The 57,671-nt window shown below is 42.6% G+C and carries 47 protein-coding genes, 5 pseudogenes and 1 other annotated feature (1 of these 53 running past the window's edge); of the genes and pseudogenes, 25 read left to right on the top strand and 27 right to left on the bottom strand.

Annotated elements, in window-relative coordinates:
* Positions 1–900: the 3' portion of a molecular chaperone DnaJ gene (gene dnaJ / locus FTU50_RS06010; protein ID WP_104472330.1), read on the top strand. 210 nt of this gene lie to the left of the window's left edge; only the last 900 of its 1,110 coding nucleotides appear in the window; its start codon lies off the left edge, out of view; the stop codon is at positions 898–900.
* 72 nt (positions 901–972) lie between these two features.
* Here the strand turns inward: dnaJ and FTU50_RS06005 are convergent, their stop codons facing one another.
* Complete coding sequence (locus FTU50_RS06005) at positions 973–1,245, bottom strand: hypothetical protein (protein ID WP_180062678.1); 273 nt, start codon at positions 1,243–1,245, stop codon at positions 973–975.
* A gap of 248 nt (positions 1,246–1,493) precedes the next feature.
* Here FTU50_RS06005 and dapB point away from each other — a divergent pair, with 248 nt between their 5' ends.
* Together dapB and FTU50_RS05995 are read left to right on the top strand one after the other, a co-directional pair.
* Entirely contained in the window at positions 1,494–2,315 is an 822-nt protein-coding gene (gene dapB / locus FTU50_RS06000) for a 4-hydroxy-tetrahydrodipicolinate reductase (RefSeq protein WP_016658892.1), read from the top strand.
* Positions 2,316–2,371: 56 nt separating this feature from the next.
* A complete protein-coding gene (locus FTU50_RS05995) occupies positions 2,372–3,016 on the top strand; it encodes an START domain-containing protein (protein ID WP_016658891.1) in 645 nt (214 codons plus the stop codon).
* A gap of 98 nt (positions 3,017–3,114) precedes the next feature.
* Here FTU50_RS05995 and FTU50_RS05990 read toward each other — a convergent pair whose 3' ends face one another.
* The 4 genes from FTU50_RS05990 to FTU50_RS05975 form a co-directional block, all read right to left on the bottom strand.
* Complete coding sequence (locus FTU50_RS05990; RefSeq protein WP_180062677.1) at positions 3,115–4,557, bottom strand: capsule assembly Wzi family protein; 1,443 nt, start codon at positions 4,555–4,557, stop codon at positions 3,115–3,117.
* Positions 4,558–4,702: 145 nt separating this feature from the next.
* Positions 4,703–6,889, bottom strand: coding sequence for a polysaccharide biosynthesis tyrosine autokinase (locus FTU50_RS05985; protein ID WP_180069647.1), 2,187 nt, complete (start codon positions 6,887–6,889; stop codon positions 4,703–4,705).
* Positions 6,890–6,906: 17 nt separating this feature from the next.
* Positions 6,907–7,335 carry a low molecular weight protein-tyrosine-phosphatase gene (locus FTU50_RS05980; RefSeq protein ID WP_180046465.1) on the bottom strand — a complete coding sequence of 143 codons (429 nt, stop codon included), beginning with the start codon at positions 7,333–7,335 and terminating at the stop codon, positions 6,907–6,909.
* Positions 7,335–8,438, bottom strand: a complete 1,104-nt coding sequence (locus tag FTU50_RS05975; protein WP_180069645.1) for a polysaccharide biosynthesis/export family protein — start codon at positions 8,436–8,438, stop codon at positions 7,335–7,337. Before FTU50_RS05975 ends, FTU50_RS05980 begins: the two co-directional genes overlap by 1 nt.
* 315 nt (positions 8,439–8,753) lie before the next feature.
* Between FTU50_RS05975 and tviB the strand changes: the two genes are divergently transcribed.
* The 16 genes from tviB to galE all read left to right on the top strand — a co-directional run bounded on the left by tviB (position 8,754) and on the right by galE (position 27,440).
* Positions 8,754–10,031, top strand: a complete 1,278-nt coding sequence (gene tviB / locus FTU50_RS05970; protein WP_180069642.1) for a Vi polysaccharide biosynthesis UDP-N-acetylglucosamine C-6 dehydrogenase TviB — start codon at positions 8,754–8,756, stop codon at positions 10,029–10,031.
* A gap of 18 nt (positions 10,032–10,049) precedes the next feature.
* Positions 10,050–11,072, top strand: a complete 1,023-nt coding sequence (locus FTU50_RS05965) for an NAD-dependent epimerase/dehydratase family protein (protein WP_180069639.1) — start codon at positions 10,050–10,052, stop codon at positions 11,070–11,072.
* A 9-nt stretch (positions 11,073–11,081) separates the two neighbouring features.
* Entirely contained in the window at positions 11,082–12,260 is a 1,179-nt protein-coding gene (locus FTU50_RS05960) for a hypothetical protein (RefSeq protein ID WP_180069635.1), read from the top strand.
* Positions 12,238–13,272 (top strand): polysaccharide pyruvyl transferase family protein, encoded by a 1,035-nt coding sequence (locus FTU50_RS05955; protein ID WP_180069632.1) that lies wholly within the window; start codon positions 12,238–12,240, stop codon positions 13,270–13,272. Before FTU50_RS05960 ends, FTU50_RS05955 begins: the two co-directional genes overlap by 23 nt.
* A 66-nt stretch (positions 13,273–13,338) precedes the next feature.
* Positions 13,339–14,430 carry a glycosyltransferase family 4 protein gene (locus FTU50_RS05950; RefSeq protein WP_180069629.1) on the top strand — a complete coding sequence of 364 codons (1,092 nt, stop codon included), beginning with the start codon at positions 13,339–13,341 and terminating at the stop codon, positions 14,428–14,430.
* A 48-nt stretch (positions 14,431–14,478) separates the two neighbouring features.
* Positions 14,479–15,828, top strand: a complete 1,350-nt coding sequence (locus tag FTU50_RS05945) for a phenylacetate--CoA ligase family protein (RefSeq protein WP_180069626.1) — start codon at positions 14,479–14,481, stop codon at positions 15,826–15,828.
* Between the two features lies 1 nt (position 15,829).
* Positions 15,830–16,969, top strand: a complete 1,140-nt coding sequence (locus FTU50_RS05940; protein WP_180069623.1) for a hypothetical protein — start codon at positions 15,830–15,832, stop codon at positions 16,967–16,969.
* Complete coding sequence (locus tag FTU50_RS05935; protein ID WP_180069620.1) at positions 16,966–18,108, top strand: glycosyltransferase family 4 protein; 1,143 nt, start codon at positions 16,966–16,968, stop codon at positions 18,106–18,108. Before FTU50_RS05940 ends, FTU50_RS05935 begins: the two co-directional genes overlap by 4 nt.
* A complete protein-coding gene (locus FTU50_RS05930) occupies positions 18,109–18,717 on the top strand; it encodes a sugar transferase (protein WP_180069617.1) in 609 nt (202 codons plus the stop codon). It begins immediately after the preceding gene.
* Positions 18,710–19,366, top strand: coding sequence for an acetyltransferase (locus tag FTU50_RS05925; protein ID WP_180069614.1), 657 nt, complete (start codon positions 18,710–18,712; stop codon positions 19,364–19,366). Before FTU50_RS05930 ends, FTU50_RS05925 begins: the two co-directional genes overlap by 8 nt.
* 41 nt (positions 19,367–19,407) lie before the next feature.
* Complete coding sequence (locus FTU50_RS05920; RefSeq protein WP_180069611.1) at positions 19,408–20,577, top strand: DegT/DnrJ/EryC1/StrS aminotransferase family protein; 1,170 nt, start codon at positions 19,408–19,410, stop codon at positions 20,575–20,577.
* 140 nt (positions 20,578–20,717) lie between these two features.
* Positions 20,718–22,592, top strand: coding sequence for a nucleoside-diphosphate sugar epimerase/dehydratase (locus FTU50_RS05915; RefSeq protein WP_180069608.1), 1,875 nt, complete (start codon positions 20,718–20,720; stop codon positions 22,590–22,592).
* A gap of 24 nt (positions 22,593–22,616) precedes the next feature.
* Entirely contained in the window at positions 22,617–23,492 is an 876-nt protein-coding gene (gene galU, locus FTU50_RS05910) for a UTP--glucose-1-phosphate uridylyltransferase GalU (RefSeq protein ID WP_104490002.1), read from the top strand.
* Positions 23,493–23,510: 18 nt separating this feature from the next.
* A complete protein-coding gene (locus FTU50_RS05905; RefSeq protein ID WP_180062661.1) occupies positions 23,511–24,767 on the top strand; it encodes a nucleotide sugar dehydrogenase in 1,257 nt (418 codons plus the stop codon).
* On the top strand, positions 24,767–26,431 hold the full coding sequence (pgi, locus tag FTU50_RS05900) for a glucose-6-phosphate isomerase (RefSeq protein WP_180062660.1): 1,665 nt from the start codon (positions 24,767–24,769) through the stop codon (positions 26,429–26,431). The genes FTU50_RS05905 and pgi overlap by 1 nt, the downstream gene beginning before the upstream one ends.
* Positions 26,424–27,440, top strand: a complete 1,017-nt coding sequence (gene galE / locus FTU50_RS05895; protein WP_180062659.1) for a UDP-glucose 4-epimerase GalE — start codon at positions 26,424–26,426, stop codon at positions 27,438–27,440. Before pgi ends, galE begins: the two co-directional genes overlap by 8 nt.
* 57 nt (positions 27,441–27,497) lie before the next feature.
* Here the strand turns inward: galE and FTU50_RS05890 are convergent, their stop codons facing one another.
* The 13 genes and pseudogenes from FTU50_RS05890 to FTU50_RS05830 all read right to left on the bottom strand — a co-directional run bounded on the left by FTU50_RS05890 (position 27,498) and on the right by FTU50_RS05830 (position 41,720).
* On the bottom strand, positions 27,498–28,868 hold the full coding sequence (locus FTU50_RS05890; protein ID WP_180062658.1) for a phosphomannomutase CpsG: 1,371 nt from the start codon (positions 28,866–28,868) through the stop codon (positions 27,498–27,500).
* Between the two features lie 57 nt (positions 28,869–28,925).
* Positions 28,926–30,764: a glutamine--fructose-6-phosphate transaminase (isomerizing) gene (gene glmS, locus FTU50_RS05885; protein ID WP_075167635.1), complete on the bottom strand. Its 1,839-nt coding sequence runs from the start codon at positions 30,762–30,764 to the stop codon at positions 28,926–28,928.
* Positions 30,765–30,776: 12 nt separating this feature from the next.
* Positions 30,777–32,141, bottom strand: a complete 1,365-nt coding sequence (gene glmU / locus FTU50_RS05880; RefSeq protein WP_180062657.1) for a bifunctional UDP-N-acetylglucosamine diphosphorylase/glucosamine-1-phosphate N-acetyltransferase GlmU — start codon at positions 32,139–32,141, stop codon at positions 30,777–30,779.
* 18 nt (positions 32,142–32,159) lie between these two features.
* Positions 32,160–32,636: a phosphatidylglycerophosphatase A gene (locus FTU50_RS05875; protein WP_104472366.1), complete on the bottom strand. Its 477-nt coding sequence runs from the start codon at positions 32,634–32,636 to the stop codon at positions 32,160–32,162.
* A gap of 22 nt (positions 32,637–32,658) precedes the next feature.
* The gene (gene thiL, locus FTU50_RS05870; RefSeq protein WP_104472365.1) at positions 32,659–33,576 is read right to left on the bottom strand and encodes a thiamine-phosphate kinase; all 918 of its coding nucleotides are present in this window, start codon (positions 33,574–33,576) and stop codon (positions 32,659–32,661) included.
* A gap of 16 nt (positions 33,577–33,592) precedes the next feature.
* On the bottom strand, positions 33,593–34,042 hold the full coding sequence (gene nusB / locus FTU50_RS05865; protein WP_005181335.1) for a transcription antitermination factor NusB: 450 nt from the start codon (positions 34,040–34,042) through the stop codon (positions 33,593–33,595).
* A 4-nt stretch (positions 34,043–34,046) separates the two neighbouring features.
* Positions 34,047–34,517, bottom strand: a complete 471-nt coding sequence (ribE, locus tag FTU50_RS05860) for a 6,7-dimethyl-8-ribityllumazine synthase (protein ID WP_005181338.1) — start codon at positions 34,515–34,517, stop codon at positions 34,047–34,049.
* Between the two features lie 19 nt (positions 34,518–34,536).
* The gene (gene ribBA / locus FTU50_RS05855; RefSeq protein ID WP_104473595.1) at positions 34,537–35,652 is read right to left on the bottom strand and encodes a bifunctional 3,4-dihydroxy-2-butanone-4-phosphate synthase/GTP cyclohydrolase II; all 1,116 of its coding nucleotides are present in this window, start codon (positions 35,650–35,652) and stop codon (positions 34,537–34,539) included.
* Positions 35,653–36,318: 666 nt separating this feature from the next.
* Positions 36,319–36,441 (bottom strand): annotated as a pseudogene (locus FTU50_RS05850) (VF530 family DNA-binding protein); the annotation flags it as partial.
* 41 nt (positions 36,442–36,482) lie between these two features.
* Positions 36,483–36,938, bottom strand: a pseudogene (locus FTU50_RS05845) (IS3 family transposase); the annotation flags it as partial.
* 131 nt (positions 36,939–37,069) lie between these two features.
* Positions 37,070–38,566: a succinate CoA transferase gene (locus FTU50_RS05840; protein WP_180046498.1), complete on the bottom strand. Its 1,497-nt coding sequence runs from the start codon at positions 38,564–38,566 to the stop codon at positions 37,070–37,072.
* A gap of 117 nt (positions 38,567–38,683) precedes the next feature.
* On the bottom strand, positions 38,684–39,859 hold the full coding sequence (locus tag FTU50_RS05835; protein WP_171062587.1) for a thiolase family protein: 1,176 nt from the start codon (positions 39,857–39,859) through the stop codon (positions 38,684–38,686).
* A 79-nt stretch (positions 39,860–39,938) separates the two neighbouring features.
* Positions 39,939–41,720, bottom strand: a complete 1,782-nt coding sequence (locus tag FTU50_RS05830) for an acyl-CoA dehydrogenase C-terminal domain-containing protein (RefSeq protein ID WP_180046500.1) — start codon at positions 41,718–41,720, stop codon at positions 39,939–39,941.
* Between the two features lie 530 nt (positions 41,721–42,250).
* On the opposite strand from FTU50_RS05830, the gene FTU50_RS05825 reads away from it, so the two are divergent.
* A complete protein-coding gene (locus tag FTU50_RS05825; RefSeq protein ID WP_180054700.1) occupies positions 42,251–42,856 on the top strand; it encodes a TetR/AcrR family transcriptional regulator in 606 nt (201 codons plus the stop codon).
* 215 nt (positions 42,857–43,071) lie between these two features.
* Here FTU50_RS05825 and FTU50_RS05820 read toward each other — a convergent pair whose 3' ends face one another.
* From FTU50_RS05820 to FTU50_RS05800, 5 genes and pseudogenes are all read right to left on the bottom strand, one after another.
* Positions 43,072–43,266: a heavy-metal-associated domain-containing protein gene (locus FTU50_RS05820; RefSeq protein WP_180046503.1), complete on the bottom strand. Its 195-nt coding sequence runs from the start codon at positions 43,264–43,266 to the stop codon at positions 43,072–43,074.
* A 121-nt stretch (positions 43,267–43,387) separates the two neighbouring features.
* Positions 43,388–44,146 (bottom strand): annotated as a pseudogene (locus tag FTU50_RS05815) (IS5 family transposase); the annotation flags it as partial.
* Positions 44,135–44,856, bottom strand: a pseudogene (locus FTU50_RS05810) (IS3 family transposase); the annotation flags it as partial. The pseudogenes FTU50_RS05815 and FTU50_RS05810, both read right to left, overlap by 12 nt.
* Positions 44,465–44,581 (bottom strand) — a sequence feature (AL1L pseudoknot). (Overlaps the previous pseudogene by 117 nt.)
* A 92-nt stretch (positions 44,857–44,948) precedes the next feature.
* Positions 44,949–45,212: a Txe/YoeB family addiction module toxin gene (locus FTU50_RS05805; RefSeq protein ID WP_000203952.1), complete on the bottom strand. Its 264-nt coding sequence runs from the start codon at positions 45,210–45,212 to the stop codon at positions 44,949–44,951.
* Positions 45,199–45,462, bottom strand: coding sequence for a type II toxin-antitoxin system Phd/YefM family antitoxin (locus FTU50_RS05800; RefSeq protein ID WP_000557943.1), 264 nt, complete (start codon positions 45,460–45,462; stop codon positions 45,199–45,201). Before FTU50_RS05800 ends, FTU50_RS05805 begins: the two co-directional genes overlap by 14 nt.
* Before the next feature lie 417 nt (positions 45,463–45,879).
* Here FTU50_RS05800 and FTU50_RS05795 point away from each other — a divergent pair, with 417 nt between their 5' ends.
* The gene (locus FTU50_RS05795; protein WP_180046507.1) at positions 45,880–49,227 is read left to right on the top strand and encodes a DEAD/DEAH box helicase; all 3,348 of its coding nucleotides are present in this window, start codon (positions 45,880–45,882) and stop codon (positions 49,225–49,227) included.
* Between the two features lie 17 nt (positions 49,228–49,244).
* Here FTU50_RS05795 and FTU50_RS05790 read toward each other — a convergent pair whose 3' ends face one another.
* The 4 genes and pseudogenes from FTU50_RS05790 to FTU50_RS05775 form a co-directional block, all read right to left on the bottom strand.
* Positions 49,245–50,534 carry a type II toxin-antitoxin system HipA family toxin gene (locus FTU50_RS05790; RefSeq protein ID WP_180062730.1) on the bottom strand — a complete coding sequence of 430 codons (1,290 nt, stop codon included), beginning with the start codon at positions 50,532–50,534 and terminating at the stop codon, positions 49,245–49,247.
* Positions 50,531–50,839 carry a helix-turn-helix transcriptional regulator gene (locus FTU50_RS05785; protein WP_075167680.1) on the bottom strand — a complete coding sequence of 103 codons (309 nt, stop codon included), beginning with the start codon at positions 50,837–50,839 and terminating at the stop codon, positions 50,531–50,533. The genes FTU50_RS05790 and FTU50_RS05785 overlap by 4 nt, the downstream gene beginning before the upstream one ends.
* Positions 50,840–52,137: 1,298 nt before the next feature.
* Positions 52,138–52,251: pseudogene (locus tag FTU50_RS05780) on the bottom strand (IS6 family transposase); the annotation flags it as partial.
* A 1-nt stretch (position 52,252) separates the two neighbouring features.
* The gene (locus FTU50_RS05775; RefSeq protein ID WP_104470991.1) at positions 52,253–53,140 is read right to left on the bottom strand and encodes a LysR substrate-binding domain-containing protein; all 888 of its coding nucleotides are present in this window, start codon (positions 53,138–53,140) and stop codon (positions 52,253–52,255) included.
* Between the two features lie 180 nt (positions 53,141–53,320).
* On the opposite strand from FTU50_RS05775, the gene FTU50_RS05770 reads away from it, so the two are divergent.
* The 4 genes from FTU50_RS05770 to FTU50_RS05755 all read left to right on the top strand — a co-directional run bounded on the left by FTU50_RS05770 (position 53,321) and on the right by FTU50_RS05755 (position 57,331).
* Positions 53,321–54,070 (top strand): SDR family NAD(P)-dependent oxidoreductase, encoded by a 750-nt coding sequence (locus tag FTU50_RS05770; RefSeq protein ID WP_104484449.1) that lies wholly within the window; start codon positions 53,321–53,323, stop codon positions 54,068–54,070.
* Between the two features lie 83 nt (positions 54,071–54,153).
* Complete coding sequence (locus tag FTU50_RS05765) at positions 54,154–55,452, top strand: MFS transporter (RefSeq protein WP_180046511.1); 1,299 nt, start codon at positions 54,154–54,156, stop codon at positions 55,450–55,452.
* A gap of 15 nt (positions 55,453–55,467) precedes the next feature.
* On the top strand, positions 55,468–56,313 hold the full coding sequence (locus tag FTU50_RS05760) for a transketolase (protein WP_104484451.1): 846 nt from the start codon (positions 55,468–55,470) through the stop codon (positions 56,311–56,313).
* 13 nt (positions 56,314–56,326) lie between these two features.
* Positions 56,327–57,331 carry a transketolase family protein gene (locus FTU50_RS05755; protein ID WP_100535580.1) on the top strand — a complete coding sequence of 335 codons (1,005 nt, stop codon included), beginning with the start codon at positions 56,327–56,329 and terminating at the stop codon, positions 57,329–57,331.
* Positions 57,332–57,671 lie beyond the last annotated feature (340 nt).

Genomic DNA, 57,671 nt, shown 5'->3' with positions numbered 1-57,671 from the left:
CATCAGGCCTTTGAAGGCGGCATGGGCGGTGGTGGCTTCGGCGGTGGCTTTAGTGCCGAAGATATCTTTAGCCAGTTCGGCGATATTTTTGGGGGTGCCTTTGGGGGCGGTGGCCGTCAGCAACGTGCGCGCCGTGGTTCGGACCTGCGCTATGTGATGGAACTGACCCTGGAAGAAGCGGTTAAAGGGGTGAAAAAAACCATCAGCTTTACCGCACCTGCACCGTGTGATGCCTGTGATGGTAAAGGCTCGCAAAATCCGAATGATGTTGAAACCTGTAAAACCTGTCATGGTGCCGGTCAGGTACGTATGCAGCAAGGTTTCTTCTCGGTGCAGCAGACCTGTAGCACCTGTCGTGGCCAGGGCAAAATCATCAAGAACCCATGTAATAAATGTCATGGTTCAGGGGTATCTGACCGTCAGCAAACTCTGGAAGTTACCATTCCAGCCGGTGTCGACAATGGCGACCGGGTACGTTTAACCGGTAAAGGTGAAGCGATCCGTGATGGCCAGGCCGGCGACCTGTACGTAGAAGTGGTGGTGCGCGAGCATGAAATCTTCCAGCGTGATGGTGCCGATCTGTATATGGATGTGCCGGTTTCGATTGCCGATGCCGCATTAGGTAAAGAAATTGAAATTCCGACCCTGGATGGCCGGGTGAGCCTGAAAATTCCGGAAGGTACCCAAACCGGTAAACTGTTCCGCCTGCGCGGTAAAGGCGTGAAACCGGTACGTACCAGTATGGTCGGTGATCTGCTGTGCCGTATTGTGGTGGAAACCCCGGTGAACCTGACGTCGCGTCAGCGTGAATTACTGAAAGAACTGCAAGCGACGCTGGATGGCGATAACAACAATTCGTCACCAAAGAAAAAGTCATTCTTTGACCGCCTGTTTGACTAAGCCAGTTGAAACAGCGCGCTCAAACACAAAGGGAGATGAACATCATCTCCCTTTTTTATGGCGAATAAAAAATTAAACCTCTTCTACCGGGTCAATTTCTGCCACCAGCGCATCGTCCTGAGATACAGCCATCTCGGTGCTCTGTTCGCTTTGCTCTTGTTCAATTGCATCAATTAATGCCACTTGTGCTGCTTCTTCTGCCGATACTGCTGGCTGTAAAGTGGTGGTAATGCGGACTTGAGACAGGCTTTCCAAGGTATCACCCGGTTGTAATGGTGGTTCTGCCCAAGCCGAGCTCATCAGTAGCCCCATACACACTGCCATCCCCAGTTGTTTCGAATGCATGCTTGATCTCCTTATAATCTCTATTCTATTCATTCGTGACGGCTAGTCTGCTGCAGCAATTTTGCACTTTTGTGAAAAAACGCGAGAAATCAGAACTTTCTTTTCAATTTCTATTTTTAAATTACCGGGTGCGCGGGTTACGGTTGAGCCATCTTAGTTTTTTTCGGCTTTTTTAGACTGCCGGCTTAGTCTGGGCAGGGAGTTTTGATATAGTAAGGACAATTTCGAATCAACATCAGGAATATGTTATGTCAGCAACTCCACGCATTGGTGTATTAGGTGCCGGTGGCCGTATGGGACGCATCCTTATTCAAGCCGTTGAGCAGGCCGGTTATCAACTTGCAGCTGCGGTGGAACGTCCGGAAAGTAGCTTAATCGGTGCAGATGCAGGCGAGCTTGCGGGCATTGGCAGCCTGGGTGTGAAGGTGGTCGGCAGCCTGGAAGAGGTGGTGAAGCAGTGTGACGTGGTCATCGACTTTACGGCACCGGCAGCTACTGTAAACCATCTGAAAATCTGTCGTGAAGCAGGCGTGGCGATTGTGATTGGCACCACCGGCATGAATGATGAACAAAAAGCCTATCTGGATGAATCGGCAACACAAACTCCGGTGGTGTATGCGGCCAACTATTCAGTGGGTGTGAATGTTTCAATTAAGCTTTTAGAACTTGCGTCTAAAGTGTTTGGCGATACGGTAGATATTGAAGTGATTGAAGCGCACCATCGTCATAAAGTTGATGCACCATCTGGTACTGCTTTAATGATGGGTGAAGCAATTGCAGAAACCTTGGGCCGTGACCTGAAAAAAGATGCAGTCTATCATCGTGAAGGGCATACCGGTCCGCGTGAGCGTCAAAGCATTGGTTTCCAGACCATTCGTGGCGGCGATATTGTCGGTGAACACACCGCCATGTTTATTGGTGAAGGCGAGCGCGTAGAAATTACCCACAAAGCCACCAACCGGATGAACTTTGCTGCCGGTGCCGTGCGTGCTGCTGCCTGGGTGGTCGGTCGTGATGCGCGTAAATATGACATGAAAGATGTCTTGGGTTTTAACGATATTCAAGTTTAAAACCGCTGTAAAATCCGTTATAACAACACTAAAACTAAAATAAGATGAACAATGGAATGAAAAAATGGATTGTATTAGCCGGTGCGCTCGCCATGGCGGCGAGTGTACCTGCCCAGAATTTGCAGAATGCCAAACTCAATATTCATAAAAATAATATTAAGGTCTGGACCTATCAACATCCGCAAAACCCGGTATTTTTGTACAAGGCCGAAACCACTTTTCCGGTCTCGATTGAAAAAGCCGCCGGCCTGATTCTGGATGTCGAGCATGCCATCAGCTGGGTGCCGTATATGGGCAGCGTTAAGGTATTATCGCGTGATGATCAGAAAGGCGAGTTCCTGCTGTATATGGTGCTGGATTTTCCTTTTCCGTTAAAAGACCGCGATCTGGTGGTCAAAGGCAGAATGTTTAAAGATGCCCAAGGTGTGATTCATATTCAGAACAAAGCCGTCAGTCAGGGTTATCCCTTAAACCCGAGCTATGTACGTTTAACCCATTATGAAGGCGACTGGACCTTTCAAAAACTGGGCGCTAACCGGGTTAAGGTCTCTACCTATGGCTATGCCGATCCGGCCGGTTCGATTCCAACCAGTTTTGTGAATATGTTTGTGCAGCAGCAGCCTTATCAGATGCTGCAAAAAATGAAACTTGAGCTGAGTTTGCCGGGGCGCGAGCGGCCCTTGCCGGCGATTTTAAGATAAACAAACCCGTCTTGTTCTAGACAGGTCAGGGATCAGCAGACTCAGACAGCGTATTCAGATAGTGCTGATCTGAGTCTTTAAAACGACCTTTAACTGCTTTAGTAGCTAAACAGTCCTTTTTCCAGTGGGAATTCAATGCCGATTGAGGCACCACCATCTTTACCGTGCAGGTCTGAATCCCCCAGCCAGCCATTCAGTTTAAGTGGAATATCTGGACGTAGGTAATGCGTCCAGGTGATATCTAAAGCTGTTAGCTCATCTTGCTCAGGGAAAGCCGCGTTGGTGATCCGACCCGACCCATTCAGTTTAGCAAACAGTACCCGGCCATGCAGACGGTTTAAAGGATCAAAACGGATATCGCCGCCTACTGAGATCATTTGACCATCGCCACCCATTGCATGGGCCAATGGATAACCATGCTGATAGAAGCCATCGGTATAAACACTATGATTATAGGAAATCCCTTGTGCCTTGCCATTGGTACGGGTATCAGCCCATTCGGTATACAGCTGGTAGGGCATATTCTGGTAACTGGATGAATAATCCACCCCGGCCAGATACATTTTTTTCGCGGGCAGGCCGCCGGCTTCATCTTCACCGACATACTGGGCATAGACACCCAGCGGCATTTGCACTAAAGGTTGTAGGTTTAAACGCGCATCAAAACCGGCAATCTGGTTCGATGGATCGGGTTCACCTGTGCCACCATTGTCTTTGTTGCCAACAAACGCATCCCAGAGTGAGCTCAAGCTTTCCGGACGTCCTTCACCCCCCCACTGAATGGCGCGTGAAGCCCCCAGTTCCAGATAGGGAAGCGGTTGAGCAGTAACACGCAGGCCAATCAGTTTGGCATCCGGGACCGCATCATAATTGTCCAGTTGACCGGCAAAGGCCTGATATTGCCATGGCCCAATCCAGGACAGCCATTTACTGCTAAAAGCAGTCTGTTCTGCCCGCTGTGCAGTAATACCATAGACTGGGCGGCTGGCATCGCCACGAATCAGACTCCCCTCATGACCGGGTCCCCAATAGGTCGGAATCTGGCCGGCAATCAGCCATTGATTCCAGAGTTTCCCGGCAATATAAGAGCCTTCAACATTCACATCCTGATCATGATCAATCTGAGGGTCTTTTTCGGCATTCACCCGTAACCGGGCATCCCATTGGCTGCCGCCAGCATTCAGTTCCAGACCAGCCTGATATTGTGATTTTTCCTGATCACCAAAGGCTTGAGGCAGATACTTATGATCAGTTTCTGCAAATAGCGCAGCTTTCAAGAGCTGATTATCGGCATTTAAATGGGTGAGGACAGCATCCAGCACTTTTTGCTGGACAGAATTACTGATTTTCGCCTGAGACAGGGCGCGCTGAATTTCATCACCACTCATGGGCCAGGTGGAGGTGCTAATCTGAATCACCCCTTGCTGACTCAGCCAATTCAGGTCGGTACGCAGGTTCTGGTCATTCAGCACAATCCCTTGGGCAAAGGTCAGGGATGAGCTGAGGGCAAGGGTCGCAAGCAATATTTTTGATAGACGCATTTTTGATTCTCAGGAGTTTTTTGCTCTCCACACCATAGGCGGACGAGTTTATTTTTTCAATGCAAACTGTTGAGTAGAGTTGTAATCCGGGAAGATTAAAAATCCCGCCGTAGCGAGATTTTTAAAGCAATCGGTCACTGCAAAATTAGTCATTATCCTTATTGGCTTTATAGGCATAGGAATAGTTATAGCCATAACCATAGCCTGCACTAGAGCGCTGAATATCATTCAGGATAATACCATTGACTTTCACGCCCGCCTGTTCAAAACGGTTGATGGTCAATTCAAGCTCTTTCATTTGTGTCTTGGCATAGCGTGCAATCACCAGATTTACCCCGGCATGCTGGGAAATAATAATCCCGTCTGTGACCGCCAGAATTGGTGGAGTATCAATCAGAATATGATCATACTGTTCTGACAGTTGATTCAACATGGTACTAAATTGTGTGGTGCTGAGCAGTTCAGACGGGTTGGCCGGACTCTTGCCACGGGTAATTACATCCAGACCGGATACTTCCGTAGTTTTAATGACCTGGCTTAACTCGGTCTGACCATTTAAGTAGTCTGCCAGACCCGGTTGAGCTTGCTGATTAAAATATTTATGCAAATAACCGCGGCGCAAGTCCCCATCAATAATCAGTACCCGTTTCTGGCTTTGCGCCAGAATGGTGGCCAGGTTGGTTGAAATAAAGGATTTACCGACTTCCGGTGCAGGACCAGAAACCATAATAATATTGTTCTTGGCACTGCTTAAGGCAAAATGAATGGCAGTACGCATGCTGCGTAGGCTTTCAATGGCAATATCATCACTATTTTTAACCGCAAGAATAGGAATATTCTTTTTCTTCTTCAGCAGTTTAATCCGGCTTTCCTGTACAGGCGAACGCGGTACAGTGGCATACACCGGCAAGTCCAGTTCATTTTCAATTTGGGTAGAATCCTTAACGCCACTACGTAGCATATTACGTAATAAGGCCAGCAGTGTACCGAGGAAACCGCCCAGGAAAATCGACAGAATCAGGATCTGTAATTTCTTTGGCTTAATTGGTTCAATCGGTTCTACTGCGGTATCGACAATACGCACATTGCCAATTTCACCGGCTTTGGCAATACGCAACTGCTGATAAGAATTAAGCAGGCCGGTATACAGCTGTTGCTTCACTTCCACTTCGCGGAACAGTTGCAGGTACTGGCGTTGTAATTCTGGTAAGCGTCTTAAGGTGCCATCTAGCTCATTAATCTTTTTATTAATTGCTGATAATTGCGCATTCATTTGCTGCATGATTGGGTGTTCAGCCGTATATTTGGCCGAGGCTTCAGCCACTTTCTGTTCCAGCTCGGCTTTTTGGGTTTCCAGGGTCACGCTTTGGGTCAGATACAGCTCTGATTCCTTGGTGACATCGACCGTATTGTACTGCTGGCGGAAACGGTTAAATTCACGTTCAGCGACATCCAGTTGTTGTTTTAGTTCAGGCAGCTGATCTTCCAGGAATTTTAAGGTTTGTGCGGTTTCAGCCGAGCGACGTTCAATATTCTGTTGACTATAGGCCGCTAAAATGGCATTGAGCACCTGGGTAATATGCTGCTTGTCGGTACCCTGGTAGTTGAGGCCCAGCACACCGGTCATTTTGCCTTTTTCGGCCACCGAATAGTCAGCGAGTAAGCTACGAACGGCTGCAGGCAGGCTTTGCTTTTGGATCAGGTAAGTGCTATCAAAGCTGTCCTGACTATAAATACCGACTTTCCATAGGCCATATTCAGACTGTAATTGACTGACTTGGTTTAAAGGCGCTGAAAAAACTACTTGTTCGGTTTCTTCATCCGTCAGGCTGTATTTGCCTTGTGAAAATTTGAGGATTAAGTTTTTATCTTGAAAGTATCGCGGAATATCGAACTGGCGAATATCAAAGCTTTTCTGGTTGTCTTTAAACAGTACGGATTTGCCTGAATATTCACTGTCATATTCATGCTTATTCAGTAAGCGGCTCCAGAAACTGTCTTCTGTACCATGAATGTGAATATTTAAATTCAGGCGATCAATAACGGTACCGAGTACCAGACGCGATTTCAGAATCTCAATTTCGGCCTGAGCCGGTGATTTCTGCTCAATCATATCGGACAAATCGCCCAATAAGGCGGCAGATGCCCCTTTATTTTCTTCGACCTGAACCAGTGCATCGACCTGATAGGTGTCTGGTGTGGTTCTTAAATAAAGTAAGGCACAGACCAAACTTAAAATGACACAGAGAGCAATCAGTTTCCACTGGGCAATTAAGGAGAAAAACAATTCCTTCAGGTCAATGGTATCTTCTGTATTGGTATTTTGGCTCATAGTCTTTTGTTCGAAAGTTAAATATATTTTTTCCAGTCTGCAATGCAGGCCTGAATGAGCTGGCAGGTGTTATCAAATACTGCCTGATCATGCTGGTAAGGATCGGCCACATTTTTACTTTGCCAGTGGCCGAGTCTAAAGGTTTTACCTTTGGCAAAGGGCCAGGTCTGTTCCACATGTTTTTGCTGATTCTGACTCATGACTAAAATCAGGTCGGCTTTCTTGACCAGCTCGGCATTCAGCTTGCGGGCCACATGCGGGCTCATATCAATCCCTAAACGCTGCATGCACAGGCTGGCTTTGTCATCGGCTGCATGACCGACCAGCCCGGAAATACCGGCAGATTCAATTTGTAAATGCGGAAATTCCTGTTTTAAAAAGTATTCCGCCATCGGGCTACGGCAAATATTGCCAATACAGACCACCAGAATATTGTTAATTTTCATTATTTACCCAAATTATCTAGTTGATAAACGACACTAGAGAAAGGAATAAGCTGATTCACGACACGTTGCCAGCGCGCAAGGCCCGATGCATCGACATAGACAATATCATTACTGCGCATTTTAAACTGATTAGCCAGACCAAAGTCGGCAATGCTGGTTAAGTCCAGATGATAGACTTCGGTTTGCGCACCACTTGGCTGACTGCGTAACACATAAATTTTACTACGGCTGGCCGACAATGGATTTAAGCCCAGACTTTCACCGAGGACATCACTCAGGCTCATGCCCTGATCTCGAAGCGGTAAAGACTGATTTTTACCCGACTCACCCATGACATAGATTTTCTGGTTTTCGCGGCTGTTTACATAGAGGGTGTCATTGGGTTGAATGAGCAGATTATGTAAAGAAAAACCGGCTTGTTCCAGCTCAATACTGTTTAAATGATAGGTTTGCCCCTGACGTACCAAGGTAATAGAGGCATTATTGCCTTGCTGGGCATTGACACCACCCGCCAGACCTAAAGCGGTATAGACACTGGTCGGCTGATCACTTAAATAGAACTGGCCGCCTTTCATTACATTGCCCTGTACCGAGTAACGTTGTCCCTGATAAGACAGAACCCGTGCTACTACATCAGGCGTTTTTAAATAACGCGATAACTGACTGCGCAGCTCACGGTTTACCTGACTTAAAGATTTACCGGCAGCTTTATAGCGACCAATAATCGGGAATTGAATATAGCCACTTTGGTCAATTTGATAGCCATTGGCCTGAATGGCCTGTTCATTACTAATAGTATTGGTAGGTGGGGTAATTTCTGGGTAGGCCCATAAATAGATCGACAGAATGTCACCTGGACTAAGGTTATAGTTGCGATGTGACTTGGTAAACAGGTGAGCATAATCTTGCTGAATATTTTGTACGGCCGGTTGCAAACCGAGTACAGTATCTTGAGTAAGTCGGACCACATTCACCGAAGTCCCCAAGTCTGTTTGATAGACACCTTCTGCCGGTAAGTCATAGGTCTGTAAGCCGGAGGTGACCGCACACCCGCTTGCTGTCACCAGAAAAGACAGTAGAATTATAGATTTAAATTGTCTCACACGTATTCCCGTTCTCGATTTTTCTAAAATCATAAAAAATAAAAAATAGTTTACCGAAGTTATTTTAAGGGTATATAACAAATTGTAAGTAGATTGCGAAAGTATACGCAAGCACAGCCAGAAAAATGAGCAAAAAGTATCTAAATTGTGAGACACCGCAAAATTAAACAAAGATCATTTGCAAAAAACTGACACAAAAGGAAGCATTTTAGATTTTTTGGCTAAAAATCATAACAGAATATTCATGATTTTCTGCTAACATTCCTGCCGAAAGATTTACTCTTCATAAATATAGTATATAAATAAGGCGTTAAAATGCTGCAGCTCACTGAATTGAAAATTGCCGTTATTGGTTTAGGCTATGTTGGTTTACCACTTGCCGTGGAATTTGGAAAAAAGGTTCCAGTAATTGGTTTTGATATTCATCAAAAACGCATTGAAGAATTACAAAATGGCCAAGACCACACTCTAGAAGTGTCACCAGAAGAGTTACAACAGGCGACCCAGCTTTCTTATTCAGCCAATTTAGATGATTTAAAAAGCTGCAACTTTTTTATTGTGACAGTCCCTACACCAATTGATGACTATAAACAACCCGATTTAACCCCGCTTATTAAGGCTTCGACCAGTATTGGTCAGGTGTTAAAAAAAGGCGATGTAGTGGTGTATGAATCTACTGTATACCCAGGCGCAACTGAAGAAGACTGTATTCCGGTATTAGAAAAGGTTTCAGGTTTGAAATTTAATCAGGATTTTTTTGCAGGCTATAGCCCAGAACGGATTAATCCGGGGGACAAGTTGCATCGTGTCACCAATATTTTAAAAATTACCTCAGGATCTACCCCAGAAGTCGCAGACTTTGTCGATCAGGTCTATAACCTGATTATTGAAGCTGGTACCCATAAAGCAACCAGTATTAAAGTCGCTGAAGCAGCAAAAGTTATTGAAAATACCCAGCGTGACGTCAACATTGCACTCATTAATGAGCTAGCTGTGATCTTTAATAAAATGGGAATTGATACCGAAGCGGTGCTGAAAGCTGCGGGCACAAAGTGGAATTTTTTGCCATTTCGCCCAGGTTTGGTCGGTGGCCACTGTATTGGTGTAGACCCATATTATTTAACCCATAAAGCGCAGTCTATTGGTTATCATCCTGAAATTATTTTAGCGGGTCGCCGTTTAAATGATGGTATGGGGGCGTATGTAGTAACCCAGCTGGTCAAGGCCATGATTAAGAAAAAAATTCAGGTCGAAGGTGCCAAGGTTCTGGTTTTGGGCTTAAGTTTTAAAGAAAACTGCCCGGATATTCGGAATACCAAAATTATTGATATTGTCAATGAACTGACAGAATACAATATTGCTGCCGATGTGTATGATCCATGGGTAGATGCAAGCGAAGCTCAACATGAATACGGAATTACTCCAGTCGCAAACCTGGAACAGGATCAGTATGATGCTGTGATTCTGGCCGTTGCCCATGATCAGTTTAAAGCTATGGGCGCTGAAGCATTACGTGCCTTGGGCAAGTCCGCACATATTTTATATGACCTGAAATATGTACTGGATCAATCTGAATCTGACCTTCGTCTGTAATTTATAGGGACCATAAAAATGAGCCAATATCAGACCGTATGTGAGCAATTAAAACAAAATCCTAAAACCTGGTTAGTAACAGGTGTGGCTGGTTTTATTGGCTCTAACCTTTTAGAAACCTTGTTAAAGTTAGATCAGACTGTGGTGGGGTTAGATAACTTTGCTACAGGTCACCAGCATAATTTAGATGAAGTCCAAAGCTTAGTGGCAGCTGAGCAGTGGGCAAAATTTAGCTTTATTGAAGGCGATATTCGTAACTTGGAAGACTGTCAAAAAGCCTGTGCGGGTGTGGACTATGTATTGCATCAAGCGGCTTTAGGCTCTGTACCACGTTCTATTGCAGATCCAATTACTACAAATGCTGCCAATATTACAGGCTTTTTAAATATGTTGGTGGCAGCACGTGATGCTAAAGTATCTAGTTTTACTTATGCCGCCAGTAGTTCTACTTATGGTGATCACCCCGCCTTACCAAAAGTCGAAGAAAATATTGGTAACCCGCTTTCGCCTTATGCGGTGACTAAATATGTAAATGAACTGTATGCCGATGTGTTTGCACGTACTTATGGTTTTAAAGCCATTGGTTTGCGTTATTTTAATGTGTTTGGGAAACGTCAAGACCCGAATGGTGCTTATGCTGCGGTGATTCCAAAATGGACTGCAGCCATGATTGTGGGTGATGATGTTTTTATTAATGGTGATGGTGAAACCAGCCGAGATTTTTGTTTTATTGAAAACACGGTGCAGGCCAATATTTTAGCTGCTACAACACAAAGTGAAGAAGCGAAAAACCAAGTTTATAATGTAGCAGTGGGTGACAGAACAACATTAAATGATTTATTTAATGCGATTAAAATTGCACTGAATGAAAATGGGGTGACCTATACTAAAGCACCTATTTATAGAGAGTTTCGTGAGGGTGATGTAAGACACTCACAGGCAAGTATTGAGAAAATTAAAAACTTATTAGGTTATGAGCCACAATTTGTGATTTCACGAGGTATTGAAAGTGCTATGCCTTGGTATATAAAGTTTTGTTAATTTGATAATATGAATATTTTAAACATATTTTCAAAGTATTTTAGGTATTTTGACCAAGCAATATACTCTCTTGCTACACTATTATTGAGTATACTCGCACCTTTGTTTTTTTTTGAAGATAAAGCTGCAGAGATTTTATATTTAATATCATTTTTACTTTTGTTTCTTGCAGGTACAACGGCTTTTTTTGTAACTCCTATTTTATCAATATATGATGATAGTAATAGTTTGGTTTCTAAAGTATTTAGATTGTTTTCTTATGTACTTATTTTTGGTTTCTTAATTGTATTCTCTTTAAGCGATTTGTTAGATATTAAAAATATATATTTTTATTACTTTTCTTTTATGTTTTGTGCTATTGAGCTTTTGAGACGAATTTTTATTAGAAAAGATTTCAATGTTTATAGTTTTTACTTATCTAGCGGTATGTTTGTTATATTTCTATTAGCATACTTTATTTCAAGCTTTTATTTTTTTGATTTTTGGATGGTTTTATTTTATCTTTCATTTTTTTTAGTCCTTTTGGGATTTTTTATTTATAAAAAAAATGTCGCAGTTAAAGTGTCCCTTGATAAGAGTTTTTTAAATAGAGTTTTTGAAATAGGCTTTATTTCGATGGGTTCTTTTTTCTTAATGTGGTGTGCGACACAAGGTATATTTGTTGTTTTTTATAATGGCTTGGAGCATGCGGTTTTTGTTGAACAAAAAGTTATATTTAGTGTCTTGGGTTTTTTTAATATTGTAATGGTTGTTCAAGAGAATAAATATCAACCTTTATATGCTAAAGCTGTTGTTGGTAGTGATGTTTTTAAGATAAGAAGTTACGATAGAAGCGTTAATTTTGAAGGTTATGCGCTTTTATTTATTTGCTTTATATTATTTATTTTGTTTTATTTTATGAAATATTCTTTTTATATTTCATTTTTTATTTTTGCTTTATATAGATTTTTTTTAAGTATATCTAAGATTAATGTTTATTATATAAGAGCTATTGGTAAGTTTAAATATTTGTTGTTGGCAAATATGATTGCACTTTTAGTGACTTTTGTGGTGTATTTATTGGGTTTTTTGGTTGTTTTTTATAACTATCAAATTCCCTTATATTTTTTAATACACTCTTCTGTTTTTCTGATTACAACTTATTTTTTTAGAAGTAGAGATTTTTATGCAAAACATTGGAATATTTAACACTGCAATAGGGTCAAGTAATTTGGGGGACCATATTATTATGGACTCTGTTTTAAAAGAAATGTCTGCATTAATAAATAATAGACAGCAAATACATTTTTCAAGTCATGATGCACATTTATACAATGCATTGAAACTTCAAAAAATTGTAAAATATAATTTATTATGTGGTACAAATTGTTTGGGCTCAAAAATGTGGTATAGACCTAGTTGGGCTGTCAATATATTTACTGCAGGCTTTATAAAGCCAACTATTACGCTTGGAGTTGGATGGGGGGCATATCAAAAAGATCCTGATTTTTATTCAAGAAAACTTCTTAAAAAGCTTTTAGTTTCAGATGGAATGTTGTCGGTTAGAGATGAGTATACTAAACAAAAGCTTGAGAAATCAGGTTTTGATAATGTAGTTAATACAGCTTGTTTAACAATGTGGGGGCTTACTAATGAGAAATGTAAGTTAATTATGGAGAATAAACAAAATAAGGCATCAAAAGTAGTATACACATTAACTGACTATGCTCCAGATTTTAATTTAGATTTTTTTAGTATAAAAACATTGTTGGATAGTTATGAGAAGGTTTTAATCTGGATTCAAGGTGCAAGAGATTGGAGCTACTTCAAAGCAATTGTCGAAAAGGAACTACAGTTTTTTTCAAATGTTAAAAATCGAATTGAGTTAATACCTCCAGTTTTAAGTACATATGATAATATACTAGCTCAAGGTGATATAGACTATGTTGGAACACGGTTGCATGGAGGAATTAGAGCTTTACAAAAAGGAGTGAGAACAATCATTATTGGGGTTGATAATCGTGCTTTAGAAAAAAAGAAAGATTTTAATCTTCCAGTAATCAATAGAAAGGATGTTGATGGATTGAAGGATTTTGTAGAGGCATCTTATGATTTAAATATTAAATTGCCAGAGCAGAATATTGCTAAGTTTAAAGAATGGTTCACTTTATACAATAATTCATTTAATGACGATTTTTTATTTAGTAACTACAGTTTGTAAGATGTTTTAAAAACTTAGATTTTGATTTTTTGGTTAATTACTTTGATTGGATTTGGTGATTTATATATGAATATATTGCATTTTATATCTTCCCCTGCTTCAGGAGGAGCTGAGGTTTATGTAAAAGATCTAGCAGAGTGTTTATCAAAGCAAGGACACAATGTTCATATTGTATTTTTAAGCTCAGCTTCAGATATAGGAAGAAATATAGAGTATGAAGAAATTTTTTTAAATAATTTAAAACTAGCAGGTGTTAAAACTTTTATATTAGGCAATGATGTCCGAAAAAAACCTTGGTTGGGTATGCTTCGTATAAAAGAATATGTTGTAAAACAAAAAATTGATATTTATCACTGTCATTTAGCATTTGGAATCATTTTTTCTACGTTAATTAATATTCCTGTCGTATATACACATCACTCAATGGAACCACGTTGGGGCGGTTTTTTATATATGGTTTTTAATACTCTTGTAGATGAGTATGTTGGAATTTCTAAAAAATGTGCTGAAGCTTTAAGTGGCTATACTAACCGCAATGCTAATACAATCACTAATGCTGTTTCAGAAGATAAATTTATTGGATATAAGCGTATTAGATCACCAAGTGACATTATTAATATTGTAATGGTTGGCCGTATATCCGAACAAAAAGATTATATGAACATGCTGATAGCTTTGACTTTAATAGACGAAAGGTTGAAAAGCAAATTTAGAGTACGAATTGCTGGTGAAGGTGATCCTATTTTGAAGGCTCATCTTATTGATTTTGCAAAAAATAATGCATTGGGAGAGGTCGTTGATTTTATTGGTGTTAAAACGAATATTCCAGAATTTTTATACGAGTCTGATATATTTCTTATGAGTTCAGCTTGGGAGGGGTTACCTATAGCTTTAACTGAAGCTGCAGTGTCTGGATTGCCTTGTATTGTAACAGATGTTGGAGGATGTGCTGAAGTTATTGAGAATAGTAAAAATGGTGTAATCGTACCTCCTAAAAATCCACAGGCTTTAGCTGATGCTATAGTTGGTCTTATCAGTCAGCCTAAGCTTATAGAAGAATATTCTCGCTGTGCTATTCAGAACTCTACTCAGTATTCAATTGTTAAAGCAGCACAGCTTCATTTAGACTTATATAGTAATATGCTAAGAAAGAAGTAAATATTGTGTATTTACATTGTTTAATTTATACAAATATCGAGCTTGAAAATGTCACTTAAAGAAAGCCTAGTTCGTTTTAGCCCTCATTTCGTTCAAAATTTGGCAGTTACATTATTTAATGTCTATCAGTATAAGACCAGACATGGTGGAAGTTATACTTATTTTAGAGAGTATTATAAAAAAGCAGAACATTTCTCAAAAGAAGAGTTAGAACAGGAAATTAAGATCAAAAAAAGCAACTTTTTTTCTTATGTTTTGAATAATTCAGGGTGGTATAAAGAAGAAAAATTAGACATTTTAGAGCGTGTTAAAATTCTTGAAAAAGAAGAGATTATTAATAATTTAGATAAAATAAAAACAATAAGTGAGTCAGAAGGTCTTGTGAGTTTAACAGGAGGTACAACAGGTGCCTCTATGAAAGTGATTTATACGAAAAAAGATATGCAGGAACGATTTGCTATACTTGATCACTTTCGAGCACAACATGGTTATGAGTTGGGTAAAAAAACAGCATGGTTTTCTGGTAAGAATTTGGTTACCCAAAAGGACATATCGAAGGGTATTTGTTCACATTATGACTTTGTAAACAAGATTAGGTTTTATTCTACGTTTCTAATTAATGAAAAAAACTTTGATGTATATTGGAAATCTTTAAACGAATTTCAGCCTGAATTTCTGGTAGGCTTTCCATCTAGTGTTTTTGAAATTTGTCAAATTGCTAAGGCTAGAAATTTAAAATATACAGGCAAAGCAAAAGTTTTTTTCCCAACCGCAGAAACAGTATTAGCAGAACATAGACAAGTAATTTCTGAAGTTCTAGGGTGTAAGCTGGTAGATCAATACGCCTCTTCAGAAGGTGCACCATTTATACTAGAGTGCGCTGCTGGGAGTTTGCATATTCATCCCTTAACAGGGATTTTTGAAGTTGTAGATGAAAGTTTGAACCCAGCTAAATCTGGTCAGATGTTAGTCACTTCTTTCACTACTTATGGAACCCCACTCATAAGATATAGAATTGGTGATTCCATCACTTTAGCAGACGCTTCAAAGCAATGTTCTTGTGGATCTATCTTTCCATTAGTAGAGCGGATAGAGGGGCGTACTAATGATTATATTCTTTCGCCTACTCATGGTAAGGTAAATTTAGGTAATATTAGTAACTCGACTAAAGACACTAAAGGGATTGTGTGTTTTCAGCTTATCCAAAATAGTATTGATCATATTGAAGTCAGAATTGTAACAAGTAAAGACTTTGATAAAAAACAAGAGTTAAATTTCATTTCTTCACTGCGTGAAAGAGTTGGTAATGAGATTGAATTAAGTATTAGATATGTTGAAGCTATTGATAAAGAGAGAAGTGGAAAATTTAGAATTGTTAAGAACTTAATTGGTAAGTAGTATGTTAAGTATTGATTATTATCAAATAATGTTATTCGTAGTTATACTAATTTTAAGTTTTTTAATTATTTTTATTTCAGGTTGTAAGCAAAAAAAAGATATTGTTATTATTATCTCGCTTTTCTTTTGGCATACTTTTTTCTCAATATTTTATTATTTTTTTACACTATCGAATGCCGCTGATGCTGTGGTTTATTATCAGCGTTCGACAGAAGACGGCTTGACCTTTTATCCAGGGTCACCTTTTATTTATTATTTTTCTTCTCTTTTTTCTAAAGGAATAGATGCAAACTATCTAAATACAACTCTCTATTTTGGCTTTTTTGGTACTTTAGGGCTTGTTCTATTGTATCTTTCTCTTAAAAAAATTCTTACTAAAATTTCTTGGTATTGGGTATTTTTATTATTTATCCCATCTATGAGTTTTTGGAGTTCTGGCTTAGGTAAAGATTCTATTTCATTTTTTGCTGTCTGTTTGTTTTTATATACAATTACAACCAATAAAAAGCTATATATTTTCTTACCATTATCTTTTTTTGCGATGTTTATGGTACGGCCTCATATTGCACTGATGATGATAGTCTCATTTGTAATTTATTTTATTATTCGTTCTAGGGTTCATTTGTTGGTAAAGTTAATGACATTACCAATTATTTTTTCTGTTCTTATATTTTCTTCTGGTTTTGTTCAGCAATATGTAGGTTTAGAAGAAGCGTCACTTGATAGTGTTAGCGGTTATGTAGATGATCGTCAGAATTTTAACCAAGGGGGTGGCTCCTCTACAGATCTGCAGTCTATGAGTTACCCTATGCAAATGTTTACTTATATATTTAGGCCCTTGCCTTTCGATGCTCATAGTGCTTTAGCTTTATTTACCAGTATAGAAAATACGATATTATTGATACTATTTTTATATGTCTTATTTAAAAATAAATTTAGACTACATTCATTTATAGAGGGTAAAAATGCTTGGCTGTTAATTTATGCATTCTTAACTTGTAGTATGTTAGCAATTACGACAGCAAATTTAGGCATTGCAACACGACAAAAATGGATGTTTATGCCAATTTTAATCTACTTATTAGTTTATGCTTTTTATCAATATAAACAATCTCTGCGTATGGCTGGAGTTAAAAAATGAAATTCTTAATTATCTCCAGTTTTCTTCCCTCCGTACTTAACTTTCGTGGAAAACTGCTCGAAGCGATCCATCAGCAAGGCTATGAAATCCATATTATTTCCCCTGACTTGGCATTATTTGAAAATGAGCAGCAGAAGTTAGAGAGTTTAGGCTATTGTGTGCATGAAATACCTATGCAGCGTACAGGTACAAATCCAGTTGCAGACTTAAAAACATTGTTCGCAATGTATAGTCTTATAAAAAAAATAAAGCCTGATTATGTATTGTCTTATACCATTAAGCCTGTGATTTACGGTACATTAGCTGCGTGGTTAGCGAAAGTACCCCATCGTTTTGCACTGATTACAGGTTTAGGTTATGCCTTTCAAAATGTCGAACACGGCAGCAAGCGTAGTTTCTTCCAAAAAATAGTACATGGTTTATATCAACAAGCACTTTCACATAGCCATAAAGTCTTTTTCCAGAATCCTGATGATTTAAAACTTTTTCAAGATTTAACACTTTTGCAACCCAATTTGCCTACAGTGGTGGTGAATGGTTCAGGGGTGAATGTTACGGACTTTAATGTATTGCCTTTTCCTGTGAATACACAAAATAATCCTAAGCTTTCATTTTTACTTATTGCACGGCTGTTGGGTGATAAAGGTGTAAGAGAGTATGCAGAAGCAGCAAAGCTGATTAAACAACAGCATCCAGAAGTTGAATTCCATTTGGTGGGTTGGATTGATGAAAACCCTGCAGCAATTGAACAATCAGAGCTAGATACATGGATTGCTGATGCAAGACTTAAATACTGGGGTAAGCTTTCAGATGTACGACCAGCCATCGCACAAAGTTCGATCTATGTTTTACCTTCTTATAGAGAAGGAACACCACGTACAGTATTGGAAGCCATGGCAATGGGACGACCAATTATCACCACAGATGCTCCGGGTTGTCGTGAAACTGTAATTCAGGGCGAAAATGGCTTTTTAGTTGAAGTAAAATCTGTAACTAGTCTGGTTAATGCCATGCAAGAGTTTATAAATAATCCTGCACTTATTGAGCAAATGGGGCAACGATCCAGAGAAATTGCTTTAAATAAATATGATGTACATCAAGTAAACCGACATATGATGCAAGAAATGGGTTTAATATAAATGCTAAAACGCCTCCTCGATATTATTATTGCCTCCATTGCCCTGATTTTACTGTCACCCTTGTATTTTTATGTGGCACATAAGGTGAAAAAAAATCTAGGCTCACCCGTTTTATTCCGTCAGGTGCGCCCGGGTTTACACGGTAAACCATTTGAAATGATTAAATTTCGCAGTATGAAAGATGCAGTAGATGCGCAAGGCAACCCCTTACCAGACAGTGAGCGATTAACTCCTTTTGGCAAAATGCTGCGCTCTAGCAGTCTGGATGAAATGCCAGAACTCTGGAATGTCATTAAGGGCGATATGAGCATCGTCGGACCACGCCCACTACTCATGGAATACTTACCGTTATATAACCAAGAACAAGCCAAGCGCCATTTAGTCCGCCCAGGCATGACAGGGCATGCACAGGTCAATGGACGTAATGCCATAAGCTGGGAAGAAAAATTTAAACTTGATACCTGGTATGTCGAAAATCAATCAGTCTGGTTAGATTTTAAAATTATGCTAAAAACGGTGAAAAAAGTGCTCGCCAAAGATGACATTAATGAAGCGGGTGAAGCCACAATGACCAAATTTACGGGTAGCAAAGTAGACCATCATGACTGATCTCTATGCTGTTTATGGCGCATCGGGCTGCGGTCGTAGTCTAATGCCGGTTGCCAGAGCACAATTAAAACGCGCTGGTATAAAGGCTGAAATTGTCTTTATTGATGACGGCTTAAGTGCAGAAACCATAATCAATTCGCATCGAGCCATGAATTATGCGGCATTTAAAGCACACCCTGCGACTCAAAAACATGTATTAATTGCGATTGCCAATAGTCAAGTACGTGAAAAAATTTCAATACAACTTGAACAAGATGCAATTGAGCACTGGAGTGTTCAGGCAGATAATGTAGTGTTAATGGACAATATTGAGCTGGCTGCCGGCGCAGCGCTGAGCCCATTTGTCAGTATTACTTCAAACATCAAAATTGGTAAATGCTTTCATGCCAACTTATATAGTTATGTCGAGCATGACTGTGTGATTGGTGACTATGTCACTTTTGCTCCTGGTGTAAAATGTAATGGCAATATTCATATTCATGATCATGCCTATATTGGTACAGGTGCAGTCATTAAGCAGGGTACCCCAGACCAACCGCTAGTTATTGGTAAAGGAGCTGTGGTGGGTATGGGAGCTGTTGTCACAAAAAGCGTACCACCCGGTGTAACTGTTATTGGCAACCCAGCGCGTATACTTGAAAAGAAGTAGTTTTTTAATATTTAAAGAATCAGATTATTCTAGGATAAACCATGCTAAATACTGCCTTTGAACCATGGCCAAGCTTTACTCAACAGGAAGCAGATGCCGTATCTCAAGTATTGCTCTCGAACAAAGTAAATTACTGGACCGGGCAGGAATGTCGCGAATTTGAAAAAGAGTTTGCCCGCTTTGCAGGAACTGAATATGCAGTGGCACTGGCCAATGGTACAGTTGCACTGGATGTGGCCTTAAAAGCCCTGAATATTGGTGCAGGTGATGACGTGATTGTCACCTCGCGGACCTTTTTAGCGTCGGCAAGCTCCATTGTGACAGCAGGTGCCAACCCCATTTTTGCTGATGTAGAACTCGACTCACAAAATATTTCTGCCCGTACCATAGAAGCAGTCCTGACCCCAAATACCAAAGCGATTATTTGCGTGCATTTGGCGGGCTGGATGTGTGATATGGACCCGATTATGCAACTGGCGCAGGACAAAGGCCTGTATGTCATTGAAGACTGTGCACAGGCACATGGTGCCATGTACAAAGGCAAGCCTGCCGGATCAATTGGCCATATTGGTGCCTGGTCATTCTGTCAGGATAAGATTATGACTACCGGTGGCGAAGGTGGCATGGTCACCACCAATGATGAACAGCTCTGGAAAAAAATGTGGTCGTATAAAGACCATGGTAAAAATTACGACAGCATTTATAACAAACAGCATCCACCCGGGTTTCGCTGGTTACACGACTCTTTTGGCACCAACTGGCGCATGATGGAAATGCAAGCTGTGATTGGTCGACTGCAGTTACAGCGTATGCCAGAATGGACGCAAAAACGGACTGAATATGCCCAACGTATTTTGAAGGTATTTCAGGACAGTCCGTATTTTAGCGTGCATTACCCGAACAGTGATTATGTCCATGCCAACTATAAGTGCTATGTACAGGTCAATACAGCGCAGTTGCCAGAAGGTTGGTCACGTGACCGGATTATGGCCGAAATCAATGCACTGGGTGTACCTTGCTTTAGCGGTTCCTGTTCAGAAGTGTATTTAGAACATGCATTCGATGGTACGCCATGGCGACCCGCCCAGCGTCTAGCCAATGCCCAGCAACTGGGTGAAAGCAGCCTGATGTTCCTGGTGCATCCAACCTTATCGGAAGATAATATTCGCACAACCGAACAGGCGATTGCCCAGGTGATTCAGCGTATCTAATTTAATATGCGCTACAATAATGTCATATAAAAAATGCATCAACTGATGCATTTTACAAACTGAGTTTAATTTGCAGTTTAATCATTCCAATATTAATAATTGAACTGAGCTGTACTATTCCTATTGAGAAGACACATCAAGTGAAATCCGTCATCCTACCTCTTGTCGAATCCCCCCGTGCTGCCAAACTGGCTTTCCTGGTCATTTTGGATTTCTGTGTATTTCCAGTGCTGATCTGGCTGTGTTATGCCATTCGTCAGTTTGACCTTGGTGCAGAGGTGGTGCCGAATATTCCGTTTGGTTCACTGTGGGTCAGTGCAATTGCGGTTATCCTGCTGTTTGTGTTCGGGGTGTATCGCTTTATTGTGCGTACTTACAATGAAGTGTTTATGGTCAAACTGGGTCTGGCAACTTTCCTGGCGGTGGCTGGGCTCTATGCCTTGGCCTATTTAACAGATGCTTTTATTCCAACCTCAATTCCACTGATGTTCGGCTTTATGATGTTCGCCTGGGTATGGTTTAGCCGTGGGTTCATCCGTTTTATTGTCCGTTCTTATGTACAGGCGGGTATCCCGAAAAAACGCATCGCGATTTATGGGGCAGGCAATGCCGGTCAGCAGGTCGCCGCGACCTTAAACCGCTCTAATGAACATTTACCCATTTTCTTTATTGATGATAATCCATCTTTGAGTGGACAGAATATTGGCGGTATTGATGTCTATCTGCCGGAAACAGCACTTAAATGTTTTGCCAAATTGCGGATTGATGAAATCCTGATTGCGCTGCCTTCTGTGGGGCGTAGCCGCAAAAGTGAAATTGTCAAATTTCTGGAACCGGCACATTTAAAAATTACTGAAATTCCGGGCCTGACCAAACTGGTGGATGGTGAAATTCGCGTCTCCGATATTCAGGAAGTTGATATTATTGACTTGCTGGGTCGTGATCCGGTGCCGCCTGTGGCAGAGCTGCTGGAAAAAAATATTAAAGATAAAGTGGTGATGGTCACAGGTGCCGGTGGTTCAATTGGTTCCGAATTATGCCGCCAGATTATTAAAAACCAGCCGCAGAAACTGGTGATTTATGAGCTGACCGAATTTGCCCTGTATAGCATTGATAAAGAACTGCGACTGGCGTCCAATGTCGAAATTATTCCGATTCTGGGTACAGTCCTGGATCAGGCCAAACTGGAACGGATTATTGAACAGTATGCGGTGCAGACGGTCTATCATGCGGCGGCGTATAAGCATGTGCCGCTGGTGGAATGTAACCCGATTGCTGGCCTGAAAAATAATGCAATTGGTACCGCTTTTAGTTTAAATGCAGCCGTCAAAAATGGCGTTGAAACCTTTGTGCTGATTTCAACCGATAAAGCCGTACGTCCGACCAATGTCATGGGCGCATCAAAACGTATGGCCGAGCTGTATTGTCAGGCTATGGCAGAAGCGCAGGATCAGACCCAGATCAGTATTGTGCGTTTTGGTAATGTGCTCGGTTCATCCGGTTCTGTGGTGCCGCTATTTAAACAGCAGATTGCCAAGGGTGGCCCGATTACTGTGACCCATCCGGATGTGACCCGTTTCTTTATGACCATTCCCGAAGCTTCACAGCTGGTAATTCAGGCCGGTGCCTTGGGTCATGGTGGTGATGTGTTCCTGCTGGATATGGGCGAGCCGGTACGGATTCAGGACCTAGCCCGTCAGATGATTGCGCTGAGTGGCCTGAAAGTCCGTGAAGCCGACAGTCAGGACGGCGATATTGAAATCCAGTACTCCGGTTTACGTCCTGGTGAAAAACTTTACGAAGAATTACTGATTGATGCCGATAATACCGAAGTGACGCAACACAGCCGGATTTTACGTTCTTATGAAAAAATGTATCCTCTGGATGAGTTATTGCAGGTCTTTGAACGCTTCAATGATTTAACTGCCGTGCAATCGGATATTGATTGGGCATTAAGCCAGCTGGAGCACTATGTTGATGGCTATCAGCGTGGTAAAGAAGTCAAAGTAAATTAAAATATTGAGATTAGGTCAAAGCAGATGATTAAGAAGGCGATTTTACCCGTTGCAGGTTTGGGTACCCGTTTTTTACCAGCCAGTAAATCTATTCCCAAAGAAATGGTGACGGTGGTCGATCGTCCAGCGATTGAATATGTGGTGCGTGAAGCGGTTGCTGCCGGTATTGAACAGATTATTCTGGTTACACATTCTTCCAAAGCGTCAATTGAAAACTACTTCGACCGTAACTTTGAGCTGGAAACCACATTAGAGCAGAAGCAAAAGTGGGATTTGCTAAAAGAAATTACCGAAATTTTACCGCCACAAGTTAGCGTGGTCAGTGTGCGTCAGCCACAGCCGCTGGGCCTGGGTCATGCGGTGCTGTGTGCCAAAGATATTGTCGGTGATGAGGCTTTTGCGGTATTACTGCCAGATGTGCTGGTGAAAGATCAGGCAGAAAAAAATGATCTGGCTTTAATGATTGAACGTTTTAATGCCACACAGGCGGCGCAGATTATGGTCGAGGCTGTGCCGGCGCATCTGGTCGATCAGTATGGCATTGTGGATGTTGCTGCTGCACCCGCAGAAGGTCAGAGTGCGGCCATGCAGGGGATTGTCGAGAAACCAGCGGTCGGTACTGCACCTTCTAATCTTTCCGTGATTGGGCGTTATGTATTGCCGGCCAAAATTATGCAGCTGTTGGCCACCACACCGAAAGGGGCCGGGAATGAAATCCAGCTGACCGATGCCATTGCCGCATTACAGCAGCTGGAAACAGTCGAAGCCTACCGGATGAAAGGCCAGACCTTTGATTGTGGCAGCAAACTCGGCTACTTAAAGGCGGTCTTGCATTATGGGGTGGACCATCCAAGTTTAGGCGCAGCATTTAAACAGTTGATTCAAGAACTAAAAGACTAATACGGGGCAGAGGTCAGCATGAAGGTTGCAGTTTTTGGTCGAACGCTTTATGCCGGGGTGATGGCGGCGCTGTTGGCAGAATGTGGGCACAAGGTCTACTGGTGTGACATTTTCCAGCAAGATAGCCCGGAAGCGCCTGATTTTCAGGATGAGGCGGTCAATCGCCTGCTGCAGCAGCAACATGCCCAAGGCTTTCTGCATTACTGTAGCCTGAAAGAGCTGGGTCTGGAGATTGATGTTTATCTGTTTAGCCTGAACCCGGCTGAAGAGCCACTACTGATTGAACTGTTGCAGCAGCTCCAGCAGCGCCCGATCATTCATCCGAAACTGATGATCAATGCCTCGACCCTCGGTCTGCAGGGGACGGCACGTCTGAAACAGCTACTGCCTGAAGATGACTGGGTGTATTTGCCGGATATGAGCCAGGAAGGCAATGCGCTAGCCAGTATTACCCAGGCGGAACAGTTGACTGTGGGCTGTATGAATCCGCAGGTACAGAGTAAAGTACAAGAGTTTTTACGTCCTTTATTCCCGCGCAAGCAGCAATACCTGTTTATGCCGGTGCTGGATGCGGAATTTACCAAGCTGAGTATTTCCGGCATGCTGGCGACCCGGATCAGTTATATCAATGACTTGGCTGTGGTGGCAGAAAAACTGGGCATTGATATTGAACATGTGCGCCAGGGCATGGCGGCTGATAGCCGGATTGGCGCGTCCTATATGTATCCGGGCGCCGGTTTTGGCGGAGAAAACTTCTCGCATGATGTCCTGACTTTGGCCAATACCGTTTCAACCACCGGGGTCAAAAGTCAGCTTTTAGCCCAGGTCTGGGAGATTAATGAGCAGCAAAAAGAACTGCTGTTTCGCAAACTGTGGAACTATTATCAGGGCGATTTAAAAGGCAAAACTATTGCCATCTGGGGTGCAGCCTTTAAGGAAAATACTTCACGCGTGCACCATTCGCCGATTCACGCCATGCTCAAGGCACTCTGGGCGCAAGGGCTCACGGTTAAATTACACGATCCGCAGGCCTTGCCGGAAATTCAGGCATTGTATGGCGAACGGGATGATCTGATCTTGTGTCAGGACCAGTATGAAGCTGTTAAAGGCAGCCATGCACTGTGTCTGTTAACCGCCTGGAAACATTACTGGAGTCCGGACTATAAAACCCTGCTCAACAGTATGCAGCATCCACTAATTTTAGATGGACGTAATATCTATGATCCGCAATTTGTCAAAGCGCAAGGCTTTGCCTATATGGGAGTAGGACGCTAATGAGCAGTTCAGCAGCGCTACATACGCGTGATTCACTGTTATTACAGTTACAGACTTTAAAAAATCAGTTTGAACAGCGCCATTTAACCGATTTATTTGCACAGGATGCGCAGCGTTTCGAGCACTTCTCCGTACGTTTAAAATCGCTGGTTTTTGATTATAGCAAGCAGCGTATTGATGCCGAGGTGCTGGCACAGCTGATACGCTTTGCTGAGGCACATGACTTATCGGGCTGGATCAACACCCTGTTTTCCACTGACCCGATTAACTATACCGAACAGCGTGCAGCCATGCATTGGGCGCTGCGTTTGCCGGAACAGGACAGTACTCATCCGGAACTGGCTGAGCAGGTGCAGACCCAGCTACAGCGAATGTATCAGCTGGTAGAAAAAATTCATGCCGGGCAGTGCCGCGGTGCCACCGGTGAAGTAATTCAGGATGTGGTCAATATCGGCGTTGGCGGTTCAGACTTGGGCCCTTTGATGGCCACTCAGGCGCTGTCCGATTTTAAACATTCAAGTGCCAAGCCGCTGAGCGTACATTTCGTTTCGACCATGGATGGCAGCCAGCTCTCGGATCTGCTGCACAAGCTGCGTCCGGAAACCACGCTGTTTATTATTTCCTCCAAGTCTTTTGGCACCATTGATACCTTGTCCAATGCACAAACCGTCCGTTTATGGCTGGAAAAAGCCTTGGGCAAACAGGCACGTGTATTACAGCATCATTTTGTTGGGGTCTCGACCAAGCCTGATAAAATGACCGCATGGGGCATTGCACCAGAAAACCAGTTCCTGCTGTGGGATTGGGTCGGTGGCCGTTATTCACTCTGGTCCTGTATCGGCTTGCCAATTGCACTGATTATTGGGGTGGAAGGTTTTAAAGCCTTTCTGGCCGGTGCCTACGCAGTGGATCAGCATTTCCAGACCGCACCCTTTGCACAGAATATTCCGGTGTTGATGGGCCTACTCGGGATCTGGAATAATAATTTTCTGGATATTCAGACCCATGCAGTTTTGCCCTATGATGGCCGCTTAAAATATTTTGCCTCTTATCTGCAGCAGCTGGAAATGGAATCGAATGGTAAATCGATTCAGCGCAGTGGCGAAGCAGTCGAACTAGATACCTGCCCAATTGTCTGGGGTGAAGTGGGGCCGAATGCCCAGCATGCGTTTTATCAGCTGCTGCATCAGGGTACACAGGCGGTCAGCTGTGATTTTATTGCCCCGGTCAAACGTTACAATGCTAACCAGTTTACCTATGCCGAAAGTGCAGAGGCGCTGGTCGAGCAGCATCATCTGGCGCTGTCTAACTGTCTGGCACAATCACGCTTACTGGCTTTTGGCAATCAGGCGCTGGATCAGGCCGAACTAGCCAGTCTGCCACCGTATAAGCAATATGCCGGTAATCAGCCGAGTTCAACTTTCCTGATTCAGGAACTGAATCCGTATAGCTTGGGGATGCTGATTGCCTTGTATGAGCATAAGGTCTTTGTCCAGTCGGTGATCTGGAATATTAACCCCTTTGATCAGTGGGGTGTGGAAAAGGGCAAGGAAATTGCCAATCAGCTGTTGCCAATTTTAAATGGCCAGCAGCAGGATGTATCGGCACTGGATGCTTCGACACAGGGTTTATTACATATTTTATTAGGAAAATCAGATGGCTAATATTCTGGTCACCGGTGGAGCCGGTTATATTGGTTCGCATACCTGTCTGGAGCTGCTCAATGCCGGGCATCAGGTGGTGGTGCTGGATAACTTATCGAACAGTTCGGCAGAATCATTACAACGGGTACAAGCTCTCACCCAGAAAAGTCTCCATTTTATTGAAGGGGATATTCGGGATGGTGCCGGTCTGGATCAGCTGTTCCAGCAGCACAAGATTGATGCGGTGATTCATTTTGCCGGTCTTAAAGCGGTGGGGGAAAGTCAGCACATTCCACTGGCTTATTTTGAGCATAATATTGCGGGTTCTATCAGTCTGGCCCAGGCGATGCAACGCGCAGGGGTGTTTAAACTGGTCTTTAGTTCCTCTGCAACGGTGTATGATGAAGCCAATACCTCTCCTTTAAATGAAGAAATGCCAACGGGGATGCCAAGCAACAATTATGGCTATACCAAACTGATTATTGAACAGTTATTGGAAAAACTGGCGATTGCAGATGAGCGCTGGTCAATTGCCTTATTGCGCTATTTTAACCCAGTCGGCGCACATAAAAGTGGTCAAATTGGCGAAGATCCGCAAGGGATTCCAAATAACCTGATGCCTTATGTGACCCAAGTAGCTGTCGGTCGTCGTGAAAAACTTTCAATCTTTGGTAGCGATTACGATACCGTCGATGGCACAGGCGTCCGCGATTATATCCATGTGGTGGACCTGGCCAATGCACACTTATGCGCACTGAATAACCGTTTAAATGCCCAGGGCTGTCGTGCCTGGAATATTGGAACCGGAAACGGGATTTCCGTGTTGCAGGTGAAAAATACCTTTGAACAGGTCAATGGGGTACAGATTCCATTTGAACTGGCACCGCGCCGGGCGGGCGATGTGGCAACCTCTTTTGCAGACAATCGGCGTGCTATTGCCGAGTTAGGCTGGCAACCACAGTATGGTCTGGAAGATATGCTGGCTGATAGCTGGAACTGGCAAAAACAGAATCCCAATGGCTATCGTTAAGTAGGTTCAGATCCTCGTACAATAAAAAAATGGAGCGTTGAGCTCCATTTTTTTATATTAAGCCTGAATCAAGCGGGTCAATTCATCGACATAGTCTTGCATTGGTTTGGGTTGCTGGTCACGGCGGCTTTCAATATTCAAACGCAATAACGGTTCGGTATTGGAAGCACGTACATTAAAACGCCAGGCACCAAAATCCAAACTGACGCCATCGGTCTGGTCAATGGCCGGGTTCTGATCGGCATAGTGCTCAAAAATCTTTTGAATGGTGGCTTGGGTGTCTGCCACTTTAAAATTAATTTCACCTGAACATGGGAACTTGGCAATCATCTCTTCAACCAGACTCGATAAGGATTGACCGGTTTCAGACAGCACCGCAATCCCCAGTAACCATGGAATCATGCCGCTATCACAATAGGCAAAGTCACGGAAATAGTGGTGGGCACTCATTTCTCCGCCATAAACCGCGTTGTGCTCACGCATCACATCTTTAATAAAGGCATGCCCAGATTTAGACTGAATCGCTTCCCCCTGATACTGTTCCACCACATCAAAAGTGTTCCAGACCAGTCGCGGATCATGCACAATTTTTTCACCGGACTGTTTCAACAAGAAGGCTTGGGCTAACAGCCCCACAATGTAATAGCCTTCAATAAACTGACCTTTTTCATCAAACAGGAAGCAGCGGTCAAAGTCGCCATCCCAGGCAATGCCCAGATCTGCACTGTGTGCCAGTACTGCCTCGCGGGTGCTGTCGCGGTTTTCTACCAGAATCGGGTTCGGAATCCCATTCGGGAACGTGCCATCGGCTTCATGGTGAATTTTGACAAACTCCACCGGAACATTCAGGGCCTTGAATTTGTCTTCAATCGCATCAATGACATGACCTGCAGCACCATTGCCGGCATTCACCACCAGCTTCATTGGGCGAATCTTGGCTGGATCAATATAGGTCATCAGATGATCTACAAATTCCGGCAAAATATTGTAGGACTGTGTGGTTCCTTTGGCTGTAACTTCGGTAAATGTACCAGCTTCTGCTAAGGCCTGAATTTCTTTTAAGCCAGTATCGGCACTGATGGGACGGGCATTCTCGCGCACCAGTTTCATGCCGTTATAGTCCATCGGGTTGTGACTGGCAGTGATTTCAATCCCGCCCTGGACATCCAGATGGAAAGCGGCAAAATAGACTTCTTCGGTGCCAGTCATACCCAGATCAAGGACATTTACACCTGCATCATTCAGGCCTTGGATGGTGGCCTGTTTTAAGTCTTCACTGCTTAAACGGATATCGCAGCCAATCGCCACAGTTGTTGGCTGGTAAATCTGGCCATAGGCACGGCCTATTTTATAGGCAATCTCTTCGTTCAGCTCGCTGCCCAGTTTGCCGCGAATATCGTAAGCTTTAAAGCAAGTCAGTTGGGTCATTATTTGTTCTCCATGCAGAAGAAAAAAGGCCGGTGAACCAGCCTTTTTCTGTTTTGCTTATTCTACCGTCACCGATTTGGCCAGGTTACGTGGCTGATCCACATCGGTACCGCGCAGTACCGCGACATGATAGGACAGCAGCTGGACCGGAATACTGTAGACAATTGGCGCCAGCACCGCACTGATTGATGGAATATGTACCACATGCTGACGCTCTTTGGTTTTAATGCCGCTGTGCTCATCAGCAAAGACAAACAGCTCACCACCACGGGCCTGTACTTCTTCCATATTGGATTTCAGTTTATCCAGCATGTCATCTTTTGGTGCCAGAATCACCACCGGCATTTCATTATCGACCAGAGCTAGCGGACCATGTTTCAGCTCACCGGCGGCATAACCTTCGGCATGAATATAGGAAATTTCCTTCAGCTTCAGGGCACCTTCAAGCGCAATCGGGAACTGGGTGCCACGGCCGAGGAACAGGCAGTGGTTCTTTTCCACAAACAGCTCGGATAAGTGCAGAATCGCCGGGTTATGTTGCAGGGTATCCAGAATCACTTTTGGCGTATGCCACAATTCCGCGATAATCTCGGTAACGGTCTTGTCTGCAATGCTCTGTTTGACCTGACCAATCTTCAGAATCAGCAGCATCAGCGCAGCCAGCTGCGTGGTAAAGGCTTTGGTTGATGCCACGCCAATTTCCGGACCAGCCAGGGTTAACAGGCTGTGATGGGTTTCGCGCACCATTGACGAGGTGGCTACGTTACAAATTGCCATAGTGCAAATGTTCAGCGCTTTGGCCGCAGCACGTTTTTGGGTATCGCGCAGTGCAGCCAAGGTATCGGCCGTTTCACCTGACTGGGAAATACAGATGTACAGGGTATTGTTAACAATCACCGGCGTACGATAGCGGTATTCGCTGGCAATTTCGACCTGACACGGCACATCAATCAGCTGTTCAAACCAGTACTTGGCAATCATGCCAGCATGGTAGCTGGTACCGCAGGCAATAATCTGCACTTGCTGGATGCTGGCGAAGTCCTGCTCGGCCTGGGCCAGAAAATCTTCACGCAGTGCATTGCCATTTAAGGCCTGAGAAATGGTTTGCTGAATCGCTTCTGGCTGCTCATAAATCTCTTTAAGCATGTAGTGCTTGTATTCACCTTTAGAGGCATTGCTGACCGTCGCATCCAGCTCTTTCACCGGACGATTCACCAGCTGACCATCCACAAAAACTTCGATGGTTTCACGGGTTAAACGGGCAATATCGCCTTCTTCCAGATAAATAAAGCGGTTGGTAATTGGCAACAAAGCCAGCTGGTCCGAGCTGATAAAGTTCTCGCCAATCCCGACGCCAATTACCAGTGGTGAACCTTCACGAACCGTGATCAGCTCATCCGGATGATCGGTATGGATAATACCGAGTGCATAGGCACCTTTGAGCTGTGGCACTACCTGTTTCACCGCTTCCAGTAAACTTGGGGTTGATTTCAGGGCATCATTGACCAGATGCGCAACCACTTCGGTATCGGTTTGTGAGGTAAACACATAGCCAAGCGCTTCCAGATCATCTTTGAGTTCCTGGAAGTTTTCAATAATTCCGTTATGCACCACCGCCACATTGCCTGAAATATGCGGATGGGCATTATTTTCAGTTGGCTTGCCATGAGTCGCCCAGCGTGTGTGTGCGATCCCCAATGAACCGGTTAATTCGGCTTCAATAACCGCCTGTTCCAGATTGGCCACTTTCCCGACACGACGTTCACGTAATACATGACCGCCATTGATTAGCGCCAGACCGGCAGAATCATAGCCACGGTATTCCAGACGCTTTAAGCCTTCAATCAGGATATTGCTAATATTACGTTCTGCAACGCCACCGACGATACCACACATAATCTTTTCCTCTTATTTTTTCAGTTTTTGGGGACGTTGATAATTATCTTTACTCAACTGTTTTGAGCGTTCAAAGGCCAGGCTATGGTCAGCCACATCACGGGTAATTACCGAGCCGGCACCCACCGTTGCGCCGTTGCCAATGGTTACTGGTGCCACCAGCGAGCTGTTTGAGCCAATGAAAGCCGCATCGCCAATGATGGTTTTGAATTTATTGGCGCCGTCATAGTTACAGGTAATGGTGCCTGCGCCAATATTGGAACCGGCGCCGACTTCTGCATCGCCTAAATAGGTAAAGTGATTGGCTTTGGAGCCGACACCAATTTGGGTGTTTTTGACTTCAACAAAGTTGCCAATATGCACCTCATTGGCCAGCACTGCACCCGGACGCAGGCGGGCAAATGGACCAATCTGTACATCTTCACCGACAACAGCATTTTCAAAGACGCTATACGGCTGAACTTTGGTACCGGCCGCAATTTTGCTGTTTTTAATCACACAGCCTGCGCCAATTTCAACCCGATCACCGAGTTCGACTTCACCTTCAATAATCACATTGATGTCGATACGGACGTCTTTGCCCACGGTTAGGTTGCCACGCAGGTCAAAACGACTTGGATCAATCAGATGCACGCCTTGCTGCATTAACTGTTTGGCTTGGAAGCTTTGAAATTCACGTTCTAATGCGGCCAGTTGCACCCGGTCATTGACACCTTCGACTTCAAAGGCCCGTTCCGGCTGCACCGAAGCCACCTGCATGCCATCGGCAATGGCCATGGCCACAATATCGGTCAGGTAGTATTCGCCCTGTGCGTTGTCATTGGACAGTTTTGGTAACCATTGATGCAGTTTGGCATTGCTAACGCAGTAAATGCCGGTATTGATTTCCTGAATCTGGCGCTGTGTCTCAGAAGCATCTTTGTGTTCAACAATGGCCTGAATCTGGCCATTGTCACGTACAATACGGCCGTAACCGGTCGCATCTGGCAGGGTTAACGTGACCAGACCAATGCCGGTAGCCTGACTGGCCTCGACCAGTTGCTGTAAGGTGGCCTGGCTAATGCACGGCACATCACCGGATAGAATAATTGAAACACCATCTTGACCCAGTACCGGCAGCGCCATTTGGACCGCATGTCCGGTCCCGAGCTGCTCGGCCTGTTCCACCCATTGAACCGTTTCATGGGCAAAGGCCTGTTGTACCTGTTCGCCGCCATGGCCATAAATGGTAATAATATTATCTGCTTGTAATTGTTGTGCCGTTTCAATCACGTGACCCAGAAGCGGGCGTCCTGCAAGGGGTTGAAGCACTTTCGGAAGGCTGGAGCGCATACGCGTTCCTTTCCCTGCGGCAAGAATAATCACGGTGGTAGACATGTATAATCCTAGTTATTGCTAAACCAAAATAAAATAAAGATAAATTAAAATACAGATTGCTGCCCAAAGTCCGGCAATCAGATCATCCAGCATAATGCCAAAGCCGCCATCGACCTGACGGTCAATCACCCGGATGGGCCAGGGTTTCCAGACATCAAACAGCCGGAACAGGGCAAAGCCTGCAATGACCCACATCGTATTCATCTGGCCAAAATAGATCAGCGGTAAAAAGGTAATCGACTGTCCGGCAAATTCATCCCAGACAATACGGCCATCATCATGGACGCCCATCACCCGTGCGGTTTGCCCGCAGATATAAATCCCGACCAGTGACATCAGCAGAATCGCCACAACCGAATAGGCAAAACCAAGCCACAGCCACAGCGGAATAAATAGCAGCGCAAAAGCCGAGCCGAAGGTGCCGGGAGCTTTGGGTAACAGGCCTGATCCAAACCCGACCCCACAGAAGACAACCAGGCGGTCGGGCCAGCTCATCGCTTTAAAATGAATGGCAGGTTTAGGCAAAGTGTTGGTATCCCTGGAATTGGAGCGAATGATCTACGCCATTCTGCACAAAATGAAGTTCGGGTGCTGCATGAATTTGTCCAATCTTGGTAACGCGGACATTCAGCGGTTGTTGTAAAAGTTGTTCAAAATGCTGCGGGCTGATGCTAAAGCACAGTTCATAGTCATCGCCGCCAGCCAGCGCATATTGCCAGCGCTGTGTGTCAGGTAAATGACGCAGAGTGTCGCTGAGCGGTAATAGATCCAGATCCAGCGTGGCGCCAACCTTTGAGGCTTTAAGAATATGTCCGAGGTCTTGGGCCAGACCATCTGAAACATCAATCATGCTCGAGGCCAGACCTTTCAGTTGCTGGCCCAGTTCGCAGCGCGGGGTTGGATAATCCAGACGCTGCTGCAGTGCATGACCTGGATGCTTCAGGCCAAAGGCGGCATCACCGACGGTGCCGCTGACACAGATATAATCACCCGGCTGGGCACCGGCGCGGGTAATCGCCTGACCGGTATCTATCCAGCCCAAGGCGGTCACGGATAAGGTTAAATGCGGACTTTGGGTGGTATCTCCACCAATTAAGCGCACCCCAAATTGATCGCAGCAATCATACAGACCCTGGCTAAAGGCTTTCAGCCAGTCGTGATCAATTTGGGATAGGCTCAAGGCCAGTAGAATACTGTGCGGCGTGGCACCCATGGCAGCAATATCGGAGAGATTGACTGCAACAGATTTCCAGCCAATGGCATGTGGATCAGTATCTAATGGGAAGTGTCGTCCAGCAACCAGCGTGTCGGCGCAAATCACCAGCTGTTGCTGTGGGGGAGGAGTCAGCACGGCTGAGTCATCACCAACACCTAAGTCGACAGAACTACCGTGCTGCCGATTGAAATAGGTGTCAATAATGGAAAACTCAGCCATCGCATCAATCTGTCAATTATTTAGATTGCTGTTTTTCTGCTGCACGTAATGAGCTGGCCAAACGGTCAAGAACACCGTTAATGTATTTATGGCTGTCTGCACCGCCAAAATGTTTTGCCAGCTCAATGGCTTCGTCTAAAACCACGCGATATGGAATTTCCAGATGTTCTTTCAATTCATAGGCGCCCAGACGAAGGGTTGCGAGTTCAACGCCGTCAAGGGCATCAATTTCGCGGTCAAGCACAGGGATTAAGAGCGCATCCAATGCTTCATGATTGGCAACCACTTGAGTCAACAATTCATGATAATAGCCGAGATCCACTTTGTGCATGGCATTTTCGACACGCGTGCGTGCTTCAATCTCGTGCACCGGATTGTGGCTCATCTGCCATTCATAAATTCCTTGTACAGCAAAACGACGTGCTTTACGTTTTGCTGCATAAGTTGCTTGAAGTGTTTGCGACATAGCGTTAAATAGCCTTTAACAAGTTAACCATTTCAATTGCAGTTAAAGCAGCTTCGCTACCTTTATTACCTGCTTTTGTACCCGAGCGTTCAATCGCTTGTTCGATACTATCCGTAGTCAATACACCGTTAATGACCGGTAAGCCAGTGTCCAGGCCAACCACGCCTAAACCTTTGGCACATTCGCCTGCAACAAAGTCGAAGTGAGGCGTACTGCCACGAATCACCGCGCCCAGTGCAATAATGGCATCGAAACGATCAGATGCTGCCAGTTTTTTCGCAACAACCGGAAGTTCCCACGCCCCTGGTGCATGAACAACAGTGATATTATCCTCTGATACACCATGACGTTTCAATGTGTCGATGGCACCTTCCAGCAAATGTTCCACCACAAAGCTATTAAAACGACCAACTAAAATCGCGTAACGGCCTTCGCTCGCGAGATGTAACATACCTTCAATACGGCGAACTGCCATAGCAAACCTCGATGATTTCTTAAGTTGTTTGTTGTGCGGTGACGTATTCCACCACTTCCAAGTTAAAGCCGGACAAGGCATTGAAACGTAATGGCGAGCTGAGCAGCTTCATTTTTTCAACACCTAAATCACGTAAAATCTGTGCACCTACCCCAATGGTCTGATACTGCTGAGACAGCGCCGCATTGGATTTACTTTTCTTCGGTGCATTTAAGCTGTCCAGTGCCGGACCTAAATCTTGCAGATGACGCTGGCCAATCCAGACCAATACGCCACGATCACTATTGGCAATTTCTTTTAAGGCACGGTCCAGATTCCAGGCCGGTTCACCATCCTGCTTGTTCAGTTTTAGCAGGTCACGGGTTGGGTTAAAACCATGCACGCGAACGGTGGTCACGCCATCTTTTGGCTCACCTTTGACCAGCGCCAGATGAATATCCGGGTTACCCAGTTCACGGTAACGATACAGGTCAAAGCTGCCATATTCGGTATCAATAGTCTGCTGATCCAGACGCTCAACGGTTTGTTCATTGGTCATGCGGTAATGGATCAGGTCGGCGATGGTGCCCATTTTCAGACCGTGTTTTTCTGCAAACACTTCTAGGTCGGCACGGCGCGCCATGGTGCCATCTTCTTTAATAATTTCACAAATCACCGAAGCAGGTTCTAGACCGGCTAAACGGGACAGGTCACAGCCGGCTTCAGTATGTCCGGCGCGGTGCAGCACACCACCTGGTTGTGCCATCAGCGGGAAAATATGACCCGGCTGGACAATATCGGCCGGTTTGGCATGAGCAGCAACCGCAGTACGAATAGTATGCGCACGTTCAGCCGCGGAAATTCCGGTAGTGATGCCTTCTGCGGCTTCAATCGACAGGGTAAAGTTGGTGCCATGCTGGGCGCCGTTGGCATCGACCATGAGTGGCAGGTTTAACTGCTGGCAACGCTCACGGCTTAGGGTCAGGCAGACCAGACCGCGGGCATGGGTGATCATAAAGTTGATGTCTTCCGGGCGAACATGCGTGGCAGCCATGACTAAATCGCCTTCATTTTCACGATCTTCATCATCCATCAGGATAACCATTTTTCCTGCACGGATATCTGCTACGAGCTCTTCAACTGTATTGAGCGGCATCAACCTTCACCTTCTTTTTGTCTCAACGGACATTTTCATGACATTAATTGTGGCATAGTCTAACGCTTTTTCGTAGGTTTTGCCTATGCTTATCCGTTTCCCGGTCTGCTTCATTGTTATACACAGTGGCTGCTGGCTTGAAAAGGGCCGGTGTCTGGAAAAAGCTTGAATTGTGCAGAATATTTAAGCAATTGATCTGTAAAAAAAATATAAACAGCAAGCCGCAAAAACCAGGAATTTTTTTAAAAACGCTTTTATACATTTAGACTACGATTTAAATCAGCCAGATAAAACAGGAATGGCGAACAGGCTTGGGGTGAGGTTCAAAAATTTTAGAATAGGCAATAAAAAAGCCCCAATCTTTCGATCAGGGCTTTTTGAATTTGGAGCGGGAAACGAGACTCGAACTCGCGACCCCAACCTTGGCAAGAGTCACCGACATAAAATACACTAAATAACATAATTTGTATTTTAATAAACTCTATATATAACAGTTATATAGAGTTTTTATTTTGTGTGGTGTAAGTTAAGGTAGGGTGGGGTACTTTGATTTTTGGTCACTAATTTATTGTGATAATCAACAATAATAACCAACATACACATGCTTAATCTAAAGGTGTTTTACTGACTGGTATAATTTTATAATGAGAGGGGTGTTGCCTGGGGCTACGGTTTCTGTTTTGCCTTTTGGCGTAAGACGTACAAATATAAGCTTTCTACTTTTTCACGTGCCCATGGTGTGGTACGCAAGAATCGCAATGATGATTTAACACTTGGGTCTATGCAAAAACTGAACCGTACCGGGTTTGTCGGAGACTTTTTTATTTAAGCTAGGCCACCTGACCTAACGGGTTAATCTTATCATAGTATATTGCTTCAAACTCAAAAGGCGATACATAACCCAGTGCACTGTGTACACGCTTTTTATTGAACCAATCTACCCAGTTTAGTGTCGCAAGTTGTACATCTGCTAAACCTTGCCAATCTGCTTTTAAATATTCAATCACCTCTGTTTTGTATAAGCCATTCACCGTTTCAGCCAGAGCATTATCGTATGAATCACCAGTTGTACCGACTGATGCTCGTAAATTTGCAGCTTCTAAACGATTGGTATAGCGAATGGAAAGATATTGAACACCTCTATCGGAATGATGAATCACATTCTTTGGCATGCCTCGATCGTGCAATGCTTGTTCTAATGCATCAAGCACCATATCTGTATTCATCCGTGTAGATACTTTCCATCCAACAATTGCTCGTGAGAACACATCAATAATAAAGGCGGTATTGAGGAGTTATCCAAGGGTTGTAAAAGGAAAACCTCAAAAATACCCAAGAAAAAGCCAGTCAATCTCTTAACTGACTGGCATTACCGTATACAACGGGCTTTATTTAATGATCAACGCGATTAAACGTATTAAGCGGTTTTCATTGAACCGGTTTCTTCAAATTGGGCATGCCAAGACAAAGCTTCATTCAATAAATGTGGTGTCTGACCACCACGCGCGCAGGCACGTTCAAAATAATAATTTAAACTATCACGGTAATCTGGATGAGCACAGATATCGATAATCTTGCGGGCACGTTCACGCGGTGCCAAACCACGCAGATCTGCCAAACCTTGCTCAGTCACCAGAATATCAACGTCATGATCGGTATGGTCGGTATGGCTGACTAGGGGAACGACTGAAGAAATCGCACCACCTTTGGCATAGGATTTGGTCACAAAGATGGCAATATGCGCATGACGGGTAAAATCTCCCGAGCCTCCAATGCCGTTCATCATCTTGGTTCCAGTAACATGGGTTGAATTCACATTTCCGTAAATATCAAACTCAAGTGCTGTATTAATCGCAATAATCCCGAGACGGCGAATCAGTTCAGGATTATTGGAAAGTTCCTGTGGACGCAAGACAATTTTATCTTTGTATCGATCAAAATTGTTCATCACTCGTGCGGCACAGTCATCGGTCAGGGTCATGGAGCAACCTGAAGCAAAGGCCATCTTGCCTGAATCGATAAGCTGGAAAGTGCAATCCTGCAAGACTTCAGAATACATTTCCAGATTATTGAAATTGGAATGTTCGAAGCCGGCAAAGACCGCATTGGCCACGGAGCCCACACCGGATTGCAGCGGCCCCAGATTTTCAGGTAAACGCCCTGCTGCCACTTCCTGTTCAAAGAAATGAATCAGGTGACTGGCAATCGCCAGCGTTTCTTGATCCGGTTCGTCCATGCCAAAGGAAGTGTCTGGAATCTCATTGATGACAATCGCAGAAATTTTTTCAGGTGCAACATGAATCCCGATTGTTCCAATTTTGTCACTGGCTTGAGTCAGAGGAATTGGCTCGCGGTTTGGGCGCGCTTGAGGTACATAGATATCGTGAACACCTTCTAGCGCGGGATTAATCGTCATATCAATTTCAATAATGACCCGATCTGCCATTTCGATGAAATTTGCAGAATTTCCGCAAGAGCCTGTCGGAATAATCTGACCGTCTTCAGTAATCGCAGTTGCAGCAATTACAGCCACATTAATCGCTGGCAAGTTTTTATGACGGATATTATCGGCCAGTTCAGAGAGATGCTGATCGACATACATCACTTCACCGGCATTAATCGCTTTACGTAAAGAAGGATCTGCCTGATAAGGATAACGGCGGGTTATGACATGTGCTTCATTGAGTTTTCCATCAATCCGGTTCCCCAGACTTGCACCTGTCGCCAAGGTAATATGAATTGGATACTTCTGTGCATATTCAGCCAAGGCCAAAGGCACAGTTTTCGCTTCACCTGCCCCCCCAAAACCACTTAAACCAACTACATCGCCATCTTGAATCAGTTGTAGTGCTTTTTCGACAGATACGACTTTATCTTGTAATCGGAGCAAACGAATGCGCTCTAAACCCTTCATAAAAAATCTCAAAAATATAAAATAAAGAGGCATCTGCTCCTGATGAACCAAGAGCATTAGCGTCTAAATCAATCAATAATTAATTTTGCTAATTCGAGCATTGAATTTTGGCTGGACTTAAACCAGTTCCACTGCAATCGCAGTTGCTTCACCGCCACCGATACACAGTGCGGCAATACCTTTCTTGCCACCAGTACGTTTTAAGGCATGAATCAAGGTCACAATAATACGGGAACCAGAAGACCCCAGTGGATGACCGAGCGCACATGCGCCACCGTTGATGTTGACTTTTGCAGTATCCAGTTTAAAGCCATCAATGGCTAGCATCGTCACCATGGCAAAAGCCTCATTAATTTCCCAGAGGTCCACATCAGCGGCATCCCAACCGGTTTTTTTCAGGACTTTTTCAATCGCACCGACAGGTGCAATGGTGAATTCCGAAGGATGCTGCGAATGGCTGGCATAGGCCAAAATATTAGCCAGCGGTTTTAAGTTACGCTGTGCAGCAATTTCACTAGAGGTGACCACCAGTGCTGAAGCACCGTCTGAAATTGAACTGGCATTTGCTGCGGTAATGGTTCCGTCTTTTTTGAAGGCTGGACGCAAGCTTGGAATTTTGTCCGCTTTGGCATTTAAAGGCTGTTCATCCTGCTCAACCACCACATCGCCTTTACGGTTACTGACAGTGACTGCTACGATTTCATCTTTAAAGAAGCCTTGCTGAACAGCCGTCACCGCTTTGTTTAATGAGCCAATGGCATAATCGTCCTGCTGTTCGCGTGTATAGCCTTTTTTATCTGCCATTTCCTGTGCCAGAATTCCCATCGACAGACCTGTTTCTGCATCTTCCAGACCTTCCTGGAACATGTGATCCGTGACTTTGCCATGTCCCATACGGAAACCGGCACGTGCCTTGTCCATCAAATATGGCGCATTAGACATAGATTCCATGCCACCTGCGACCACAATTTCAGCCGAACCCGCTTTGATTGCATCTGCTGCCTGCATCACCGCTTTCATGCCTGAGCCACAGATTTTATTGATCGTGGTGGCGCCTGTTGAATCCGGTAAGCCGGCTTGACGCATGGCCTGACGTGCCGGGCCCTGTTTTAAACCCGCCGGCAGTACACAGCCCATAATTACTTCATCAATATCGTTTGCAGTTAAACCTGCACGAGCTACAGCTTCCTTGATCGCCACAGCACCCAAATCAGGCGCCGTACAGCTTGAAAGTGAGCCTTGAAAACCGCCCATTGCGGTACGTACAGCTTCTACAATTACAATCATTCTAATCTCATCCTTTTTCATCATTGTTATTTAACACCGCACAGTAGCAGCTCTGCAGTGTTTGTCCTTCGCAATATTTGCCGGTTTAAGCCTGTGCAGTGAAATAGTCTTCAGGTAATTGCATGACCAGTTCTGCACCTGCCTGAATACGTTGAATTCGGGCACTCAAATCCGGGAGAATTTTGGCGACATAATAGTTCGCCAGTACCAATTTGTTCTGGAAATAGCTATCGTCTTTCGTTGATGCAGCTTTGCTGATACGCGCATACATATACACAAAGCTGAGCAAACCCACCGCATGCAGATAATCGACCGCAATCGAGTTGGCAAAGTCCGGATTCAGTTGAGACTGCTCGAGGATAAAGCCGGTGATGTCTTCCAGTTGCTGACAGGTCTCTAATGTCGCCGCTTTAACCGTCAATGAATCATCCAGACCTTGGGCGAACTCGCGGATTTCAGCGATATACTCTGCAATATAAGCACCTTTACATTTGGTGGTTTTACGGCCAATCAGGTCAATTGCCTGTACACCATTGGTGCCTTCATAAATCTGTGAAATGCGCAGATCGCGAATACATTGTTCCATACCCCATTCACGGATATAACCATGACCACCGAAGCACATTTGCGCTTCCAGTGCAGAATCCAATGCTTTATCAGTCAGATATGCTTTGGCAATTGGGGTTAACAGAGCCACACGGTCGGTCGCTTTACGCACAGCTTCAGCATCGGTCGAATATTTGGTGATATCCAGCTGCTGACCGACATAGACAGCAAAGGCACGAGATGCTTCATTGTTGGCGCGCACATTCAGCAACATCCGGCGCACATCACCATGTACCAGAATCGAATCGGCTGGTTTTTCCGGTGATTTCGCACCGGTCGAGGCGCGTCCCTGTAAACGGTCTGTCGCATATTGTGCCGCATTCTGATAAGCAAATTCTGCCGCGCCAATGCCCTGAATTCCCATCGACAGGCGTTCGTAGTTCATCATCACGAACATGCCGGCCAGTCCTTCATTTTCGTTACCGACCATATAAGCTTTGGCACCATCAAAGTTCATGACGCAGGTCGCCGAGCCTTTAATTCCCATCTTATGTTCGATTGAACCCGCAGATACTGCATTACGTTCACCGAGTGAACCATCTGCATTCACTAGAAATTTCGGTACAATAAACAGGGAAATCCCACGTGAACCGGCGGGTGCATTTGGTGTTTTCGCCAGCACCAGATGAATGATATTTTCACTCAGGTCATGTTCACCGCTGGTAATAAAGATTTTGGTGCCACTGATGTTATAGCTGCCATCTTCATTGGGTTCAGCCTTGGTTTTGATTATGCCAAGATCAGTACCCGAATGTGGCTCAGTCAGACACATGGTGCCCGACCATTCGCCCGTATAGAATTTTGGTAAATAGGTTTCTTTCTGTTCTTGTGAAGCACGATCATTAATCGCCATGCCTGCACCCACGGTTAACAGCGGGTAAAGCATAAATGATGGATTGGTACTCCAGATCATTTCATCGGCCAGCACGGTCAGCATTTTTGGCATATTCTGCCCGCCCCATTCTTCACTGGCACCTAAACCTACCCAGCCACCTTCAGCAAACTGCTTAAAGGCATCTTTAAAGCCTGTAGGTGTGGTCACTTCACCATCTTTAAACTGAGCACCACCTTCTTCATCCGCAGGACGATTCAGGTCAAGAATGACATTCTTGGAAAATTTGGCCATCTCTTCCAGAATTGCATTTGCAGTTGCCATATCTAAATGTGCAAGATTTTCATTACCTTGCCAAAATTGTTCAGCTTGAAACACATCATTTAAAATAAATTCCATGTCTTTTAGCGGCGCATTATAAATAGGCATTCTTACATTCCTTAACTGGTGATACTCAATTCTGTTGCTGAGCGTTTTATAATCATTGATTAATGAAAATCTTTTTTATGATTTTACTTCAATCAATGCATATCAATCGAAAGTCATCATCTCGAATTAATCCAGCAGTAAATCTCATTCAACTAAATAAGCGACATAAAATTTAAAAACCAAAGCTTCATGTCACCGTTATTTACTGAACCAAGCAGGCTTAAAATGATTCTTTATTCACCGTTATAATCCTTTGCCAGGACGGTCTTAAACCGAATAATGATTTCACTTGATGTGCTGAAACAATAAAATAATTATGCTGAAAATGGAATTTTATTTAGCAAAGTTGATCTCTAGGGTTCAGTTTTCTTGACAATATTTTTAGCGCAGCTGTATATGACTTTTTTCTACAAGAAATGTTGAATAAATATACAAATTTAGATAAATATCACGACCTTAGTTTTATAGCTATACCTGTGAAAATAGCATATTCTTAGTAGGTTCCTTTTCTAAAATGATGAGTCAAGAAAATGACGACTGTAAGACAGCAGAACTTTCTTCTTCGTAAAGAGAAGATCCTGAGCATGGCAGAAAGTCTACTGCTTGATAATAATCAGGACATCACCTTGAGTGAACTTGCTGAAGAACTGGACATCGCCAAAGGAACCATCTACAAGCATTTTAAAAGCAAGAACCAGTTATATTTAGAACTCATCATTCTGAATGAAAAAAGAATTCTGGAAATATCAAAAAAATATAATAACGATATTAAAAATTATGTTTCGCAATATATGCTCTATCACATGCTCAATTCCAATCGCACCATCCTGTTGCATGTGATTGAAGAGCGTTTAACCAATAACGAAAAAAATCTGAAAGATTTATTTCAGGAGCTTTATCGGATTCGCGAAGAACGGATTATCCGGATTAAAGACATAACCCATGATTATCTGGTGGCTTTAGAAAGTGCCATGTCGATTCGGGATTATTTGTCTTATATCTGGACCGTGACTTATGGTGCTTCACTATTATTAAATTCGACCAATTATCAAAAAGCGATTGGTTCACGTGAACGCCTGATTAAGCTATATATTAATCAGGCGCTGATGACCCCGGATAAAATCTCATCAGTATAATCACTAAAATAAAAAATGCCTGATTCGATCAGGCATTTTTTATCTGGCTAGGCTTTGTTGCATAAATATGTAAGCATCTGATTTAAATAAATTTAATTTTGGATCAAAAAATAATCAAAACTTCTAAAATCATATAGTTATGAAATCTTTGTGCAACAAAGCCATCTGGCTATATGATTTCATAAGATCACTTTCGCGATCTAACTCGACAACCATCAGGCAGCCACAGGCGGGAAACCATCTTCGGTTAAAGCTGCAACAATCTCAGACTCACTGGCTGTCGATTCAACTTCGACCAGTTTAGTGGCCCCATCAATATTCACAGTGGCATTTTCATCCAGATCTTTAATCGTAGCCGTGACACTGCGCGCGCAGCCACCACAGGTCATGTTTTCAATACGGAATTTCATGTTTAGCTCCATAGGTTCGGTTTAAAGGGCTATTTGCATTTTAGGGTGGGATTTTTATAAATCTCACCGGCTTTGTTGCACAAAGATTTAAAAGGCAGCACTCTGCTCATTTGAACAAAACTCAAGTGACAACTTGGGTATGAGGACGACCTAATTCTGTAAATTTATTCAATACGGCTATGCGTGCATGGATCTCATTTACCTGACGAGGAAAACTCCTTGCCGTTAATTTATCACCTAATAATTTGATGCAATGCATCTTAGTTTCAACCAAACTTCGACGATGATAACCAGACCACTTTTTCCAAAGCGTTCTTCCCAAACGTTTCACTGTTTTTAGTAATTCATTCCGCTCTAAAGATCTCAATTTCTGATCTTTCCTTGGCTTTGCATTTTTCCTTGGTGGAATGATCGCATGTGCAGCTCGATCTAAAATGACTTGTCTGCAGTGCTTCGTATCGTAAGCACCATCGGTATAGACCGAATCAATTCGTTCATCTAAAGGAATTTGAGCAAGTAAATCACCGAGTACTTGCGAATCGCTCACATTATTTGTAGTAAGCTGTACTGCACGTATTTGCAGGGTTTCAGCATCGATACCAATATGCAGCTTACGCCATTGGCGATGATATTCAGGTCCATGTTTCCTACGTTTCCATTCACCTTCACCTAGAAACTTCAAGCCAGTTGAGTCTACAAGTAGATGTAACCCATCACTATTTTTTTGATAGCTAATCGCAATATCAATATGTTTTTGTCTTCGACAAAGCGTACTGTAATCTGGCGCTGTCCAACTTAATCCACATAGTTTAATCAGGCTTTGAACAAAACCTGTGACCATGCGTAGAGAGAGTCTGAATAAAGATTTGATCATTAAACAGCTAGGCTGATCAGCTCTAAAACTCCATTTCACCAAGTCAGGTGCTCGTTTTTGGTCATCTCGGCTACGGGTGGTTTGTTTGTTCTTACCTCGCCAAACACCTTGTATACCTAGCTTTTTCATTAATCGAGCAACACTACAGCGTGCAATAATATAGCCTTCACGTTTCAGTTTTTGCCAGACTTTACGTACACCATACCGACCTGAACTTTCCTTCCAAATTCGTTTAATCTCCTCAGCATGATGCAAGTCATGTAAATCTCGCTTTGCTCGATGTTCTGGATTTTCGCAGAGATCTAGAGTCCGGTAATAGGTTGAAGCTGCGATCGGTAAAATCCTACAAATCACATCAACACCATATAAATCTTTATTGTTATGGATGAAATCCACCATTATTTGTGTGGGCGGTCGAGCTCCGCCTGGGCGAAAAAAGCGGCTGCTTTACGTAGAATTTCATTGGCACGCTTTAATTCTTTAATTTCACGTTCCATTTGCTTCATTTTTTCTTGATCAGATATCTGTTGTACTTTAATAGGATTTTGCTGATCTAAATGCTTTTGATGCCAGGCACGAAGTGTTTCAGGAGTACAACCAATCTTAGGCGCAATTGCTGTGATTGCGGCCCAAGTAGAAGGATAATCTTTTTCGGATTCAATCAATAATTGAACCGCTCTATCTCGGATTTCAGGGGTATATTTTGGTTTTGTCATCGGGACATTCTCTCAGAATATTGACTCTCCGACAAACCCGGTACGGTTCAGTCTCATAAAATACTCTCCCATACTAAGAATAGGGAATATTATTAGTAATGGAACCGACATTGAATAATGGAAATTCGTTCATCCGTCACTTCATAAACTAATCTATGCTTCTCATCAATTCTACGGCTCCAGAATCCTGAAAGATTTGCTTTTAAAGGTTCTGGTTTTCCAGTTCCTTCAAAGGGTGTTCTTTGACATTCTCTGATTAAGGTATTGATACGTTTGAGTATCTTTTTATCCTGTGTTTGCCAATAGATATATTCATCCCAGGCATTTTCAGTCCATTCGACATTACGACTCGTCATCTTTAATCAACTCTCTTTGTTTGGTTTTACCTGCGCGTAATTGAGCAATTGATTCGTTTAAACGAGTGGTATTATTTGGAGATGAAAGCAGATATAACGTTTCCATTAAACTGTCGTAATGATCTTGTCCCATTACTACAGCATGACCGCCTTCTTTTCTTGTAATGAAAGCGACATCTGCATCATCAATAACTTTATCTAAAACAGATTTTAAGTTGTTACGTGCGTCTGTATATGTAAATACATGCATATATTTCTCCCTCATAAAGTAAGCTGTGTTAAAACGCTACTGACTAGATGATAGTGATTGAACTTTACAATCTAAAATGTACAGAATTTTGTACATGTTGTCAATTTTGTGTAACAGTTTTATATCAAATAGGCTTTGTTGCATAAAGATTTCATAACTATATGATTTTAAAAGTTTTGATTATTTTTTAATCCAAAATTAAATTTATTTAAATCAGATGCTTACATATTTATGCAACAAAGCCCCAGCCAATAGAAAAAACACCAAAGTTCACTACCAGATAGCGAGTTATAATTTAAATTTGAGTGAGTTGGGGGATGCTTCAAATTATAAATCTTTGTGCAACAAAGCCCTACTATTCTGAAATGACAGCTTTGTCCGTTATAATTGTATAAACATTTTTGGTTTCTGGTAATTATGTCCTCATTGATCAATTTTCTATCTCGCTTTAGTACTGCAACTCTTCAGCGCAGCCAGAGCTATGCTAAATACATTGATAGGAAAACGATTGAGTTCTTTGAAGAAAATGACGATGTCACGATGTATGCCCAAATTGAAGGGACAGATTATTACGATACTGCAATTACCTATAATCTTAAAAAGGACCGTTTAATTGATGACGACTGCACTTGTCCGGTTGGATATAACTGTAAACATGCTGCTGCTTTAGCCAAATTATTTTATCAAGAATATCGAGAAGGATATCTGAAGAGCTATGTTGACTCTCAGTCATCATCTCACACTCAAAAAGATCGGGTTGCAATTAATCAAGCACAACGCTGGTTAAGTGAGTTTAAGCAGTATTTACAACATACCCAGTTAGAGCAGCAAAAGACAACGAGTAATTATTTACTTTATTATTTAGATCAGCCTTTAGGTCTATTCGGGTTAAAACTTGAGGTTCGCAAAGGTAGACGTAATAAAAGTGGGACGATCACAGGTGTCAGTTCTTATACTGAATATGGCAATATTCTAAAAAAACGTCTGTCTTTGCCTGATGGGAAGCGACAATTATTTAATCAAATTTATTATTATGCCAAGCTCAATCAGAATGAGTTTTCTTATGGAAATAGTCTTGATATATCAGGCATTGTTTTAGAGCATTTTAAATCTTTCATTCAGAGTGGTGATGTCTATTGGAAACAAAAAAGTGATGCTCCACTTACATGGTCAGAACAAAGCTATCAGCTTGAATTTTCTTGGCAAAAGAGCATTGAAAAACAGACTGAGCTCTTAGATTTTGAGTTGGTCAATGGAAATGTTCGACTCAATTTAAAATCGAATCCACATCTTCAAATTCTTGTAAGTCAGCCACTTTGTTATATCGATATTCACAAGAATACGGTAGGGCAACTCTATAGTGAATATACATCGGATTTACTGTACTACCTTTGGCGGATGCCAGAGATGCCTGCGACGGTTTTGACTGAGTTTGAGCAGCTTACTCATCAATCTACAACGATACATAACTTGCCGAAACCTAGGTTTCTTCAAGAGATTGAAGTCTTACAGGGTAATCCCCAGCCAATTTTACGCTTCGGTGTTTTAGATAAATTTGATTGGAAATGGGAAGAGTCTGTTTGTGCTGAAATTGAATTCTCCTATGCAGGTGGGCGAATTAAAGCAGGTACATCAGGTGACAGTTTTATTGGTGAACAGCATGGCAAAATGGTGCGACAGCTTCGGGACTTAGTTCAGGAACAACAGTCAATCCAGCGTTTACAGCTATTGGTCGAATCACTGAAGTGGGTGAAAGATCTTAGTTATGACCAGCAATTAAAACTGGATAAACAACGTCTTGATTCTATGGTTTTTGCTTTCTATGGAGACTGGATCAAACAGCTCATGCCCATCAATCAAATTGAGTTGATGGGCTGGCAGATAGAGCATCTGGAAAACAGCCCCTTTAACCTGCAATATGTCGAAAATTTAAATATTTCTATCACTGAATCTGAAGGTCAGCAGGACTGGTTCAATATCGGGGCGACGGTTCAAGACAGTGCAGGTAATTCTTATAATTTGCTTGATGCACTTGTGGCTTTGGTGAAAGAACAGCCTGATTTACTTGATCCGCGGACTTTTATTCATCTGCATGACAGTCAAATTTTCACCGTGAAAACTGCAGTTGATCAACCTGATTTGGCTCTATCCGCTAGGGATATTAAGCCGGTATTGTTGCATCTGCAGAGCATTTTACAGCAAGAAGAGCGCAGTATTGATCGCTATGATGCGAGTCAATTATTAGAATTGCAGCATAATCTTGGGATGACATGGCAGGTCAGTGATCGCCTGCAGCAATTTGTACAGAAATTCAAACAAGGCTATCAGCAACAACTGCCGACACCACAAGGTTTTCAGGGGGAGTTGCGTCCATACCAGCAGCAGGGCTTAGGCTGGTTACAGTTTTTAAGGGAAACCCAGCATGGTGGGATTCTGGCGGATGATATGGGTTTGGGTAAAACAGCACAAACTTTAGCCCACTTACTCATGGAAAAGCAGGCTGGTCATTTGCAGGACAGACCCGCCTTAATTGTTGCACCCACATCGCTGATGCATAACTGGTTCAAAGAAGCGGAGAAATTTACCCCTGAGCTCAAGGTATTGCTGCTACAGGGGCCCGATCGCCATCAGTATTTTGAGCAGATTCCGCACTATGATATTGTGTTAACCACCTATCCGCTTCTGGCGAGAGATGAAGAGCAACTAAAGCAATATGAATATCATCAACTCATTTTGGATGAGGCGCAGAATATCAAAAATCCGCGCGCCAAAGCTGCACAGGTAGTACGGCAATTAACAGCGCGACATCGTCTATGTCTAACCGGTACACCTATGGAAAATCATTTGGGTGAGCTGTGGGCACTATTTTATTTCCTGATGCCAGGATTTTTATATTCACAAGAAATTTTTAATAAAAAGTACCGTCATCCGATTGAAAAGCGCGGTGATGAGCAGTTAAGACAAAAGTTGGTCAACCGGATTAAGCCCTTCATTTTACGTCGCTTGAAAACTGACGTCGCCAAAGAGTTGCCAGAAAAAACCACGATTGAAGTCAATATTGACATGAATGAGCAGCAATCCAAGCTATATGAGGCTGTTCGTGCCACGATGCAGGCAAGCATTCAGAAAATTGTGGCAGAAAAAGGCTTTAAACGTAGTCAAATTCAAATTTTAGATGCCTTACTGAAGCTACGTCAGGTGTGCTGCCATCCTAGCTTACTGAAACTGGATTCAGTTAAAACCGGGCAGGCGCATTCTGCCAAACTTGAACAGTTGATGGATATGGTTGTTCCAATGGTGGAAGAGGGGCGAAAAATTCTTATCTTCTCTCAGTTTACTTCAATGTTGGAACTGATTGAACAACAACTCCATCACGCAGAAATTGGCTATGTGAAGCTGACTGGAAAGACCAAAAAGCGAGATGAGGTCATTACAGCATTTCAGTCTGGACAAGTGCCGGTATTTTTAATCAGTCTGAAAGCAGGAGGGGTCGGTCTGAATCTAACTGCCGCAGATACGGTCATTCACTATGATCCATGGTGGAACCCTGCTGCTGAAGATCAAGCTTCAGATCGTGCATGGCGGATTGGACAGGACAAGCCAGTATTTGTGTATAAACTGATTACCAACCAAAGCATAGAAGAGAAAATTATTGCCTTGCAGCAAAATAAAGCCGAACTGGCACAGTCAATTTTAAGCACCGATCATGAGGGAGAAGCGAAACTGACGGAAAATGACGTGATGAACTTGTTTGAGAAATTTTAGTTTGGTTTCAGGTTACCCTAATCATCTGTAAGTATCTGAAAGTCTGGATGCAATTTTTTCCAATGTTCTCTTAATTTTTCTTTATGAGCAGGAATCATAGGTAAGTCTAGTAATAGCACTGGCCATACTGACCGTGCTTTGTCCATGATCGCGTGAAGTTGTTTTTCAATAACACGCCATGGAACACCGACTTTTTCAGCCCATTCTTCAAAGTGTTTCATCTCAGCTAAATACCAATCTTTATTTTTGGCAAGATTTAATGCGAAATGACGCTCATTTTCAATATATACACTGGTCATTAATATATCGTATGCGGGAGATAATCTGGGTGCACTTTTATCATGATAAATCATACTCCAGTTTTTTAAGTGCGCATCTCCATTGGCGAGTAAAATATTGACAAGTAAGCGGCTGGCAAATTGCTGAATATCAATAATTTTGTTATCTGAAAATTGATAAATGATCTTTCCTATCTGCTCATAATTTGTGGTGCTGTATTTCTGCTGTGGATATGCACCGAAGATCTGAGCAAAGTCTTCGATGTGAATAAGCTCTGTAGTATCAGCAGTATTCTGTCTATCAAATCTTTTGATTGCAAAAGCATATTGCTCTTGGGGTAAATTTAATGGTGGAAGGTCTTGTAAGAGTGCCATATCCACCAAGCGAATCTCAGGGACATCTATTCCGACCATTTTTGCAAGGCTCATCATAGAATATTCATTTAGCGGAACAAAAGCATGTCTGGAAGAAGGAGTTTTGACAATCCAGTCCCCGAGTAGAGACGATTCCGTTGCCTGGACTAGTGTAAAACGCCCATCTTTGGCTTTCATGGAAAACTTCATTTGGACGCCGGCCAAGGAAAACTTATTATCTGTTCGGATCTCTTGCTTTAAGATCTGATCTGGATTAGAGATCTGCAATTTGAATTTTATTTCATCTGGAATTTCTTCTGGATCTAATGGAGTCGCAATGAGTGCTCCAGGTAAATCATGACCTAAAGCTGCCAATAACTGAAATTCATTGTCTATATGTACTTTGAGGCTTTGTGCAATCAGTTCGCGTAATGCACCTTCTGGTAGCAAGTTTGATAGCAAGGGATGTAAACGCTGATGTGTAACATAGGTCTTTTCTAAAATTTTATCCGCTTGAGGATACAAGGGGGAAGTCAGCAGGCTCAAGGTCGGACGTTGCTGATCAAAGCGGAAAGAATCTGTAAAAACCAGAATATTTTTTCCGCTCTGAAATCCTGCCAAGTATCCAACGACAGCGTGATGTAATGTTAATTTCAGGACGGCAACAGTATTCATGGTTCCTCTCCTCCGAGAAGACCCTTCCATGGGTTAGTCATTAAGTCATCCTGATCTTCAATAGTGACTTCAATTTCATCATTCAATAATTGTCTAATCAAATGAACCTTATCATCAGGGATGAGCATCAGTTGAGCATTTAATCCTGCCGCGATAATTTCTAAGGTCTCTAATCGAGGGTTACCCTGACTTTCCAGCTTTTGGTATTGCTGTCTTGAAATGCCTGTACGGGATTGCATATCAACTTGCTTTAAGCCCAATTGGGTTCGTCTTTTTTTGATTTGCTGAAGTAAAGACTTATTCATTGTAGATACATTTATTGCTTTTAGGTCATATAAGAAACATATTAGTTTCTTTTTTTTTGAAAAGCAATTTATGAATTTATCATTTCGATCTATAAAAGCCTTAGCTACGTAGTGATCTGAAATCACTCTGAAAATACAGTTAAAATACGCGGTTCAATTTACCTTAATCTCCTTACGTAATTGGCAGCCAGATCTGAACTGTTGGCAACTCTCTGGCAAAATTCCCTGGCAGCCCTGTATTTAACTGCCTAGCGCAATCTGATAATACCCTAGTATTCAACAAGCATGTATAGGTAAGGCAAAAGGGAATATCTATCATAGTTAAAGTTAATGGTAAGGCTATTACTGGTAAATGCGATGTAATCTTTAAGCCTAATATGCGTGGCTAAGTTTTCCTTAAATGTTCAGCAAAACTCACTAGGAAGTAGACAATCATATCAAGCCAAATTTAAACTGGAGTCACATTGCTGCTTATGCCTAAAAAGGCTTGTGATTTCAGTTTTTATTCAATCGCTTTAAAGACAATTCTACTTTTCAGTTCTTCGTAAATAGCTGCAATGGTAAGCATCCGGCTAACCCATCTTACCAAGGAGTTTGAAGCAATATACTATGATAAGATTAACCCGTTAGGTCAGGTGTCCTAACTTAAATAAAAAGTCTCCGACAAACCCGGTACGGTTCAGTTTTAGAAAAGGGTTCTTATCTTTTTGATTTATTGAAGGCACCATTTGGTCACCAATTTTGATATAGCACTTTTGTAAACTTACTTTTTTGAGAATAAAGATCTCTTATAAAGAAAAATATTTAATAAAATTAATAAAAAAAGCCCCAATCTTTCGATCAGGGCTTTTTGAATCTGGAGCGGGAAACGAGACTCGAACTCGCGACCCCAACCTTGGCAAGGTCACCGAGATTTATACCATTAAATGATGTTAACTATAAGTGTATGATTTAATTTATTATGTGTAGTTTTTAGTGGGGTGAAATTTTTAGAAATTTAGATCATTTAAGGGTATTTTGGTCACTTCATATTGGAAATTTTAATCAATAAAAGTCACCTATATTTTGGTGCTAATTTTCATGAGAAATAACAACATTATATAATTTAATATAATGATTCTTGATCCGCATGAAAATTTTTTATATTCAATTCAATAAATGAATATTATGCTCAATCCTATTTTGGATCATCTGGAGATTCTCTGTTTGAATTTGTCCAGGTGAACCGTACCGGGTTTGTCGGAGAGACACTGTTGCAAATAGAGATTTGAGTCGATGATGTTCCCTTTAAAAAGTGCTTAGAGACCGGAAACCCTTTTGATTAGACACACTTCACCCTGAGGCTGACCATAGTAGAATGATGATGGTTGTCCTTTACGTAGTGCACGCATGACTTCAATACCTTTAAAAGTTTTACCATTCACTACTTTTGTTAATTTCTTCATTAATCCAGTTTAAAAAATGGTTCACTTTCATAATGTTTTCATGCGTGCGAGGATAAACTAAGTGATGAGCAGATATAGCTATAGAGAAATCATCAGAAAATACTTTAACCAACTTTCCTGATTCCAAATAATTCTGAGTAAGTAAGTTGCTTTCTAAAACAAATCCTAGGCCATGTGTGGCTGCTTCAAGTGACATGTAAGAGCGATCAAAACTAAAAGTATAAGGAAATTCAGGAATACTTAGGCCTTGGTGTGCAAACCATTGAGGCCATGTCACCAGAGTGGATTTTGATAAAATTAGCTCTTTTTTTAATAAATCTTTGGGCCTAAATACTGGACTACGTTCAAGTAATTTTGGCGATGCAAGAACTTCTAATTTTTCACTCCGAACCGTTCTAATTTCGACACCTGTCCAATTCGAAATGCCATGACGAATATCAATATCAATTTTATCACGCGTAAAATGAAGATTTTCATAAGAACAGGACAAGTTCACCTGAATGAGAGGGTATTTTTCTTTAAATGATTCAAGGCGTGGCATTAGCCACAATAGGCCAAAACTTGGAGAAGAATGGATATATAAGCTATCTTTTGGACTGTTATTTGATGCTTGTTCAGTAGCTAATACAAGGCTATGCAGGATATTAGTAACTTCTTGATAATAACGCTCCCCAGAAGGAGTTAATGTAACACCTCTTGCACCACGTATAAATAGACTTTGACCAATCATTTCTTCTAGTTTTGCTATTTGATGACTGACAGCAGATGGTGTAAGGCTCAAAACCTCTGCTGCTTTTGCCACATTTCCTAATCGAGCAGTTTGTTCAAACGCTTGTAAGGTTTTTATTGCAGGCACTTGGTTGTAATTTTTTTCACTATTATTCATTTAAAATTCCATTTTTCTTTCGAATATTAACTAAAAATATCATAGGCATGAATATTATTCATGCCTAGTTGAGTTTAACCTTATTGCTGCTCACTGTGAAAAAAGAGAATCTAGCGATGAATAAATATGTTGAAGAAAAGAGGAATAGACATGTTACTACAAGGAAAAGTAGCGTTAATCACAGGTGCAGCATCTGAACGTGGTATTGGTCGTGCAACAGCAGAAGTCTTTGCACAGCAAGGCGCCAAAGTCATTATTGTTGATCTAGATCTTGCGCAAAGCCAGCATGCGGCTAAAGCATTGGGCGAAGGTCATTTAGGTCTAGCAGCAAATGTTGCTAATGAAGAACAAGCACACGCTGCGGTGGAACAAGCCCTTCAACACTACGGTAAAATTGATATTTTGGTCAATAACGCAGGCATTACCCAACCTGTAAAAACATTAGATATCAAGCGTAATGATTATGATCGTATTTTGGATGTCAGTCTGCGTGGAACGCTCATTATGTCTCAGGCTGTAATTCCCTCAATGAAAGAAAACGGTGGAGGAAGTATTGTGTGTTTATCATCCGTTTCGGCACAACGAGGTGGTGGTATTTTTGGAGGTCCACATTACAGTGCTGCCAAAGCTGGGGTTTTAGGATTAGGTAAAGCGATGGCTCGCGAGTTTGGTGCAGATAATATTCGTGTCAACTCACTTACACCAGGTCTGATTCAAACAGACATTACGGGTGGTTTAATGAATGATGATCGTCGTCATGACATTCTTGCAGGAATTCCACTTGGTCGCTTAGGTAAAGCACAAGATGTTGCCAATGCAGCGTTATTTTTAGCCAGTGATCTATCAGCCTATTTAACAGGTGTAACTTTAGACGTAAATGGCGGAATGCTGATTCACTAAAACTCAGTATTAGTATTAAAAAATTCAAAATAGAGACATGGCCACGAGAGGATATTGTGGCCAAATGTAAAGGGACTCGCATGATGGATACTGTATTTTCATCTGATACAGATGCTATTCGTAAATCTGCATATCGAAAAATTGCATTTCGGTTGATGCCATTTTTAATGCTTTGTTATTTTTGTGCTTACCTAGACCGTGTAAATGTTGGTTTTGCCAAACTTCAAATGATGAGTGATTTACAGTTTAGTGAAGCTGTTTATGGACTCGGTGCAGGTATTTTCTTTATAGGATATTTCTTATGTGAAGTGCCGAGCAATATTGTGCTGCATAAAGTTGGTGCTCGACGTTGGATTGCTCGGATCATGATCACATGGGGTATTTTGTCAGGCTGTTTTGCATTTGTTGAAACAGAGTGGCAATTCTATACCTTACGCTTCTTACTCGGTGTTGCTGAAGCTGGATTAGCGCCAGGTTTATTACTTTATCTTACATATTGGTTCCCCTCTTATCGTCGGGCCCGTATGACTGTGCTTTGGTTTATTGCGATTCCAATTTCAGGAATGATCGGTGGTCCTCTATCTGGCTTAATCATGGATCAAATGAACAATGTGCAAGGATGGCATGGTTGGCAATGGATGTTTGTACTTGAAGCTATACCTACAGTGGTTGTTGGTTTGCTAGTCCTCGCAGTTCTAAAAGATTCTGTTCAAGATGCACATTGGTTAACAAGTGCTGAAAAGAATTTAGTTCAGCAAGAAATCGCTCAAGATAATCAACAGAAAGAAGGGCATAGCAGTATTAAAGACTTCATTAGTGATAAACGCTTGTGGTTACTAGCTGGAATCTATTTTTGTGTCGTAATGGGACAATATGCAATTACTTTCTGGTTGCCGACATTAATTCGTAACTCGGGTATTAGTGATAACTGGCATATTGGCTTGTTGACCAGTCTACCTTATATGTGTGCCATAGTTGTAATGCTGTTAGCAGGCCGTAGCGGAGATCACTTTAGAGAGCGTCGCTGGCATTTAATTATTCCTATGTGTGCTGGTGCAATTGCACTGACCTTCGCAACATTGTTTGTGTCAAATCTAACCCTATCACTGATTTGTTTATGTATTGCGGCATCAGGTGTACTCACCGCATCTTCTTTGTTTTGGATGTTGCCAACTAACTTTTTAGGTGGTGTTTCAGCTGCCGCAGGTATTGCTGGAATCAATAGTTTTGCCAATCTCGCTGGATTTTGTTCTCCGTTTCTCATCGGCTGGATTACCACTAATACAGGTTCGAATGCCATAGGTATGTTCTTAATCACAGCAGTCTTAGTTGTTGGCGCAAGCCTGGTACTACGCATTCCAGCAAAACTGGTTAATCGTTAATAAGAGAAGCTAATCATGTCAAATATTAATAAAGAAGCTCGTATTGCTGAACTCCAGCAACGTGCATATAACATTCGTCAACATGCGTTACGTATGGGACAAGTACAGGGCCAAGGTTATGTTGGACAGGCCTTAGGTGCAGCTGATCTACTTGCAGTTTCTTATTTTCATGCAATGAAATATCAGCCTGACAATCCTGAGTGGGAAGGAAGAGATCGCTTTTATCTTTCAATAGGTCATTATGCAATTGCTTTATATGCTGCTTTGATCGAAGCAAAAGTTATTCCAATTGAAGAACTAGAAACGTATGGTTCTGATGACAGTCGTTTACCTATGTCAGGCATGGCAACTTATACCCCTGGTATGGAAATCACAGGTGGTTCATTGGGTCACGGTTTAGGCATTGCGGTAGGTGCTTGCCTCGGATTAAAGCAAAAGAAATCAGAATCCTTTGTTTATAACTTCCTATCAGACGGTGAGCTGAATGAGGGCTCGACATGGGAAGCTGTCATGTCAGCTTCACATTGGAAATTAGATAATCTCATCGCAATTATTGATGTGAATAATCAGCAAGCCGATGGGCATTCAAGTGAAATTCTAGCTTTTGAACCAATTGTAGATCGTTGGCAGTCTTTTGGTTGGTATACCCAACGCGTAGATGGCAACAATATGGAAGCTTTACTTGATGCTTTCGATCAAGCGAAAAGTCACGAAGGAACATGCCCAAGGGTCATTATTTGCGATACCAAAATGGGTAAAGGTGTTTCATTTTTAGAAAGCCGTGAAAAAACACATTTTATTCGCGTGGATGAACGTGAATGGGATGAAGCTTTAAATATATTAACCCATTACGGCAAATAAGGAGTCTAGATCCATGAGCCAATTAGCGAACTCTCCTAAGAAAAAATTAAAAACGTCTGCCATGATTGCTTCTATTGCTGCAGAAGGGCAACCAACCAAGTCTGCACCATTTGGACATGCTTTAAATGCACTAGCGAAAGAGCGTGATGATATTGTTGGATTATCAGCAGATCTATCCAAATATACAGATTTACATATTTTCGCGAATCAAAATCCAGACAAGTTCTTTCAAATGGGAATGGCCGAACAACTCTTGATGAGCGCTGCTGCTGGATTAGCTCGAGAAGGTTTCGTTCCTTTTGCCACGACTTATGCTGTTTTTGCTTCACGCCGAGCTTACGATTTTATCTGTATGGCGATTGCCGAAGATAATCTAAATGTGAAAATTGTAGCAGCCCTTCCTGGTTTAACTACAGGATATGGACCAAGTCACCAAGCAACAGAAGACATTGCCATTTTCCGTGGAATGCCAAATCTAATGATCATTGATCCATGTGATGCCTTGGAAATTGAACAGGCTATTCCGCAGATTGCTGCTCATCAAGGTCCTGTTTATATGCGCTTGTTGCGTGGTCAAGTTCCATTGGTACTGGATAAATATAACTATCAATTTAAATTGGGTAAGGCCCAAGTCATTAAGCCTGGTAAAGACCTCTTGATTATTTCTACTGGATTACTGACCATGCGTGCGCTTGAGGCAGCGGAAGAGCTAGAAAAAGAAGGGGTAGAGGTTTCTGTATTACATGTACCTACGATTAAACCATTAGATGAACAGACCATTTTAGACGAAGTGGCTAAAGGAGGTCGTCCAGTTTTAACTGCTGAGAATCATTCTGTGGTTGGGGGCTTAGGTGAAGCAGTTGGAACCTTGCTATTAAGAAATGGGCAACATCCACGTTTTGATATGATTGGTTTACCTGATGCATTTTTAGATGCAGGCGCATTACCAACACTACATGATCGTTATGGTATTTCTACAGAAGCCGTTAAAGCAAAAATTAAAAATCACTTAACCTAAGAGAGTCCAACTCTGTTAGTGAATTGAGCATGGTGTATGACAGGAGTCCCGCCATGCTGCAATTTTATCACACCACTTTTAATCCAATTTAATCATTCAAAATAGCTTATTCAATTAGCTGTTTAGGGAAACTTATATTCAAAATTTGCAGGGATTGTGCAATGAAAAAAAGTAATTTTTTATGTCTTATTAGTGTACTTATAGGAACAAATACAGAGGTGGTTCCACTTGTTTGAACAACTAAAAGCGTATTTATAAGTGATATTCCGCTCTAGTTAAGCCACCTTGTTTTGTTGGGGTAGCTGATCATAGTAAAACTCATTTGGTGTCATTTTGTCTA

Origin of the sequence: Acinetobacter sp. YH12112 (assembly GCF_013418945.1) — a bacterium.
In the GTDB taxonomy this organism is placed as follows: domain Bacteria; phylum Pseudomonadota; class Gammaproteobacteria; order Pseudomonadales; family Moraxellaceae; genus Acinetobacter; species Acinetobacter indicus.
The sequence above is the reverse complement of the archived record's forward strand: the minus strand, read 5'-3'. Positions and strand labels throughout refer to the sequence as shown.

Coding starts and splice junctions, on each gene's coding strand:
- FTU50_RS05955 (WP_180069632.1), top strand. CDS start 12,238: ATGCAAAACATTGGAATATTTAACACTGCAATAGGGTCAAGTAATTTG.
- ribE (WP_005181338.1), bottom strand. CDS start 34,517: ATGGCAGTTCGCCGTATTGAAGGTATGTTACATCTCGCGAGCGAAGGC.
- FTU50_RS05985 (WP_180069647.1), bottom strand. CDS start 6,889: ATGAGCCAAAATACCAATACAGAAGATACCATTGACCTGAAGGAATTG.
- FTU50_RS05770 (WP_104484449.1), top strand. CDS start 53,321: ATGTTACTACAAGGAAAAGTAGCGTTAATCACAGGTGCAGCATCTGAA.
- glmS (WP_075167635.1), bottom strand. CDS start 30,764: ATGTGTGGTATCGTCGGTGGCGTTGCAGAACGTAATATTAGCAATATC.
- galU (WP_104490002.1), top strand. CDS start 22,617: ATGATTAAGAAGGCGATTTTACCCGTTGCAGGTTTGGGTACCCGTTTT.
- FTU50_RS05960 (WP_180069635.1), top strand. CDS start 11,082: ATGAATATTTTAAACATATTTTCAAAGTATTTTAGGTATTTTGACCAA.
- FTU50_RS05755 (WP_100535580.1), top strand. CDS start 56,327: ATGAGCCAATTAGCGAACTCTCCTAAGAAAAAATTAAAAACGTCTGCC.
- FTU50_RS05935 (WP_180069620.1), top strand. CDS start 16,966: ATGAAATTCTTAATTATCTCCAGTTTTCTTCCCTCCGTACTTAACTTT.
- FTU50_RS05920 (WP_180069611.1), top strand. CDS start 19,408: ATGCTAAATACTGCCTTTGAACCATGGCCAAGCTTTACTCAACAGGAA.
- FTU50_RS05805 (WP_000203952.1), bottom strand. CDS start 45,212: ATGACGAGTCGTAATGTCGAATGGACTGAAAATGCCTGGGATGAATAT.
- FTU50_RS05840 (WP_180046498.1), bottom strand. CDS start 38,566: ATGAAGGGTTTAGAGCGCATTCGTTTGCTCCGATTACAAGATAAAGTC.
- pgi (WP_180062660.1), top strand. CDS start 24,767: ATGAGCAGTTCAGCAGCGCTACATACGCGTGATTCACTGTTATTACAG.
- FTU50_RS05995 (WP_016658891.1), top strand. CDS start 2,372: ATGAAAAAATGGATTGTATTAGCCGGTGCGCTCGCCATGGCGGCGAGT.
- FTU50_RS05950 (WP_180069629.1), top strand. CDS start 13,339: ATGAATATATTGCATTTTATATCTTCCCCTGCTTCAGGAGGAGCTGAG.
- FTU50_RS05875 (WP_104472366.1), bottom strand. CDS start 32,636: ATGAGCTGGCCCGACCGCCTGGTTGTCTTCTGTGGGGTCGGGTTTGGA.
- FTU50_RS05765 (WP_180046511.1), top strand. CDS start 54,154: ATGGATACTGTATTTTCATCTGATACAGATGCTATTCGTAAATCTGCA.
- FTU50_RS05785 (WP_075167680.1), bottom strand. CDS start 50,839: ATGAATAAGTCTTTACTTCAGCAAATCAAAAAAAGACGAACCCAATTG.
- nusB (WP_005181335.1), bottom strand. CDS start 34,042: ATGTCGCAAACACTTCAAGCAACTTATGCAGCAAAACGTAAAGCACGT.
- FTU50_RS05980 (WP_180046465.1), bottom strand. CDS start 7,335: ATGAAAATTAACAATATTCTGGTGGTCTGTATTGGCAATATTTGCCGT.
- tviB (WP_180069642.1), top strand. CDS start 8,754: ATGCTGCAGCTCACTGAATTGAAAATTGCCGTTATTGGTTTAGGCTAT.
- FTU50_RS05990 (WP_180062677.1), bottom strand. CDS start 4,557: ATGCGTCTATCAAAAATATTGCTTGCGACCCTTGCCCTCAGCTCATCC.
- FTU50_RS05760 (WP_104484451.1), top strand. CDS start 55,468: ATGTCAAATATTAATAAAGAAGCTCGTATTGCTGAACTCCAGCAACGT.
- FTU50_RS05795 (WP_180046507.1), top strand. CDS start 45,880: ATGTCCTCATTGATCAATTTTCTATCTCGCTTTAGTACTGCAACTCTT.
- thiL (WP_104472365.1), bottom strand. CDS start 33,576: ATGGCTGAGTTTTCCATTATTGACACCTATTTCAATCGGCAGCACGGT.
- FTU50_RS05790 (WP_180062730.1), bottom strand. CDS start 50,534: ATGAATACTGTTGCCGTCCTGAAATTAACATTACATCACGCTGTCGTT.
- ribBA (WP_104473595.1), bottom strand. CDS start 35,652: ATGCCGCTCAATACAGTTGAAGAGCTCGTAGCAGATATCCGTGCAGGA.
- FTU50_RS05800 (WP_000557943.1), bottom strand. CDS start 45,462: ATGCATGTATTTACATATACAGACGCACGTAACAACTTAAAATCTGTT.
- FTU50_RS05965 (WP_180069639.1), top strand. CDS start 10,050: ATGAGCCAATATCAGACCGTATGTGAGCAATTAAAACAAAATCCTAAA.
- FTU50_RS06005 (WP_180062678.1), bottom strand. CDS start 1,245: ATGCATTCGAAACAACTGGGGATGGCAGTGTGTATGGGGCTACTGATG.
- FTU50_RS05930 (WP_180069617.1), top strand. CDS start 18,109: ATGCTAAAACGCCTCCTCGATATTATTATTGCCTCCATTGCCCTGATT.
- FTU50_RS05825 (WP_180054700.1), top strand. CDS start 42,251: ATGACGACTGTAAGACAGCAGAACTTTCTTCTTCGTAAAGAGAAGATC.
- galE (WP_180062659.1), top strand. CDS start 26,424: ATGGCTAATATTCTGGTCACCGGTGGAGCCGGTTATATTGGTTCGCAT.
- FTU50_RS05830 (WP_180046500.1), bottom strand. CDS start 41,720: ATGCCTATTTATAATGCGCCGCTAAAAGACATGGAATTTATTTTAAAT.
- glmU (WP_180062657.1), bottom strand. CDS start 32,141: ATGTCTACCACCGTGATTATTCTTGCCGCAGGGAAAGGAACGCGTATG.
- FTU50_RS05820 (WP_180046503.1), bottom strand. CDS start 43,266: ATGAAATTCCGTATTGAAAACATGACCTGTGGTGGCTGCGCGCGCAGT.
- FTU50_RS05905 (WP_180062661.1), top strand. CDS start 23,511: ATGAAGGTTGCAGTTTTTGGTCGAACGCTTTATGCCGGGGTGATGGCG.
- FTU50_RS05925 (WP_180069614.1), top strand. CDS start 18,710: ATGACTGATCTCTATGCTGTTTATGGCGCATCGGGCTGCGGTCGTAGT.
- dapB (WP_016658892.1), top strand. CDS start 1,494: ATGTCAGCAACTCCACGCATTGGTGTATTAGGTGCCGGTGGCCGTATG.
- FTU50_RS05890 (WP_180062658.1), bottom strand. CDS start 28,868: ATGACCCAACTGACTTGCTTTAAAGCTTACGATATTCGCGGCAAACTG.
- FTU50_RS05940 (WP_180069623.1), top strand. CDS start 15,830: ATGTTAAGTATTGATTATTATCAAATAATGTTATTCGTAGTTATACTA.
- FTU50_RS05945 (WP_180069626.1), top strand. CDS start 14,479: ATGTCACTTAAAGAAAGCCTAGTTCGTTTTAGCCCTCATTTCGTTCAA.